Origin of the sequence: Segatella baroniae DSM 16972 = JCM 13447 (genome assembly GCF_000426585.1) — a bacterium.
Classification (GTDB): domain Bacteria; phylum Bacteroidota; class Bacteroidia; order Bacteroidales; family Bacteroidaceae; genus Prevotella; species Prevotella baroniae.
In genome coordinates this window covers 1-57,531 of sequence record NZ_AUFQ01000019.1, presented here as the reverse complement: position 1 = coordinate 57,531, position 57,531 = coordinate 1, and the positions used below count along the sequence as shown (strand labels likewise).

General features: G+C 52.7%; 37 protein-coding genes and 1 pseudogene. 17 read left to right on the top strand and 21 right to left on the bottom strand.

The genetic code is table 11. The features are described from left to right. A pseudogene (locus tag K334_RS14545) lies at positions 1 to 219 on the bottom strand (IS1380 family transposase); the annotation flags it as partial. Between the two features lie 151 nt (positions 220 to 370). Here K334_RS14545 and hflX point away from each other — a divergent pair. From hflX to K334_RS0111100, 5 genes are all read left to right on the top strand, one after another. After that, positions 371 to 1,621, top strand: coding sequence for a GTPase HflX (gene hflX / locus K334_RS0111120; RefSeq protein WP_025881432.1), 1,251 nt, complete (start codon positions 371 to 373; stop codon positions 1,619 to 1,621). A gap of 40 nt (positions 1,622 to 1,661) precedes the next feature. Next, a complete protein-coding gene (locus K334_RS0111115) occupies positions 1,662 to 3,506 on the top strand; it encodes a DUF4954 family protein (RefSeq protein ID WP_027444975.1) in 1,845 nt (614 codons plus the stop codon). A gap of 16 nt (positions 3,507 to 3,522) precedes the next feature. Continuing rightward, on the top strand, positions 3,523 to 6,429 hold the full coding sequence (locus tag K334_RS0111110) for a M16 family metallopeptidase (RefSeq protein WP_025881431.1): 2,907 nt from the start codon (positions 3,523 to 3,525) through the stop codon (positions 6,427 to 6,429). Positions 6,430 to 6,498: 69 nt separating this feature from the next. After that, complete coding sequence (locus K334_RS0111105) at positions 6,499 to 8,154, top strand: fumarate hydratase (protein WP_025881430.1); 1,656 nt, start codon at positions 6,499 to 6,501, stop codon at positions 8,152 to 8,154. A gap of 210 nt (positions 8,155 to 8,364) precedes the next feature. Continuing rightward, positions 8,365 to 9,711 (top strand): TIGR00341 family protein, encoded by a 1,347-nt coding sequence (locus K334_RS0111100; RefSeq protein ID WP_025881429.1) that lies wholly within the window; start codon positions 8,365 to 8,367, stop codon positions 9,709 to 9,711. A 239-nt stretch (positions 9,712 to 9,950) separates the two neighbouring features. Here the strand turns inward: K334_RS0111100 and K334_RS0111095 are convergent, their stop codons facing one another. The 8 genes from K334_RS0111095 to K334_RS0111060 all read right to left on the bottom strand — a co-directional run bounded on the left by K334_RS0111095 (position 9,951) and on the right by K334_RS0111060 (position 22,468). Further along, positions 9,951 to 10,931, bottom strand: a complete 981-nt coding sequence (locus K334_RS0111095) for a FecR family protein (RefSeq protein ID WP_027444974.1) — start codon at positions 10,929 to 10,931, stop codon at positions 9,951 to 9,953. 66 nt (positions 10,932 to 10,997) lie between these two features. Beyond that, positions 10,998 to 11,582 (bottom strand): RNA polymerase sigma factor, encoded by a 585-nt coding sequence (locus tag K334_RS0111090; RefSeq protein ID WP_021588964.1) that lies wholly within the window; start codon positions 11,580 to 11,582, stop codon positions 10,998 to 11,000. A 204-nt stretch (positions 11,583 to 11,786) separates the two neighbouring features. Beyond that, a complete protein-coding gene (locus K334_RS0111085) occupies positions 11,787 to 13,928 on the bottom strand; it encodes an alpha-N-acetylglucosaminidase (protein WP_027444973.1) in 2,142 nt (713 codons plus the stop codon). A gap of 31 nt (positions 13,929 to 13,959) precedes the next feature. After that, positions 13,960 to 15,294 (bottom strand): endo-1,4-beta-xylanase, encoded by a 1,335-nt coding sequence (locus K334_RS0111080; RefSeq protein ID WP_025881428.1) that lies wholly within the window; start codon positions 15,292 to 15,294, stop codon positions 13,960 to 13,962. 12 nt (positions 15,295 to 15,306) lie between these two features. Continuing rightward, complete coding sequence (locus K334_RS0111075) at positions 15,307 to 16,242, bottom strand: glycoside hydrolase family 20 protein (RefSeq protein WP_025881427.1); 936 nt, start codon at positions 16,240 to 16,242, stop codon at positions 15,307 to 15,309. Next, a complete protein-coding gene (locus K334_RS0111070; RefSeq protein WP_025881426.1) occupies positions 16,239 to 17,273 on the bottom strand; it encodes a glycoside hydrolase family 20 protein in 1,035 nt (344 codons plus the stop codon). Before K334_RS0111070 ends, K334_RS0111075 begins: the two co-directional genes overlap by 4 nt. 172 nt (positions 17,274 to 17,445) lie before the next feature. Continuing rightward, positions 17,446 to 19,005 carry a RagB/SusD family nutrient uptake outer membrane protein gene (locus K334_RS0111065; RefSeq protein ID WP_025881425.1) on the bottom strand — a complete coding sequence of 520 codons (1,560 nt, stop codon included), beginning with the start codon at positions 19,003 to 19,005 and terminating at the stop codon, positions 17,446 to 17,448. A 28-nt stretch (positions 19,006 to 19,033) separates the two neighbouring features. After that, positions 19,034 to 22,468, bottom strand: coding sequence for a TonB-dependent receptor (locus K334_RS0111060; protein ID WP_027444972.1), 3,435 nt, complete (start codon positions 22,466 to 22,468; stop codon positions 19,034 to 19,036). Positions 22,469 to 22,886: 418 nt separating this feature from the next. Between K334_RS0111060 and K334_RS0111050 the strand changes: the two genes are divergently transcribed. From K334_RS0111050 to K334_RS0111035, 4 genes are all read left to right on the top strand, one after another. After that, entirely contained in the window at positions 22,887 to 25,061 is a 2,175-nt protein-coding gene (locus tag K334_RS0111050) for an alpha-N-acetylglucosaminidase (protein ID WP_081658092.1), read from the top strand. A gap of 353 nt (positions 25,062 to 25,414) precedes the next feature. After that, entirely contained in the window at positions 25,415 to 27,580 is a 2,166-nt protein-coding gene (locus K334_RS0111045) for a TonB-dependent receptor (RefSeq protein ID WP_373277799.1), read from the top strand. Between the two features lie 2 nt (positions 27,581 to 27,582). Continuing rightward, positions 27,583 to 28,185 carry a nicotinamide riboside transporter PnuC gene (gene pnuC, locus K334_RS0111040; RefSeq protein ID WP_027444970.1) on the top strand — a complete coding sequence of 201 codons (603 nt, stop codon included), beginning with the start codon at positions 27,583 to 27,585 and terminating at the stop codon, positions 28,183 to 28,185. Then, positions 28,172 to 28,846, top strand: coding sequence for a thiamine diphosphokinase (locus tag K334_RS0111035; RefSeq protein WP_027444969.1), 675 nt, complete (start codon positions 28,172 to 28,174; stop codon positions 28,844 to 28,846). Before pnuC ends, K334_RS0111035 begins: the two co-directional genes overlap by 14 nt. Before the next feature lie 108 nt (positions 28,847 to 28,954). Here the strand turns inward: K334_RS0111035 and dnaA are convergent, their stop codons facing one another. The 6 genes from dnaA to K334_RS13935 form a co-directional block, all read right to left on the bottom strand. Further along, positions 28,955 to 30,358 carry a chromosomal replication initiator protein DnaA gene (gene dnaA, locus K334_RS0111030; RefSeq protein WP_021589091.1) on the bottom strand — a complete coding sequence of 468 codons (1,404 nt, stop codon included), beginning with the start codon at positions 30,356 to 30,358 and terminating at the stop codon, positions 28,955 to 28,957. Positions 30,359 to 30,688: 330 nt separating this feature from the next. Further along, positions 30,689 to 30,904: a hypothetical protein gene (locus K334_RS14895; RefSeq protein WP_154655606.1), complete on the bottom strand. Its 216-nt coding sequence runs from the start codon at positions 30,902 to 30,904 to the stop codon at positions 30,689 to 30,691. Positions 30,905 to 30,967: 63 nt separating this feature from the next. Beyond that, positions 30,968 to 31,873 carry an MlaD family protein gene (locus K334_RS0111025; protein WP_025881423.1) on the bottom strand — a complete coding sequence of 302 codons (906 nt, stop codon included), beginning with the start codon at positions 31,871 to 31,873 and terminating at the stop codon, positions 30,968 to 30,970. A 12-nt stretch (positions 31,874 to 31,885) separates the two neighbouring features. Then, complete coding sequence (locus tag K334_RS0111020) at positions 31,886 to 33,130, bottom strand: N-acetylmuramoyl-L-alanine amidase family protein (RefSeq protein WP_025881422.1); 1,245 nt, start codon at positions 33,128 to 33,130, stop codon at positions 31,886 to 31,888. 34 nt (positions 33,131 to 33,164) lie between these two features. Then, positions 33,165 to 33,566, bottom strand: coding sequence for a dihydroneopterin aldolase (folB, locus tag K334_RS0111015; RefSeq protein WP_025881421.1), 402 nt, complete (start codon positions 33,564 to 33,566; stop codon positions 33,165 to 33,167). Between the two features lie 13 nt (positions 33,567 to 33,579). Continuing rightward, positions 33,580 to 36,141 carry an adenosylcobalamin-dependent ribonucleoside-diphosphate reductase gene (locus K334_RS13935; protein WP_036890371.1) on the bottom strand — a complete coding sequence of 854 codons (2,562 nt, stop codon included), beginning with the start codon at positions 36,139 to 36,141 and terminating at the stop codon, positions 33,580 to 33,582. A gap of 145 nt (positions 36,142 to 36,286) precedes the next feature. On the opposite strand from K334_RS13935, the gene K334_RS0111000 reads away from it, so the two are divergent. Then, entirely contained in the window at positions 36,287 to 37,027 is a 741-nt protein-coding gene (locus K334_RS0111000; protein ID WP_027444965.1) for a nitroreductase family protein, read from the top strand. A gap of 10 nt (positions 37,028 to 37,037) precedes the next feature. Here K334_RS0111000 and K334_RS0110995 read toward each other — a convergent pair whose 3' ends face one another. Next, positions 37,038 to 39,512, bottom strand: a complete 2,475-nt coding sequence (locus tag K334_RS0110995) for a bifunctional UDP-N-acetylmuramoyl-tripeptide:D-alanyl-D-alanine ligase/alanine racemase (protein WP_027444964.1) — start codon at positions 39,510 to 39,512, stop codon at positions 37,038 to 37,040. 141 nt (positions 39,513 to 39,653) lie between these two features. Further along, positions 39,654 to 39,947 (bottom strand): hypothetical protein, encoded by a 294-nt coding sequence (locus K334_RS0110990; protein ID WP_021589067.1) that lies wholly within the window; start codon positions 39,945 to 39,947, stop codon positions 39,654 to 39,656. A 226-nt stretch (positions 39,948 to 40,173) separates the two neighbouring features. Between K334_RS0110990 and K334_RS0110985 the strand changes: the two genes are divergently transcribed. Next, positions 40,174 to 41,733, top strand: coding sequence for an SLC13 family permease (locus K334_RS0110985; protein ID WP_027444962.1), 1,560 nt, complete (start codon positions 40,174 to 40,176; stop codon positions 41,731 to 41,733). A gap of 90 nt (positions 41,734 to 41,823) precedes the next feature. Here the strand turns inward: K334_RS0110985 and K334_RS0110980 are convergent, their stop codons facing one another. From K334_RS0110980 to K334_RS0110970, 3 genes are read right to left on the bottom strand one after another with little or no spacing between them, the layout of a single operon-like run. Beyond that, positions 41,824 to 42,645: a GSCFA domain-containing protein gene (locus K334_RS0110980; RefSeq protein WP_025881419.1), complete on the bottom strand. Its 822-nt coding sequence runs from the start codon at positions 42,643 to 42,645 to the stop codon at positions 41,824 to 41,826. Between the two features lie 23 nt (positions 42,646 to 42,668). Beyond that, positions 42,669 to 45,404 (bottom strand): bifunctional fucokinase/fucose-1-phosphate guanylyltransferase, encoded by a 2,736-nt coding sequence (locus K334_RS0110975; RefSeq protein ID WP_025881418.1) that lies wholly within the window; start codon positions 45,402 to 45,404, stop codon positions 42,669 to 42,671. After that, positions 45,401 to 47,890, bottom strand: coding sequence for a YfhO family protein (locus tag K334_RS0110970; protein WP_027444961.1), 2,490 nt, complete (start codon positions 47,888 to 47,890; stop codon positions 45,401 to 45,403). The genes K334_RS0110975 and K334_RS0110970 overlap by 4 nt, the downstream gene beginning before the upstream one ends. Positions 47,891 to 48,605: 715 nt before the next feature. Between K334_RS0110970 and K334_RS0110955 the strand changes: the two genes are divergently transcribed. The 4 genes from K334_RS0110955 to K334_RS0110940 all read left to right on the top strand — a co-directional run bounded on the left by K334_RS0110955 (position 48,606) and on the right by K334_RS0110940 (position 54,273). After that, positions 48,606 to 49,331 carry a 5'-methylthioadenosine/adenosylhomocysteine nucleosidase gene (locus K334_RS0110955; RefSeq protein ID WP_025881417.1) on the top strand — a complete coding sequence of 242 codons (726 nt, stop codon included), beginning with the start codon at positions 48,606 to 48,608 and terminating at the stop codon, positions 49,329 to 49,331. A 109-nt stretch (positions 49,332 to 49,440) separates the two neighbouring features. After that, positions 49,441 to 49,920 carry an S-ribosylhomocysteine lyase gene (locus tag K334_RS0110950; protein ID WP_025881416.1) on the top strand — a complete coding sequence of 160 codons (480 nt, stop codon included), beginning with the start codon at positions 49,441 to 49,443 and terminating at the stop codon, positions 49,918 to 49,920. Positions 49,921 to 49,939: 19 nt separating this feature from the next. Then, the gene (locus K334_RS0110945; protein ID WP_025881415.1) at positions 49,940 to 51,955 is read left to right on the top strand and encodes a hypothetical protein; all 2,016 of its coding nucleotides are present in this window, start codon (positions 49,940 to 49,942) and stop codon (positions 51,953 to 51,955) included. A gap of 113 nt (positions 51,956 to 52,068) precedes the next feature. Beyond that, on the top strand, positions 52,069 to 54,273 hold the full coding sequence (locus K334_RS0110940) for a sodium-translocating pyrophosphatase (protein WP_025881414.1): 2,205 nt from the start codon (positions 52,069 to 52,071) through the stop codon (positions 54,271 to 54,273). 115 nt (positions 54,274 to 54,388) lie between these two features. Here the strand turns inward: K334_RS0110940 and typA are convergent, their stop codons facing one another. Then, a complete protein-coding gene (gene typA / locus K334_RS0110935; protein ID WP_027444960.1) occupies positions 54,389 to 56,191 on the bottom strand; it encodes a translational GTPase TypA in 1,803 nt (600 codons plus the stop codon). 300 nt (positions 56,192 to 56,491) lie between these two features. On the opposite strand from typA, the gene rpsO reads away from it, so the two are divergent. Next, positions 56,492 to 56,761: a 30S ribosomal protein S15 gene (gene rpsO, locus K334_RS0110930; RefSeq protein WP_025881413.1), complete on the top strand. Its 270-nt coding sequence runs from the start codon at positions 56,492 to 56,494 to the stop codon at positions 56,759 to 56,761. Between the two features lie 609 nt (positions 56,762 to 57,370). Further along, positions 57,371 to 57,531: Arm DNA-binding domain-containing protein (locus K334_RS14535; protein ID WP_081658090.1), on the top strand; the 161-nt coding region annotated here is incomplete at its 3' end.

Below are 57,531 nucleotides of genomic sequence, written 5' to 3'. Positions count from 1 at the left end.
CATCAAATGAGTAGTGACATCCTCAATACATGAACCGCCACAGAAGTAGATACTCATGAGAGAACGGATGATTTCGCTGTACTGATAACCGAACGATCTACACCTTAGACCGAGGGTTGAGTCGATGACAGATGATAATGTGGAGTCAAATTGCTCCATGATTGAAAATAATCCCCCAAAAGGAGTGAGTCTCTCAGATTTAATTTGTATCTTCGCCATGTCTATCGTTGGATTCTCTTGTTTTTTTTTGCAACACTAAGATAAGTGAAAATTCTGACATGGCAAAATCCTGAGCAACTTTTTGTTGCTCAGGTACTTAAAAAGTTTAATTTATAATAGTGTTGCGGAATTAAGGTTGTTGTAATTCAGAATGAAAGAATTTGTAATCTCTGAAGCCAAGGCCGAGACTGCCATTCTGGTGGGATTGGTGACTCCCGGCCAGGATGAAGCCAAGACAAAAGAATATCTTGATGAACTGGAGTTCCTCGCCGACACGGCGGGAGCGGTCACCCGGAAGCGATTCACACAAAAGGTGAACGGCCCAAGTCAGGTGACTTATGTCGGTAAAGGGAAACTTCAGGAAATCAAGCAATACATAGATGATTGCGAAGATGCCGACGAACCCGTCGGCATGGTCATCTTTGATGACGAACTTTCGGCCAAGCAAATCAGGAACATAGAGAACGAATTGAAGGTGAAAATACTGGACAGAACCTCTCTTATCTTGGATATATTCGCCATGCGGGCGCAGACCGCCAATGCAAAAACGCAGGTGGAATTGGCCCAGTATCGCTATATGCTGCCCCGACTGCAACGCTTGTGGACGCACTTGGAGCGTCAGGGAGGCGGTTCCGGTTCGGGCGGAGGCAAGGGGTCTGTAGGTCTTCGCGGTCCGGGTGAGACGCAGTTGGAGATGGACCGCCGCATCATCTTGCAGCGCATCACCCTCTTGAAGCAGCGTCTGGTGGAGATAGACAAGCAGAAAACGACCCAACGCAAGAACCGTGGACGCCTCATCCGTGTGGCGCTCGTGGGCTATACCAACGTAGGGAAGTCCACCATCATGAACCTGATGGCCAAGAGTGAGGTGTTTGCCGAGAACAAACTCTTCGCCACCCTCGACACGACGGTGCGCAAAGTGGTCGTCGAGAATCTGCCGTTCCTGCTCGCCGACACGGTCGGATTCATCCGAAAACTGCCCACCGACCTTGTGGACTCCTTCAAGTCGACGCTCGACGAGGTGCGTGAAGCTGACCTGTTGCTGCATGTTGTCGACATTTCACACCCCGATTTCGAGGAACAGATCAGGGTGGTCGACCAGACATTGAAAGACTTGGAGTGCAGCGACAAGCCCACGATGATTGTCTTTAACAAGATCGACAACTACAAATGGGTGGAAAAGGACGAAGACGACCTGACGCCGGAAACACGTGAGAACATCGACTTGGAGCAGCTGAAACGCACCTGGATGGCCCGACTGAACGACAATTGTCTCTTCATTTCGGCCAAGAAAAAGGAAAACATAGATGAATTTCGCGACATCTTGTATAAAAAAGTTCGTGAACTTCATGTACAGAAATACCCCTACAACGACTTCCTTTATCCGCAAATGGAGGAATAAAGGACTTCAACGAGCTTACATCAATTAATCGGCAACATAGATGAGACAACTTACTGACGATGAAATCGGCATACTGGAAGACAACAGTTGTTGGGCCGAGGACTGGAACCGCGTGCTGGTGGATGACGACTTCCGGCCTAACTATTTCCATCGGGTCATGTTCTATGGCGACATCGAGCTGGGCGTCTTCGACAAGAGCGTGGAGGTGAGCCGGGGATTCCTGAAGCATTCGGGTATCAACAACGCCACGTTGCGCAACGTGAGGATAGGTGACAACTGCCTGATAGAGAACATCGGAAACTACATCAACAACTATTCGATCGGCGACGACTGCTATATCAGCAACGTGTGTACGCTCGAAACCACCGAAGGAGCCACCTACGGAGAAGGCAATCTCATCTCCGTCCTCAACGAGATAGGCGAAGGCAACCTCGTCAGCTTTCGTGATTTGAACAGTCAGTTTGCTGCTTTCATGGTGAAGCACATGCACGACCGGGAACTGAAGGACTGCATCCGTCGGCTCATCAACGAGAGTATCTACAGCAACCAGCCCGACCGTGGCACGCTGGGAAACAATGTCAAGATTGTCAACACCAAGGAAATCACGAACACAATCATCGAGGACGACTGTGAAATCAGCGGCGCTTCACGGCTCAGCGACTGCACGATTTTGAGCAACGGCAACGCGAATGTGTTCATAGGGACGGGCGTCATCTGTGAGAACTCCATCATCAGCTACGGCTCTTCGGTCATCAACAGCGTGAAGATACAGGACTGTTTCGTCGGTGAAGCATGCCAGATAGCCAATGGGTTCACGGCTTCGGCCAGCGTATTCTTTGCCAATTCCTACATGAGCAATGGCGAAGCGTGCGCCGCTTTCTGCGGCCCTTTCACGGCAAGTCACCACAAGAGCAGCCTGCTCATCGGCGGACAATTCTCCTTTTACAATGCAGGCAGCGCCACGAACTTCAGCAACCACGCTTACAAGATGGGGCCGTTGCACTACGGCATGCTCGAACGGGGTTGCAAGACGGCCAGCGGCGCCTATCTGCTCATGCCCGCCAACATCGGAACGTTCAGCGTCTGCTTCGGCAAACTGATGTACCATCCCGACACCCGCAATCTTCCTTTCTCTTATTTGATAGCATACGGCGACACCATGTATCTGTCTCCGGGACGCAACATCACCACGGTGGGTCTCTATCGCGACATCCGCAAGTGGCCGAAGCGTGACGTCCGCCCCAAAGGGTGTCAGAAAAGCATTGTCAATTTCGATTGGTTGTCGCCCTTCTCCGTGGGTGAAATCATCGAAGGGAAGCGCATTTTGGAAAGACTCCGCGAAGCCAGCGGCGACAATGTCTCCACTTACAACTATCACGAATATGTCATCAACGCTTCATCGCTGCGCAAAGGTATCAAATACTACGACATCGCGTTGCGCATTTACATGGGCGCCGTCTTGAAACGGGTGTTGCAATGGGGGGCTTTCAGTGTGCCGACATCGCCGGTGGGGCAGGGCGTATGGAACGACCTCTCGGGTCTGCTGCTGCCCGAAAGCGAGGAAAAGCGACTTATTGAAGACATCAAGGAAGGACAAATAGATACGGTCGAAGGCATACTCCTCCGCTTCCAACACATCAACAGCCACTATCGCGACTACCAGTGGGCCTGGACTTACCAACTGATATTGGACTATTACCACTTGGAAGAAATCTCCGACAAGGACATTGCACGCATCCATGAAGACTATGTCAACGCTCGAAGGACTTGGATAGCCGAAATCCGCAAGGACGCAGAGAAGGAATACGCGATGGGCGACGTGGAACCTGCCGTCTTGGACGACTTCATAGAGAGCTTGGACCACGAGATTGACTTTGAAAACTGATTCATTCAACATCATAATGAAAAAGGCATTATTATTTCTTTTTGCAGCTTTGGCCATCGCGACAGCCGCGCTTGCCAAGGATTATCCGTACTCTGTCGTCAAGGGAGACGCCACACAGACACGCATCTACACCCTTGCCAACGGATTGAAGGTCTATATGAGTGTGAACAAAGAGAAGCCGCGCGTGCAAGCCAACATTGTCGTGAAGACGGGGTCGCGCAACGATCCGGCCGAGACGACGGGCCTGGCCCACTATCTGGAGCACCTGATGTTCAAGGGAACGAAGCGCTTCGGCACGACGGACTATGCCCAAGAGAAGCCTTATCTCGAAGACATCGAGCGCCGCTATGAGCACTACCGCACGCTCACCGACCCGCTGCTGCGCAAGCAAGCCTATCATGAAATCGACTCGGTGTCGCAGTTGGCGGCCCGCTACAACATCCCCAATGAGTATGACAAGCTCATGGCCAGCATCGGCAGCGAAGGCAGCAACGCCTATACGAGCAACGACGTGACCTGCTATGTCGAGAACATACCTTCCAACGAACTGGAGAATTGGGCTAAAATACAGAGCGACCGTTTCCAGAACATGGTGATTCGCGGCTTCCACACCGAACTCGAAGCCGTGTATGAGGAGAAAAACATCAGCATGGGAAGCGACGATAGTAAGCAATACGCTGCCCTGTGGAAGCTCCTTGCGCCCACCCATCCCTACGGAACGCAGACAACCATCGGCGAACAGGAGCACCTGAAGAATCCTTCCATCGTCAATATCAAGAAGTATTTCAGTCGCTATTACGTGCCGAACAATATCGCCATCGCGCTTGCGGGCGACATTGAGCCCGACCAGGTGATGGCAATCATCGACCAATATTTCGGCTCCTGGAACGCGAGTCCCGACCTGTCGCGTCCCGAATTTGCAGCCCAGAACGCCATCTCTGCGCCAAAAGACTCAAGTGTGGTGGGCCAGGACGCCGAAAATCTGATGATGGGATGGCTCTTCAAGGGGGCTGCCGAACTTCAGAACGATACGCTCGACGTCATCAAGAGCATGCTTTCCAACGGTAAGGCTGGACTCTTCGACACCAACATCAACCAGCAAATGAAAACACAGGAGGTGGGTACCATGCTCGACGAGATGCACGATTACACCGCTTTCATCGTTCAGGGTGCTCCGTTGGAGGGACAGAAGCTGGAGGATGTGCGGGCCTTGGTTCTGAAAGAAATCGAGAAGCTGGGCCGCGGAGCGTTTCCTGACGACCTGCTGCCTGCCGTCATCGCCAACAAGAAGCTGCAGTTCTACAGTTCACTGGACAACAACGAGACGCGTGTGGACATGATGATCGACGCGTTTGTCAACGACAAGAGTTGGGAAAACGAGTCGCTGCGTTTGGAACGACAGGCCAAGTTGACTAAAAAGGACATCATCGACTTCGCCCGCAAGAACCTCCGTGTCGACAATTTCGTCTGCGTCTACAAGCGCATGGGCGAAGACACCACGCTCAAGAATATTGAAAAGCCGGCCATTACGCCCATTCCCGCCAACCGAGAATACGAGAGCGGATTCCTGACCGACATCCGAACAGCGAACACGAAGCCCATTCAACCGGTCTTTATAGACTTCAACAAGGAGCTTGCTTTCGGCAATGTAAAGAAAGGTCTACCTTATATATATAAGCAAAACATCACGGATGGGCTGTTCAAACTTGTCTTCCGCTATAACTTCGGTGACGAGTCCGACCTGCGTTATGGCTACGCCTGCGCTTATCTCGACTTCATCGGAACGAAAGACATGACCGTTTCGGATATCAAACAAGCCTTCTACAAGCTGGCTTGCAGCTACAATATGTCCACCGACGCAAGGCACATCACCATTCAATTGAGCGGCCTGAACGAGAACCTGCCCCAGGCTTTGCAACTGCTGGAGAAGGTTTTGCATGGAGCCAAGGCCGACGTAAGCAGCTGGAGCCAGTTCTGCAACCTCATCGAAAAGGTGCGCATGGATGCCAAGACCAGCCAGAACGCAAACTTCGAGGCCCTTTGGGACTATGGTGTTTACGGCCCCTACAATCCCAAACGCAATGATTTCACGATGAAGCAGCTGCGCGCCATGAATCCCCAACAGCTCGTAGGCCTGTTGGGAAGCCTCGACAACTACGCCCACACCGTGCTCTACTACGGCCCCGACAGCGAGAAACAACTTTGCAACCTCCTTCTGCAACATCACAAAGTGGGCAAGGTTTGGGCGAAAGAGCCTGTCGCCAGACCTTACAAAGAGCAGCCGACACCCAAGAACGAGGTCATCATCGCGCCCTATACGGCCAAGAACATCTACATGCGCCAGTACCACAACGAGGGCATTATGTGGAGTCCGGCCAAGGCTCCGATAGAAACTCTCTTCAACCAGTACTTCGGCGGCGGCATGAACACGGTCGTTTTCCAGGAACTCCGCGAAACCCGTGGCCTGGCCTACAATGCTTTCGCACGCTACCTGCGCCCCGAACGCGAAGGACAACCGGAGAGTTTCTTCACCCACATCATCTCGCAGAACGACAAGATGGCCGACTGCGTCAAGGTGTTCAACGAGATTCTCGACGACATGCCGCAGAACGAGGCCGCCTTCGAACTGGCCAAGCAGAGCCTTGTGAAGAGCATTCAGAGCGAGCGCACGACCAAGTTCAACGTCATCAGTCGCTATCTCTTCCTCCGTCAGCTGGGCTTGGAGCACGACTACATGCAGGAAGTGTATGCCAAGTTGCCCACGCTGACGCTGAAAGACATTGTCGACTTCCAGCAGAAGAACATCGCCCGCAAGCCCTACCGCTACATCATTCTGGGCGACGAGAAGAGCCTCGACATGAAGACGCTTGAGAAGTTGGGGCCCGTCAAGCGCCTGACGACAGAGCAGATCTTCGGTTATTGAACGGTCATCCGACATTGATGGACGACCAAGTGACGACATCATTCAACACATTATATATATAAAGACATTATGGCAAACAAAGTAGAATTCAAGTATGCGCCGATGTTCCAACTGGGAAAGGACGACACCGAGTATCGTCTGCTGACCAAAGAAGGAGTCAGTGTCGGCGAGTTTGAAGGCAAACAGATTGTAAAAGTATCGAAGGAAGCCCTGACGCTCCTGGCCCAGCAGGCTTTCCACGATGTAGAGTTCATGCTCCGTCGGGCGCACAACGAGCAGGTGGCAGCCATCCTCAGCGACCCCGAGACTTCCGAAAACGACAAGTATGTGGCCCTGCAGTTCCTCCGAAACGCCGAAACGGCCGTCAAAGGAGTGCTTCCTTTCTGCCAGGATACGGGCACGGCCATCATCCATGGCGAGAAGGGCCAGCAGGTCTGGACGGGCTTCGAGGATGAGGAAGAGCTGTCGCGAGGCGTCTACAACACCTTCACCGAGGACAACCTGCGCTATTCGCAGAATGCTCCGCTCAACATGTATGACGAGGTGAACACCAAATGCAACCTGCCCGCGCAGATTGATATCGAAGCTGTGGAAGGCGCGGAATACCGCTTCGTCATGGTGGCCAAGGGCGGCGGCTCGGCCAACAAGACCTATTTCTATCCCATGACGAAGGCCACCATCCAGAACGAAGGCACGCTGCTGCCCTTCCTCGTCGAGAAGATGAAGAGCCTCGGCACAGCGGCCTGCCCGCCGTATCACATCTGTTTCGTCGTAGGTGGCACGTCGGCCGAGAAGAATCTGCTCACCGTGAAGCTCGGCTCCATCAAGTATTACGACAACCTGCCTACCACCGGTGACGAGACCGGGCGTGCTTTCCGCGACATAGACTTGGAAAACAAACTGCTCGAAGAAGCCCACAAGATCGGGCTCGGCGCACAGTTTGGCGGCAAGGCCCTTGCCCATGACATCCGCGTCATCCGTCTGCCACGCCATGGCGCCAGCTGTCCGATCGGCATGGGGGTCAGCTGTTCCGCCGACCGCAACATCAAAGCCAAGATCAACGCCGATGGTATCTGGCTTGAAAAGATGGACGACCATCCGTCAGACCTCATCCCTGAAGAGTATCGCAAGCCGGGAGAAGGCGCCAAGGGCGTGGAGATTGACCTCGACAAGGGTATCGACGCCGTGCGTGCCGAGCTGACAAAGTATCCCGTCAGCACCCGTGTCAGCCTCAAGGGAACCATCATCGTGGCCCGCGACATCGCCCACGCTAAGTTGAAAGCACGCCTCGACGCCGGTGAAGAACTGCCCGACTACTTCAAGAATCACCCGATTCTCTACGCCGGTCCGGCCAAGACGCCCGAAGGATATGCCTGCGGTTCGATGGGACCGACCACAGCCAACCGCATGGATCCCTACGTGGATGAGTTCCAGAGCCACGGCGGTTCGCTCGTCATGATTGCCAAAGGCAACCGCACCCAGGCTGTCACCGACGCCTGCCGGAAGCATGGCGGCTTCTATCTGGGCACCATCGGCGGCGTGGCGGCTGTGCTTTCGCAGAGCAGTATCAAGAGTATCGAGTGCGTGGAATACCCCGAACTGGGCATGGAAGCTGTGTGGAAGATCGATGTAGAGGACTTCCCGGCCTTCATCCTGGTCGACGACAAGGGCCACGACTTCTTCAAGGAACTGAAGCCTTGGACGGCCTGCAGCTGTCAAAAGTAAGGCGGCAAGGCGACAGTCGTCATCCTATTGCAAGGAGAAATCGCAGCGTGCGGTTTCTCCTTTTTGCGTGTCAACCTGTCGTCGCCTCATGGACGCCGGACGCCATCCCCCTCTTCCACGCCGGTCGTTTGTCCGCAAAAAGCCATTTTAAGCCTTGTTTCCTTGTCTATTTGACCAAAAAGTCCTATATTTGGCCCACAACTCAAAGATATGGAACAGCAAGATAAAACCCTATGGCAGGTTGTGAAGAGCTACTTCAACGCCTTGCCCGACAAGGAAAGCGAACAGGAGACCATCCGACAAATCAGCAGTGGCGTCGCATTCCATGGCTCCAACCTGTGGATTCTGGTGTTCGCCATCTTCATCGCCTCGCTCGGACTCAACGTCAACTCCACGGCCGTCATCATCGGCGCCATGCTCATTTCGCCCTTGATGGGCCCCATCATCGGCATGGGATTGGGCATAGGTATCGGCGATCTCGACCTTCTGAAACGCTCCATCAGGAACTATCTCGTGGCAACGGCCATCAGCGTGCTCACGGCCACGGTCTATTTCCTGATCACCCCGCTGACCGAAGCGCAGTCGGAGCTGCTGGCCCGCACGTCGCCCACGCTCTACGACGTGTTGATAGCCCTCTGTGGCGGTGCGGCCGGCATACTCGCGCTGGCTACAAAGGGCAAGGGCAACGTCATCCCGGGCGTCGCCATAGCCACCGCGCTCATGCCGCCGCTCTGCACAGCAGGCTATGGACTCGCCGTAGGGCGGCTTTCCTACTTCTTCGGCGCATTCTACCTGTTTTTCATCAACACCGTTTTCATCGGACTGGCGACCTTCGTCGGCGTCAGAATGCTGCGCTTCCGGCACAAGACTTTCATTGACGCGGCCAGACTGAAGAAGGTCAATCGCTACATCATAGGCCTGGTTGTGCTCACCATGTTGCCGGCCGCCTACATGACAGTGGGAATCATTCGAGAAAGTGTTTTGGACAACAATACGAGGAAGTTTGTCAGAAAGGAGCTTGCCTTCAAGGGCACGCAAGTCATCTCCCACACCAGAGACGAAAAGCATCATACGCTCAATGTCGTGGTCGTGGGCAAGCTCATTTCCGACAAGGACATCGGGACGGCCCGCCAACGGCTGGGCGAGTATCAGCTGGAAGACTACAAGTTGAACGTCATTCAAGGCTCCCAATCCGACAGCCTGCTGCTGTCCCAGGCCCTCAACACGGTCTCTACGTCGAGCCAGGCCGACAGCCCGAAGCTGCTGGCGCAGGCCGACCGGATTCGTGCGCTCGAAGAACAGCTGGGCGGTTACACCCGTTATGCCGGTTTGGGCAAGGACATTCGCCAGGAACTGAAAGCCGTTTGTCCGTCGGCGACGTCCGTCAGCCTCTCCAAAGTGACCGAAGCCCGCACTGACACTTCGGCCACCCGTCAGTATGTCGTGGCCGTTGTGGGATGTCCCGGACGGCTGGGGGCACAGGAACGCAAGCTGTTGAACGACTGGCTGAAGGCCCGTGTGAAAACCGACAGCCTGCGGCTTGTCGTTGTGCAATAAGCGTTTGATGTTCAATGGGGTGTCAATGACATTGCAACGGTCGAAGAATGACCTTTCAACAGCAGCCCTTTCAGCCGCGAAAAGCTATGCTTCCGGCGGCTGAAAGGGCTGCTTTTACATTATGAAAGGATTGCTTTTACAAGTTGAAAAGGCCGCTTCTGTTTTTCATCGGCATATCATTTGCCATTCCAAGCTTCACTTTCGGGTGCTGAAGAGGCTGTATTTAAAATGCCCGGCTGCTATTTTGCGGCGTTCTTGGTGAGGATGACGGCGTGGTCGTTGCGACTTACCTTGCAATTGTAGAGGTTGGACACGACCACCATGCACTTGTTGAAGTCCGACGTGGGCAGCGTTCCGGTGAAACGGTCGGCTTCATTGACATTCCGCAGTTGGATTGTAACCCCATAGACGGCACCGAGTTTCTCCACGACCTGCTTCAACGGAGTGCTGCGGAACACCATTTCATGACGTCGCCAAGCCGTGTAGTAGGTCGAGTCTTCGCCAAATGGTTCCACCATGAAGCGGCCCGTAGCCTTGTCGAAGGTGCATCGCTCGTTGGGGTTCACCCTGATTTGTTCCTGTGTCTTGGTGGAACGGAGCGACACGGAGCCGTCGAAGAGGCAGAGCGTAACGGTCGGTGACTCCGGATAATTGCTGAGATTGAACTTCGTCCCCGTTACTTTCACGCTCACATCGGACGTGTGGATGAGGAAAGGATGGTCGCCATCATGATGCACTTCAAAATAAGCTTCGCCCCTGAAGTCTATCTCCCTGTGCTTCTTCGTAAAGGTGTGAGGGCGATAGGAGAGCACCGACCGTTCGTTCACCTGTGCCCTTGTTCCGTCCGGAAAGCTGATGTTCACCTGCTCGCCGCGGCGGGTCGAGATGGTCAGAAGGTCGTCGGAAGCGGCATGTTGCTGGTAGCCCATGTAGCCCAGGGCCACCAGACAGACGGGAAGCAGTATCACCGCGGCGTGCTGGACAAGGTGCCACATCCGCTTGCGCAGTGTGGATGAAGCCTGAATCTGCGTGTCCAGTCGTTCCTGAATCGCGTCAATCGTCTCTTCGCTCACCCCCGTTACGTCTATTTCTTCCAGCCAATGGTGCTGCATTTCGGCCGCCTGCTCTTCATCCGAAGAGCGGTTCACCTTGTCACGAAGCTGCTGCAATTCTTCCTTTGTCAGCCTCGACCGTCTGTATTTTTCTACTATATTGCTCATAACCTCATCCTGTTTATAAATGGAAAGACACGGAAAAACTTGAAATATACTGCATTTTACGTTTTGTTAATGAATCAGCAGCAGCACGGGAAGCATGCCGTAACCCGATCGGCCGATGAAAGTCATCAGCTGTTTCAACCCCAGCGACAACTGGTTTCTCGTGGACTGTTCCTTCAAACCCAACATCGCCGCGATTTCCTTGATACTCTTTTGCTCGAAGCGCGACAGCTCGATCACCCGTCGTTGCGTAGGGGGGAGTCGCTCCAGACCCTGCTTGATCACGCGCATGAAGTCGTCATATTCCAGCTGTGAGCCCTGGCTTTCGGTGCCAAGGCTGTTGGCATAGTCCACATAATCTTCAAAATGAGGGCTGTTGAGCGTAGCTCTATAGGCGTTGATGAGCAGATGGCGGGCCTTGATGAACACCAGATTGAACAAAGTTTTTTCCTGTTTGATGTCGTGCCGGTGGTTCCATATCCAGATAAAGGTGTCTTCCACGATTTCCTCGGCCGTCTCTTTGTGGTGACAATACTCCAGTGCGAAGGCGAAAAGCCTGTGCGCATACATGCGGTAAAGATTGTCAAACGCCCACTGGGAGTCATGTTTGAGCAGCCAAATCAGAAAATCTTCCTTCGTCGATGTAGCCTTCATGTGATGCTTGCAATTGTTAAGTTCTTTCAAAAAAGTGGTTGTCAAAGGGCTGACGAACTGATTACAAACTCAAAAATACACAAAACTCCATAAACGGCCAAACTTTTAGGAGAAGATATGTCGTCATTGGCTGCACGTCACAGCTGCTTCTCTCTATAGGGAAAGGCAAACGGCAATGCGCCGTTTCCACATTCTTTGCACGCTCTAACGCAGGATGTCGGCTGTCAATGTGGCCATTTGCTGTCGGTCGAGCTTCACGGGTTCATACACAACAGGTCGCTTGCACCACGCGATCTGATAGCCATAGTAGTCGGGTTCTATCATTTCCGTACCACGGATGCGCTGCCGCCACACGTCGACAAACATTTTCCATTCTTCATAATAAAGCGTCTTGAGCATGCCGGCCCACTCTTTGGCCGCATAGTCGTGTACGGTGGTGTTGGGATTCCAGTCGGGTCCCCAAAAAGTCAACTGCATCTTAGCGTTCTTCAAGGCCAAGGCACGGTCACTCTCTGTCTTCCCAAAGCGTCCGGCCTGCCCCAGCCAATAGTCTAAAGTAAAGCCTTTACTTTGAGCCAAAAGCGTATCTTGTCGCAGCAACAGATTGAGAAAATGGCTCGATGTCTGTTCAAACTTGGTCTGATTTTGGGCTTTAATGGCAGCAATCATGTCGTCGTAGGCCCGACTTCCCTTATCCGACAGCACCTGACGCAGCAGGTCGAACATGTCATTAGCATAGGTTTCTGAACCTTCAAATGCCTCTTTGGCTTTCAAAAAGCGCCTCACTCCTTCTTTGAAAAAATCCATATCATAGTATCTGGCCCTTACTCCCCACGAAGAGGTGTTGACAACCTTGATACCGGGACGGGCGCAAAACACACTCTCAGGAAGCCCATATTTTTCGGGCACACTGGCATAAATCGTTTGTAAGAAGATGAGCCAGGCTGCATAGACATCGGCATTGTAAGCACCGTAACGATAAGTGATATACGATTTAAGCCATACTTCTACATTTATCTTTCGGTCGGTCAAAGGCGCGTGCAATACCATATCATAGACCACCGGATTGTTATTGATTCCTTCCGGCATGATTCCCACACCTTTCAGATAGGATCTGTAAATGCTATTACGAGCCTTATCCATCTGTAAAGAGATACGCTGCAACTTACCATACATACCGCATTGCTCTCCGAAATTGGATACCGTACACCACACGAAAGGAGTACCGCCATAAGCCTGTGTTTGATTCCAAACATCTTCGTTTTCGCCAAACAGATCTACCACCAATACCTTTTTCCTATCAAGTTTGGCCAACAGTTCGGGTTTAGGGTTTCCGCCCCACCCTTGCAACACCCATGTGCTGCCGGGAAAATTACGCTGCATGGTTTGTTGGACAGCCTGTCCGCAGTCGGCCACATTAAGCGTTCCGGTAAGTCCACCCTCATGAAACAGGTCACCACCGAAATAGCGAATATCTGTGCCATAGAGCTTTTTGATTTCGCGATAGTACACATCAGCCATCTCATCGAACAGCTTCTCAGTAGGTTTGAGGATGTCGGGACGCTCAAAGAAGCCCCACATACCTTGCGGAATCACGGCATTGGGATGGCGGTCGCGAATACTTCTCGACACCATTCCGTAGAATCCTTGAAGCACAGGCTGTATGCCCAACGCTGCCATACGTCCCAAAATACGTTTAGCCATCTGTGCCTGACCATCGATAAAGTCTTGCGAAACGGGGCCACCCCATCCTTCCAGATTACCCATGAGCCACCAAGCGGTGTAGCCGGGTCCCGGGATGAAGTTACGAATCTGCTGATTGCTACAACCAAACTTACGTAGTGTGTTCTGCCACACCTTCTCCATACCAACAGGCATGAGCATCAAGTTTACTCCATGCAGTGCCATCCAGTCAAGTTCGTGTTCCCAGTCTTCCCACTGATAGAACGACATCGTGTAGTTCAGTGTGCAGTAGTTGAGCGCATAGCGCAACGGCAGGTCGATATGTTTGGTCAACGGTTCCTTGATTTCCGGCAGACTGTCGACCGGTCCAAGATTATCACCCATGTGCGACATGGAGCGATGGCAGTAGTTTTCAAGGTAATAATTCAGAGCCATGCAAGCCGTATTTTCGCTCGTAGCCTGAATGACCAACCTCCCGTCACGGGTCGATAATGTAAACGCCTCTGCCTTGTCGACATCTCGTATCTGCTCTAATACAACCTTGTCCTGCAACCAAGGTACGCGACGTGCCATCAACTCACGAACGCCCACCATACTATTCTCAGCCATCGCCATAACGACAGAGAGCAGCAAGGACAAGAATATCAATATCGTTTTCTTCATTTTGGTACTTTCTTATAATAAATTTGCTTGTTCATTCGACCATTATTTCTTTCCGTTGTGTCTTTCCATGCCTGTCTTTCCACGCCAATAGATATTTGCCACGGAAACCACGGAATGTTAAAACCTTATTTTTGTTCAAACGTGTTTGGAATGAAGTTTTCCATTCCGTGTTAATCAGATTGTTCAAAACGGCGTATACGGGTTTCTCGTTCATATTCTTATCGTAGATTCCCGAATAAGAAGGTTCGCCCGATGCGCCCCCTCCGTCAACCACATTCCACCACGTAATGGCTTCCACCGTGGGATAACTGAACCACAACCGATACAAATTGCGAGCTATCACAGCCTGAATCAGCTTGCCATGCTCAGTGGTGTCGGGTGCGCAAACTGTTACTTCACTGATGTGAATTGGCAAATCTGTAACCTTCAGACAATCGAGTTTTGCTTGCAAAAGCGCTGGTGAGATGTAGGGGTCTTTGCCTTTTGCGATGTCGGCAGCTTCCAAAGGATCGAAAATGTGCATTTCTATACCAACGTGATCTATCTTCGAACCACGACACAAAAGATTGCGGGTCAGCTCGGCATAGCGACGATGCAAATCCACCGGTCCATGAAGGTCTACGTCGTTGATATTCAGTTGTACCGTAGATGGAAAATACCGGCGTGCCCATTGAAAGCATTTGAAGGTGTAATCATCGGGCATAAGTCCTCTGTTAGCCTGATCAATGGGTTCATTGACCACATCCCACAACTTCACCCGGTCACCATATCGCTGTGCCAACCGATGGATATGGGCCTGAAAAAGACTATCCATCACATGGCGGTCGTCGGGCATCCACGTAGGATGACCATGCAGTCGCAAGCCATAAATGATGGCATGTCCCTTGGCCAATATACCTTTCTGATTGCAAAAATCAACCATCGGATCGGTTGGAGGTCTACGATAAACATACGAACTACCGGCCTCGAAGCGTGGTTTCCCTTGCTCCTGTTCAAGCATTTTCCAATAAAATGGAATGGTTGCGGCATTGAACAGCGAACCGAAAGTGTTTTCGTATTTCCGATTCATAGCCTCAGTAGCCAACTGTCCGTAAACAAAAAGGTTACCACCGAAGATAAACGAATGAGTCTGTTGTTCCACACGGATTGTCGTACCCGGCTTTACCTCCGGCAATTCGATGGTAGCCGTACCCTTCCTATACAGCTCAATATCATGGTCGATAGCAGCTTGTAGAGAATCGTTCCACATCTTCCAGTAGTCTGGCGTCATCACATGACATACGTCTTCGGCCGCTCGATGAGGCACTTGAGCGGGAGAAAAGGAACAGATAAAGCTGAAAAGAAAAATAAAGAATAGGTATTTCATCAATATATCGTTTTAAGCATGTCGTTCTTCATAAGCTTTACGAGCTTCGCCCAATAGTGTAATGCCTTTCAGAATGCGCTCTCTGTTTTCCTCTATCGTAGGCTTCCACCACGTCTGCAAGAAACCTTTAAGGTGTTGCCGACTGATATATTTCTCTGCGAAAGCCACGGTGTTGGCTATACTTTTAGGATTTTCAAAATGATAACTACCGGTCGGAATTTGGTCGTAACCATGTTTTTCTAAATCAATATACTGCCTCACCATGTCCCATTCGGGATTAAACTCTTCATCATAATACCAATTACTCTGCATCACGCTCTTAGGCATCTTACTGAAAAACTGGTCGGGATGGTGCCACAACATGTAGTCGGGCCAGAGCCAAGCCTGCGCATGCCGACGCTCACATTCCTTCACCAGAAACATGAAGTCGTGCCACCAAGCATCATTTTTGCGCACCACCACATGCTTGTAGGTACTCTGCATATTGTAGCCTTCTTCATCCATTCCGATGTGGAACAGGCGAGGCTGACCGAAAATACTACATACTTCGGCTATCATATCCGAACAGAAACGATAGTATTCATCGGTAGAAACCATCTTGGAGTATTCCTTCATCCAGGTATCATGCCCTGCGGAGAAGTTTAATTTGGGTATCGGCTCTATACCCAACGACCGGATACGTCGCAACTCCTGCTTCAAACGGGCAACCGTCCAGGCTCCATTGACGGCTATTTCGGGATGCCGCTGGTATCTTATGGCATCACCCAGATCAATAACAACCATGTTTACACCGCTCTTGCCCATCAGTTCGATGGCGTCATTCCATAGCGGTTCGCTCAGTTCCAAGTCGGGTCGATAGCCTCGGAAGGGGCGTCCCGGCCATATATACTCCTCCCACATGTTGAAACTAAGATGGATTAAACATCCCCATATCAATCTGTCTTTCATACCTTCGCTCTCCTTTTATTTTCATATTCCGAACGTGCGGCTCCAATCAAGTCAATCCCTTGTAGGATAGGCGCACGATAAGTTTCTATCGTCGGCTTCCAGAATGTCTGCATAAAGCCCAACAGATGATTGCCGTCAATATGCTCGCTACAGAACTTCACCGTATTTCCAATGCTCTTGGGGTTCTCTTGATCAAAACTACCGGTGGCCATTACGTCATAGCCTTCACGGGCCAAATCAAGATAAGAACGGATGGCCACATCGTTGATAGAGAACTTCTCGGTGTACCACCAATTGCATTGTACCACCGACTTGGGCATCATCTTAAAGAAATCATCCGGATGGTGCCACACGTAATCAGCCCATACGCAAGGGCGAACGCCCCGTTTCATGGCTTCGCCGATGTAGAAATACAAGTCGGCCCACCATGTTTCCTGCTGCCGTATCACAATATAATCGGACAGTTGATAGTCGATTCGTTCTTCGTCCATGCCGAAATGAATAAAGCGAGGCGTATCGAAGAGCGCGATGGCTTCGGCTATCAAGTCGGCGCAAACTTCATAATACTTGGCCGATGACACCATTTTTGAATACTTACCCAGCCACGCATCATGTGTCGTAGAAAAGTTAAACATCGGAATAGGCTCTATTCCTGCCTTCCTAATCTTAGCCAACTGTGCCCGCAACTGCTCGTGTGTCCACGAATGAGCCAAAGAAATCTCGGGATGACTGTGCCAAGCCACCGAATCATCCAGATTGATAAAAAGCATGTTTACATGGTTTTTGGCCATGCGATCAATGGCCGCGTTCCACACAGCCATATCGGGTTCAAACTCTGTTCGTAGTCCTCCATACAGTTTTATTTGGCCTGCAAAATTAAAGGAAAGATGCATCAGACAAGCCCAAAACTTCTCTCCTGAAGACCGGGGCTCCGCAACTTGCTCTACCAGAGAAGTGCCCAACAGCACCTTGGGCAAGGTTGCAGCCATGCCCAATGCTGTCGCACGTTTCAAAAAACTACGTCGATCCATAAATATTTATTCTACAATATTGCTGTTGTTCGGTAAAATAAAAGTCGATATACCTTATCTTTTGATGGATTACCAGCGTGTGGTAACAACATTACCACGCCTTGGTAATCATATTACCACACGCTTGGTAATACTATTACCACTGCGTGGTAATCCATCGTTTGTAGTTTTTTTAATCGTAACCCGTGTTCTGAATGACCACGCCTTTACCATCTATGATAACGCTCTTGGGTAAAGGATAAACTTCCTTCGCCTTTTCGGCATAAGGAGAACCGTTGATGGTCTTGGCATATTCTATGAATTTATCCAGTCGAATAAGGTCGGCACGATACTGTCCGTTCTCGCACCAGAACTCATGACAACGCTCCTTGAGCAACACTTCGACAAACTTTTCATCCGTGTCAATGGCCGAATAATCTATACTTGCTATACCCGCCCGCTCACGAATAACGTTGATATACTTCAAAGCCTCCTGCTTATCGACAGCCGAAGCTCCAGGCTTGCGATACAAAGCCTCTGCCAAGGACAGATAGACGTCGGCATAACGATAGAGAATGGGGTCTATCTTGCTACGTCCGCTATTGCTAAACAGGTCGGTATCGTAGCCATATTTCATGGGGATGGGGCCGAGGTCGAGATTAGGATAATCGCCTCGCTTTACGAGTTTTCCGGTCTTGTTGCTCGTGTATTCGGCCAAAAGATAGGTGCGGCGCACGTCGTTTGCTTCAAAACCGTCGTAGAAATGCCAAGTACTCGTCAAACTATGGTAGCCGCCTTTCATACCATTGCTTCCAAAATCAGATGGCAATACAAACATGTGCCAGTCATTCCAGCTTACCATTTCGGTATTAACGGGCAAGGCAAAGATGATTTCCTTATTAGTTTTTCCCTGTCCGCCAACCTCAAACATCCGTGTATAACTCGGCTGCAACTGATAACCAAAGGAAGGTTGCATCAGTTCACGGGCTAACGTTTCCACCTTTGCATAATAACTCTTGTCGTCCTTTGTCTCATGCAAATACAGACGAATAAGCAGCATCTTGGCCAGTCCGGTGCTGAACCTACCATATTCAACCGCATTGGGAGACGGCAGGTTTTCAGCCGCATAAAGCAAGTCCGCCTCTATGAATTTCACCATTTCTTCACGAGACATGCGTGGCAAAGGCTTATTTTCACGTGGAGTTTCCAATAGTTTCTGTGGCGCAATGATCAAGGGGCCAAACATATCATAAAGCGTATAAGAGATAAAAGCACGGGCACACCGCACTTCGGCTGTCATCTTTTTCTTTTGTGCTTCATTCAAAGAAGTAGCATTTTCGATATAAGCCAAATCCGACGTGCAACGACTAATATCATTGGCAAAGCCATCACGAAAGCCACCACCCGATGGATCCTTCTCCGTATAATAGAATCCGACCAAGTAATCGTCGGTAGAATTCCAATCTAGATCGTGTTGTTTCTTAAAAATATAACTGCGGGCAGTCAGTATTTCGGTAGTCGCGTCATTAAGGGCGACACATCCTCGGTCGTCTGTGGCGAACAAGCCATCGAACCAACTGGAGCGTATGGACCGATAACACTCGTTGACCAACGTGATATAATCACTCTCTGTCTTTGGAAACAGTTCGCTGTTCATTTCCGAATAGTCTACGGGATTCAGATCAGCACAACTTGTAAACGTCATGGCAGCAAAAGTCAGAGCAGCCACACATGAGATATATTTCGTTTTCATAAGTTACATTTATTATTATATAGAATTATCAGAAAGAAATATTTAGACCAAAGTTAAAGGTTCTGGCGTTGGGATAGGCAGCCTCATAGGCATCAGTCTCTGGATCAAGCCCATCATAAGGCGTAATCACAAAAAGGTTATTGGCCGAAAGATGCACGCGTAGACTATTGATAAATCCAACCTTACTCAACAATTTCTTAGGCAAATTGTAGCTCAACGACACGTTTTGCAGACGGATGAACCATGCGTTCTGATAGAAAAAGTCACCACTCGTATAGTATTTGCCACGTCCCATGTTGTAGAATGCGCTTGGATATCGGGAAGAAGGATTGGTCGGTGTCCAGCGTTCAAGATTGGTTTTCAAACCATTTAATCCCGAACCTGCCACACCATAGCTGTTAATACCGTAAAAGGCCATCGTCGGATCTTGAATTTTACGATCAAACATGCCATTGAACATAAATGAAAATTCGAAGTCCTTGTATCTGAATACGTTGTTCAAGCCTGCTAACCAACCCGGATCGGTCGTACCGATGAGCTTCGTATCGGCATCATCAATCTTACCATCAGGCTCTCCAGTCAGCACGAAATGTCCGTTTTCATCTGTCACTGGATTACCCGAGCTGTCGCGCTTGTAGCCGTTAATATCCTTAATGACAATCTGACCGGGCAACAAATCAGGCTGAGCGGCCGGAGCAGCCTCGCCAATTTGCAGGACATGGTCGGCTATGCGCGAATAGATGGGACGAATAGGATCGCCGACATGCTCATAGACCGCGGGCTTCCAGTCGGGTGTACGCTCCTTCCAGCGGTCTTTATATTTCGTAAAGGTGAAGTTGGTCGACCAGCTGAAATCCTTCGTTTCGATATTTCGCGTGTTGAGCATGAACTCTATACCCCGGCCTTGAGTCTTTCCCACGTTCGACATTACCTTAGGAAGCTCCTGATAAGAATTAAGCAAACGGTAGTTGAGCAGATCGGAAATGATACGCTGATACAGATCAACAGAACCACTGATGCGCCCTCTTAAGAAACCAAAGTCTAAACCAAGGTTCCACTCGGTGGTCGTTTCCCACTTCAAATTAGGATTGGCAATCTTGCCTTTCTTCACACCTATCACCGTCTTGTGGTCACCGTTGACATAGGCATTCTCGGCTGCGAAACTTGCAAAGGCATTGGTTCCGATGTCGGCATTACCCGTCTGTCCCCAGCTGAGACGCAGTTTTAGATTCGAAAGCCATTTTGTCTGCTTCAAGAAACTTTCTTCATTGATAAGCCAACCTAAAGCGACAGAGGGGAAATAGCCCCACTTATTGTTCTTGGCAAATACGCTGGCACCATCGGCACGCATGGTTCCCGTAAAGAGATAGCGATCCATGAGTACGTAGGAAGCACGCATGAAATAAGATTCCATCTTGTTTTTCGTAGCGTTGGACTTGGTTATCTTGGTTCCCGTTCCGGCGTCAATATTGTTATAAAGAAAAGCGTCAGTCAGGAAGTTGTTATTTCCCAACTCGGATATATCATTGTTAAATTCTTCGTAAGAGGCACCCACCATGAAATTAACATTGTGGATATCGGCCAAAGTCTTGTGATAAGTGGCCGTAGCTTCTGCGAGATACTGATCGTTGTTTGTATTATAAATATAAGCTACTCCACCGTTGGCATTACCATTTACGGTTGTGCGGGGTTGGTAAGTCTTACGGTCTATCTGCGCATGATCTATACCCAAGGCACCACGCAACAGCAATTCTTCTAACGGACGAGCCTCTATATAGACGTTACCGATTAATCGATTAGTGCGTCCTTGGTCGGTATTCGTCAGCAACGAGTACGGGTTAGGCTGTTTGGCCAACAGGGGATTGACAGGATAAGTACCCGTTTCGGCATCGTAGGCTTTCACCTCCGGACTCATCTGAATGGCCGAGCGGATAATACCGGAGTTCTCATAACGTGCAGCCCCCAATTGTGTATTGTCATTATTGATACGTGTCATCGTCAGGTTCAAACCAGCTTTGAATATCTTGAGAAAGCTCTGGTCGATGTTGGTTTTCAGCGTGTATCGAGTCAAACCAGAGTTCTTCACGATACCTTTTTGGTCGAAGTAGTTGAACGACAGCATATACTGTGTTTTGTCACTACCGCCCTGCAGGTTGACGTTGTGCTCATTGATACGGCCGTTACGCGTAATCAGTCCGAGCCAGTCGGTACCCTCTCTGGCTGCCGCAATCTGTGCATCGGTATAAGGATAACTCAATTTTACCCCGTTATAGGGATTAGCTGCTGCCTCTTCCATTGTCTTTGTGCCGTATGGAGCTACTCGGTTGTTCCACATATAGTTTTCTAAGGCCATATCGTTGCGCACCTGCATCCACTCTTTCAACGACAGCAGATTATAGATATCGGAATATTTCTGATAAGAAAAGTCATACGAATAAGACACTTTAGCACTACCGGTCTTACCACGCTTGGTCGTGATGATAACTACACCGTTGGCCGCACGTGCACCATAGATGGAAGTGGCGGAGGCGTCTTTCAATACTTCTATCGACTCAATGTCATTCGGATTTAGGAAGTTGAGTATGCTTTGTGTTCCCGGACTCATCTTTTTATCACCACCATCCGGCTGGTCAAGTTTTGCAATAGGAAAACCATCAACAATATACAAAGGGTCGTTGCCGGCGTTGACACTGCCCGCGCCACGTACAAGAATGTCGATACCTCCACCGGGTTGAGCACTGTTCTGACGTACATAAAGGCCGGCAGCCTTGCCACCCAAAGCCTGAGAAACCGAAGACACACCATCAAACTTCATATCATCGCCCTTCAACGAGGCTATCGAACCCGTCAAATCGCGTTTTCGTTGCGTACCATAGCCCACGACAACAACCTCATTCAACGACTCTTGATTCTCTTCCATCTTTATATTCATGTTCTCTTTCGGACGAACACGCAAAGTCTGAAAACCTACATAACTAATCTCAAGCTGATCTCCATCATTTACATCAAGAGAAAATTTTCCTGTTAAATCGGTTATCGTTCCACTATTCTTTTTGCCAACAACTTGTACGGTTGCACCAATTACAGGCTCACCATGCGCATCAAGCACCATACCACTGGAGCGTATCTTTTTCTTATCCTTCTTTTCTGTATTAGTCTTAACCGAAATAATAATCGTAGAAGGTTCCACTAGTTTGTATTCCAAACCGCGTTCACCCAGTATTTCACTAAGTACAGAGGCCACCGTCACATCATTTTTCTGCACAGAGACCAGCTTACTGTTATCAAGCGTAACATCACGATAGCTGAATTTGTACTGGGTCTTTTTCTCAATCTCGCCTAATACTCTCTTCAGACTTACACGATTAAGGCTGAGTGACACTTTCTGCTGTTGAGCGGTCATTTGAAGTGGTACTCCCAACAAAGCGCCAACAAAAGCATAAGCTAACATTCTTGACTTCATAAATCCACACATAAGTTTATGATTAAGTTAATATTTAGGTTAGTATCTTAAAATGATTTTAGGTTTTTCTTGTCGATGTGGACTGTTTCCGCGTCTTTGATACTGCCGCTATGAAACCCTAAGGTCACAAGCACAACTGTTTCCGCGTTTGAATGGTTAGACATTTGGAATCTGATTTTATAACTAAAAAATATCAATTATTTTTTTATTAACCACATTTTTTCAACAGCAAAGGAAGCTCCCTATATATAATAAGGTGGAAAAAGCTTGATTTCTAAATGAATATTAAATATTCATATTTGCACCAAATAAGTATATACGCTTAGTTATAAACAACGATTACGCTTGTCATACCAGACATAAAGAGTCTGTTCTTTTATAGTTTACGCATGTTGAATATTCAGTCAAACCTCATATCATGAAAAGAAAAAAGCAATATCCGCTCCTTATCGCCCTGTGGTGTTTCGTTCAGTCTATCACAGCAGCCGGTCATCAACAATGTCAGATGATGGAAGAGATGGTCGCCCGTCTCGCCCCCGCCTACGTCAATCGCTTCAAATTTGAACTTACGACCGACAGTATAGAACGCTTTATGGTAAGGAGCGAGGCCGACAAGATTGTCATCAGTGGCAACAGTGCCATCGCTATGGCCGTAGGACTGAACCATTACCTGAAAAACTATTGCCTGACAGAAGTATCGTGGAAACAGCAGAATCCCGTTATTTTGCCCCGGTTACTGCCCTCTCTCACCCTGCCCATCACCGGCAAGGCTAAGGTAAAGAACCGTTTTTTCCTGAATTACTGCACCTTTGGCTACACCATGCCATGGTGGGGGTGGAAAGAATGGGAACGACTGATTGACTGGATGGCCCTCAACGGTGTGACCATGCCGCTGGCGATAACGGGTGTCGAAGCCGCTTGGCAACGCGTATGGCAACGCGAAGGCCTGACTGACAAACAGATACGAAGTTTCTTCACAGGACCGGCTCATCTGCCCTGGCAGCGCATGGTGAATGTCAATGGGTGGCAAGGGCCACTTCCCCAAGCCTGGATCGACGGGCAACTTCTGCTGCAACAACGCATTCTTCAGCGCGAAAGAGCCTTCGGCATGCGCCCCGTTCTCTCGGCTTTCAATGGCAGTGTGCCCCTGGCCTATAAGCAACGACATCCCAAAGCACAGATTTCGGAAGTCAGCCAATGGGGAGGCTTCGCCCAACAATACCGTACTTATTTCCTCTCTCCTACCGATCCTCTCTTTACCAAACTACAAAAGGCTTTCCTCGAAGAGCAGACTCGCCTCTTCGGCAGCGATCACTTATACTGTCTCGACAGCTTCAACGAAGTGCAACCACCCAGCTGGGACCTTACCACCTTGCGCACCTTGCCCCAAAAGCTCTACCAGTCGTTAGCCGCCGTCGACCCTGAAGCCGTGTGGATTCAGATGGGATGGTTCTTCTACAATGACCAGAAACACTGGACACCGGAAACTATGCGCGCATTCCTGAGCGGCATTCCCAAAGGCAGAATGTATCTGTTGGACTACTATATCGACCATACGGAAATATGGAAACTCACCGAACGCTTCTATGGCCAGTCGTATATAGCTTGCGTGTTGGCTAATTTCGGCGGCAACACCATGCTCCAGGGAGACATCAACAAGGTGGACCGGCGGCTGGACGATGCGCTCTTGCAGGGTGGCGACAACATGATAGGGCTGGGAGCCACCATGGAAGGCTTTGGCGTCAACCCCGATTTCTATGAGTTCGTACTGGACAAGGCATGGGATTGCGGCCAAACTACAGCCGAATGGAAGAACCGCATGGCTGACCGCCACGTGGGATTTGCCTGTGAAAGCAACCGCAAAGCATGGCAGGTGCTGTTCGACAAGCTTATGCCCAGCTATGTCAACGAGTCCGGAACAGTGGTATGCGCCCGCCCGTCGTTCGAGGCCCGTTATCTCAACACGACCTATCCTGATACGCTTTTGCAAGTGTGGAAAACATTGATGGATGTCGATTCCGACAAGCGGGAACATCTGTACGACGTCATCAATGTGGGGCGGCAGGTGTTGGGCGACTTTTTCGTGCGTGAACGGGACGGACTTTACCGGGCCTATCAGGGACAACGCGTGGATTCCGTCAACTATTATGCCGCTCGCATGGAAGAGATGTTGGACGATTTGGACGACCTGTTGGCTTGCGACGAAGAGTTTTCATTGCGCAAATGGATAGAGAGTGCCCGCAGCTTTGGCAATACGGAGGCCGAAAAGGACTACTACGAGCGCAACGCCCGCACGCTGATTACCGTCTGGGGTGACAGCCGACAGCTTACCGATTATGCCAACCGAACATGGGCCGGGCTGGTTTCTTCGTATTACAAAAGACGTTGGCAGCTGTTCATCGGGCACGTGAAGGCAGCCGTTTTGCACAAGCGTGCGTTCGATTTCGAGGCCTGCAACAAAGAAGTTGAGGCTTTTGAGCGTCGCTGGATAGAGCCTGATGTGACGAGGATTACCTATCCCACGGGACGGAAAGACGTAAAACAGCTGGCTCGCACAATCTATCATGAATGGTTTGGGCAAGATGCAAGATGACAACCGCATGCGGATATACCAATACAATAGGCTTTAATATAATAAGGTGGGATGACAAAAGGGGGGTGGGAAGAGGGTGTTTTCCGGCCAAAAGCTTGCGGAATAGAAAAGGAATGATTACTTTTGCAGCGTTTTCGAAGACAAATGAAAACAGAAAAGGGGTGCTACCGCAATTGCGGATGCTGAGAACAGACCCATGGAACCTGAAGCGGATAATGCCGACGCAGGGATGATGAAATCAATCCACGAGTTCTTTTATAATTCCATCGCTGATAGGAATTGACGTGTGGCACGCCCATTTTCTGATATTTATTACATTTATTAATGGTTAATACTTATACGAAATGAAGAAAATGGTCATGGTTCTGACCGCCGTGTCGACCGTTTTGGCTGCCAATGCCAAAGAGGAGAAGCTCGATACGCTCAGGACTTACGAATTGCAAAGCGTACAGGTCGTTTCCACGCGTGCGGGACAGAAGACGCCAATGGCGTTCTCGACGATGGACAAACAGCAACTCAACAGAATCAATCACGGTCATGATATCCCCTTCCTGCTGTCGCTCACGCCGAGTGTGACGACAACCAGCGACGCAGGAAACGGCATTGGCTACACCAGTTTGAAGGTGCGTGGCACCGATCCGAGCCGTATCAACTTCACCGCCAACGGCATTCCCATCAACGATGCGGAGAGTTCGCAAGTGTTCTTCGTCAACATGGGCGACTTCATGTCGAACGTACAGGACGTCCAGATACAACGGGGCGTGGGCAGTTCGACCAACGGCAGCGCGGCCTTCGGTGCCAGTGTCAACATTCAGACCGACGCTCCTTCGCTCACACCCTACGTCCGACTCAACTTGTCGGCAGGCAGCTACGGCACGCACAAGGAGAGTCTGCTCTTCGGTTCGGGCCTGATGGCCGACCACTGGAGCTTCAACGGGCGCCTGTCGAACATCGGCAGCGACGGCTACATCAAGCGGGCGTCGACCCGTCTGAACTCCTACTTCCTGCAAGGGGCCTACACCAGCACCAATACGCTGGTGAAACTGCTGACCTTCAACGGCACGGAGAAGACCTACATGGCCTGGGACTACGCCAGCAAAGAGCAGATGGAGAAATACGGCCGATGCTATAATCCGTGTGGAGAATATACCGACGCCGACGGAAAGACCCGGTATTACGACAATCAGACGGACAACTATCATCAGCAAAACTACCAGCTCATCTGGAACCAGATACTGGGTGGCGGCTTCAACTTCAACCTGGGACTTCACTATACGGCCGGTTTCGGTTACTACGAGCAGTACAAGATGGGACAAAAACTGGCCAAGTACGGTTTTACGGGCAGCAAGCTGAAATCGGATCTGATACGTCGCAAGAACTTGCGCAACGACTTCGTAGGCGGCGTTTATTCACTCAACTATGAGCAAGGACGCTGGCATGCCTCGTTGGGCGGTGCCATCAACCGGTACAGCGGACGCCATTTCGGCAACATCTTGAGCATTATCAATCCCACCGTCGCTAATTATCCGGACAAGGAGTACTATCGCAATAAAGCCGTGAAAAGCGAGAACAGTGTCTATGGAAAGCTGAATGTAGACCTCTGGAAGGGGCTGAGCGCCTACGTAGACCTGCAATATCGCCACATCGGCTACCGCATCCAGAACCCCAACGACGAGTATTCCAACGCCGCAAAGAACGGCTGGCTCTACGATGAGAAGTATGATTTCTTCAATCCCAAGGCCGGTTTGTACTATCAGTTCAACCCCAACCACGCTGTCTACGCTTCGCTGGCCATCTCTCACCGTGAGCCTACGCGCAACGATTTCGAGGGCCATGACATTCCGAAGCCCAAGGCCGAGCGCATGACCGACTGGGAACTGGGCTACAAATACCAGAGCGCGACGCTGAGCGCGGGCGTCAACCTGTACCACATGAGCTATAAGGACCAGTTCGTTCTGACTGGGGAAATCAACGCCATCGGCGAGATGATCCACCGCAACGTGGGCAATTCGTATCGTCAGGGCATAGAGTTGCAAGGCGCGTGGAAGCCTTCCGACTGGTTCAGATGGGACGCCAACGCCACCTTCAGCAGGAACAGGGCCAAGGATTGGACGGTCAAGAACGGCAACGGAAAGGATGTTCGGTTCGGCACGACGCACCTGAGTTTCTCGCCGGACGTCATCTTCAACAACATATTCACGTTCAGTTACAAGGGTCTGGAGGCCGGACTGCAAAGCCAATACATCGGCAAACAGTACATGACCAATGACGATAACAAGAACCTGACACTGGACGCCTACTTCGTAAGCAATGCCGACGTGAGCTACACTTTCAAGCTCAAATCGGTGAAGAGCATTACGGTGGGGGCTACGGTCTACAACCTGTTCTCCAAAAAGTACTTCACCAACGGCCATGCCGGTGCCAGCTATGACGACAACGGTAAAGAAACCTCAAACTGGGCGACCTACTCTCCGCAGGCCCCCATCAACTTCCTGGCTCACCTGAGCTTCACTTTCTAACGATGATCGACTATCTCTCGCTTCACGGGCTCGATATTCTGACCACGATACTGGGCATTGCCTACATCGTGCTGGAGTATCGCGCCAGCATTCTTTTATGGCTGGTGGGCATTGTCATGCCCGCGCTCGACGCGTGGCTCTACTATAGTCACGGTCTGTATGGCGACGCCGGCATGGCCGTATATTACACCTTGGCCGCGCTTTACGGCTATGTCGTGTGGAAATTCGGCCGCAAGCACGGACAGCGGGAAGGCCAGGCGCTGCTCATCAGCCACATGCGCAAGCGCCTCTACCTGCCTGCCACGCTGTTCTTCTTCGCCGCCTGGGGCGCAACCTACTGGGTTTTGGCGGAATACACCGACTCCAGCGTCCCCCTGCTCGACGCCTTCACCAACGCGCTCAGCTTCGTGGGACTGTGGGCTTTGGCCCGCAAGTACATGGAACAATGGTTCTTCTGGATGGTCGTCGACCTCATCAGCTGCTATCTCTACGTCGTCAAGGGGATTCCATTCAAGGCCGGACTCTACGGACTTTACACCCTGATAGCCGTGGCAGGCTACTTCAAATGGCGGAAAATGATGTTGCTGCAAAATGAAACACTATAAAAGAATAGACACGGCGAGCCGCTTCGACACGGTCATCGTGGCCAACGGGGCCTTCCCGAAAGGCGAAGTGGCACTGGCCATACTGTGCCATGCCCGGCACGTCATCGCCTGCGACGGTGCCGCACGGACGCTGTTGGGCCAAGGTTTCGCCCCGGCGGAACTCACGGTGATAGGCGACGGCGACAGCCTGGGCGACGAACTGAAGGCCCGTCTGCGCTTCATTCGGATAGCGGAGCAGGACAGCAACGACCTGACCAAGGCCACCCGCCATTTCGCCGGCTTGCCGACGACCAGCCCCGGGAGCCGCGTCGCCTACCTGGCCGTCACCGGCAAGCGGGAAGACCACACGCTTGCGAACATCGCATTGCTCATGCACTATTATCGGGAGATGGACATCCAGCCGGTGATGGTGACCGATGACGGCTACTTCATTCCGACGGATGGCGACAGCAGCTTTGAAACCTTCGTGGGACAACAGGTGAGTATCTTCAATTTCGGCTGTCGGCAACTCGAAAGCGAGGGGCTTGTATGGAACGCCTTTCCCTACGACGAGCTGTGGCAAGGCACGCTCAACGAGGCCGAAGGGGCTGCGGTCAAGTTCAAGGCAGACGGCCATTACCTGGTATATCTGACGTTTCAGGGTAAAAATCACGACGCCTGAAACGCCTCATGCCAAGCTTTTAGAACAACATTCACAACAAAACAAAATGGAAAAGCGCCATTGTCTGAACGGACTTTGGCGCTTTCTTGTTTCAAACCATGAAATACTTTATTTCAGGTGGAAGGAGTTCTCAATCGAAACCAGCTCCGATCGGAACGCCGCGTCGTACTTCAACTTCTGTTCCACCTGCGTACAACTGTGAATGACGGTGGAGTGGTCGCGGTTGCCGACAAGCCTTCCGATGCGCGAAGCGGGCATTTTGGTGTACTTCTGAGCCAGATACATCGACACCTGGCGTGCCACGACGAGGTCGCGCTTGCGGCTTTTGCTGTTGACTGCGGTCGTCGTGACGTTGAAATGGGTGCACACCGTGTCCATGATATCGTCTACGGTGAGCGGTTTGTCGTCGATTTTCACGGCCCGCTTGATGACTCTGGTGGCCAATCTCATGTCCACTTCGCAGTTGTAGACCACGCTATAAGCCAGCAGACTGTTGATGACGCCCTGCAAGTCGCGCACGCTTCCGTTGGCCGTCGACGCGATGAAGTTCACCACGTCGTCGGGGATATGCAGTCCGTCGCGCCGTATCTTGTTGTTCAGAATGGCCACGCAGAGTTCTACGTTGGGCTTTTCAAGCTCGGCGATCAGGCCGCAGGAGAAGCGCGTCAGCAGGCGGTCGTTCATTCCCTTCAAGTCTACGGGCGGGCGGTCGCTGGCCAAGATGATGCGTTTTCCGTTGCGGAAGAGGTGGTTGAAGATGTGGAAGAAAGTGTCCTGGGTCTTCGTTGCCGTCGCCCACTCCTGTATATCATCGACAATGAGCATGTCGATGGTCTGGTAGAAGTTGATGAAATCGTTGACCGCATTCTGCAAAACGGCATTCGTGAATTGCACTTGGAAGAGGCGGGCGCTGATGTACAGCACGCGCATCTGCGGATAAAGCTGCTTGGCATGCACGCCGATGGCGTTGATCAGATGGGTCTTTCCACAGCCGCTCGGGCCATAGATGAACATGGGGTTGAACTGGTTGTTGTTGGGATGTTCGGCAATGCTCTGTCCGACGGAGCGCGGCAACTTGTTGCAGTTGCCTTCTATGTAGTTCTTGAAAGTCTGGTGAGGGTTCAGCTGTGAGTCGATCTCCTGCGGGCGCGCCGCGTCGAGGGGGGAAGGGGGCTGGTTGGCCCGCGTCTTCGTGCGCTGTTTGATGTCCGTGTCGGCCGTATCGGCCTGCAAGTCTTGGGTCAGGTTGTGCTCCTTGTCGGTCACAACACGATAGCCCAGCTGCACGCCGTCGCCGAAAGTCTTGCGCAATACCTTGCGCAACAAGTCCAGATAGTTGGCCTCCAGATACTCGTAGACGAACGGACTGGGCACCTTGACCAGCAATTGTCTCTTCTCCTGATTGAAGGAGTCGAAGACAATCGGCTTAAACCATGTGTTAAACTGTTCCACGCCAATGTTCTCACGGATGAGCGTAAGAGCATTGTCCCAACAAACATTGGAACCCATCATATCAATCGTTTGTTACAAATACTAATTTAATGTCTTTCTCTGACAGAAGCGTTTGGCATCCCTCCCCAAACTTGCCAACGGCTACTGTTTGCTGTGCAAATTTAATAAAGAAATATGAAAGTTGCAAATCACTCGTTTATACATTTTTTAAGAACCATCGCTAACTGACTATAAACAGGGACTTTACGAAATGAAGCGAACGGGTAGCATGAAATAGGTATTGCAAATTAACAACATTCTGCTTCTCAATGAGTTATGGAAATGTGAAAGGAGCCTTCCCTCGATGGTGAAACATTGCGTAAAGGGCACGAAACGCCCAAGTAGACGCCTTTATGCGGCTTTTTCGGCGGCGTGAAACATCGGCGGCTTGCTATTTAGACTTAATTTATTTTGTGACAAAAGGGCTGCTTTCAGCGCGCAACCGCAGCCCTTTGACCATGCAAAAGGGCTGCGGTCGACTTTCAAAAGGGCTGCTTTTGCAAGCCAAAAGGGCTGCGGTCGGCTTTCAAAAGGGCCGCTTTTGCAAGCCAAAAGGACTGCTTTCATGGCGTGAAAGCAGTCCTTTGGGAAAGAGCCTGTGCGGCGTTGGGAAAACGATGGGTGCCTCTGTCATTTGTCCTTCCTGCCGAACAGCGAGAAATGGACGTAGCGCTTGGGGTGCCGGCGGACGTCGACGAGCAGGGAATCGGCGCTCTTCATGGTCGACGTCAGGTTGTTGTACAGGGCCGGGTCGCGCATCAACAGGCCCAGACTGCCCGAGTTGTGATTCAGCTGGTCGGTGAATTCCTGAACGTTGGCGAGCGTCTTGTTCACCTGCGCCATGGTGGTCTGCACGTCCACCTGAGCCAGGTTGGCCGTCAGTTGGTTCGTGTGGTCGAGCACGCCGTTGGCCTTTTGCATCAGCCCCGGCACCTGGCGGTTGACCGAAGAGAGCAGTTGGTTGAGTTCGCGGGTCGATGTGGTCAGGTCGCCCGTCACGTGCTGGATGTTGTGCAGCGAGGCGGCGATGGCCGGATCGGCCAGCAGGCGGTTGACACTCGACAGGATGCTGTCGAGCTTCGGCACCATCTTCTGCACCTCGGGCACCATTGCGGCAACCTTGGCGAGGGCGCCGCCGTTCACCACTCCGCAGAGGGTGTCGCCCGGTTCCAGCCGATGTCGAGGCTCATTGGCCATCAGCAGGTTGAGCTTCACGTTGCCCATGAGGTCGCTTACAATCTCGGCACTGCTGCCACGGGGTATGCGCAAACCGTTCTCCACCTGCATCTTGACCACGATGTCGCGTGCGTGGTGCAGGTCGTAGTCAATGCCTTCCACGACACCTATCTGATAGCCGTCGGCATAAATGGGGTTGGAGGAAGACAGGCCGCTGATGTCCTTGAACTTGACATAGTAGACATTGTCGTTGGAAAAGATGGACATGCCCTTCAGAAAGTTGAGTCCGAAGAACAGCACCACTATGCCGGCGATGGCCACGAGGGCTATCTTCACTTCGCGTGTAAAAAACTTGTTCATTGTCAACTGTATCTATTTAATCGTCTGGCGATTGCGTTTGAACTCCTGGATGGCCGCGTTCACGTTCATCTTCTCTCCGTTCTTGAAGGCGATGATGAACGCTTCGGGAAACTTGTCCAGTATCTGCTTGCGCAGCTTGAATATCTCGTTGTAGTCATGGGATGCGCCGTAGGTGTACTTGTTGAGGTTGTCTTCCACGAAACTTTCCACGTTTTCCAAGTCCTTGAAGTGCGCGTCGTTTGCGCGAAGCTTGCGCGAGCTGACCAGAATCTGCACCTTGAACAGGGGGCGTGCGTCGTCTATCGCCGTCGTCTTCCACTCGTGTTCGTCGTTTTTCCTTTCCTTCTTCACGCCGTCGTCCGCTTTTTCGGGATGGATGGATGGGGGAGTGGGGCGCGTCTCCACGGTCGGCTGTGCCGTTTCCTGCTCCACGATGGGCAGGGAGGGGCTTGCCGGCTCTTGCGTTCCGGCCTTGTAAGGCACTACAATGCCGTTGAAATATCTGTTCTTGTAGCGCAGGAAGCCTTGGAAAATGGCCTCGCCCATCTTCATGACGCCCTCGCCGCTTGTCAGAAAAGCCTCCTCTTCGGGCGAGGTGATGAAGCCCAACTCGATGAGGCAGCTGGGCATGGACGTCTCGCGGAGCACCAGGAAGCCGGCCTGATGCACCCCCTTGTCGACTCGTCCCACACTGCTGCAGACGCTGTTTTGGATGTCTCGGGCCAGCTCCACGCTCTTTTCCATGTTCTTCCCTTGGATGAATTCAAACATGATGTAGCTTTCCGACGACTTCGGGTCGAAGCCCGCGTAAGTCTGTTTGTAGTTCTTCTCCAGCGAGATGACGGAGTTTTCACGGATGGCCACGTCCAGATTGTCCTTGGCCCGGTGCATTCCGAGCGTGTAGGTTTGGAACCCTCGGGCTATCCTTCCTGCGGGAAGGGAGTTGGTGTGCACGGAGATGAAGAGGTCGGCGTTGGCCCTGTTGGCGATGTGGGCACGCTCGTTCAAAGCCACTTTCACGTCCGTTTTCCGGGTATAGACCACCTTGACGTCCGGACAGTTCTGCTCCACGCGGCGTCCAAAGTCCAAGGCGACGTTGAGATTGATGTCTTTCTCCTTTGAATAAGCGCCCAGCGCCCCCGTATCTATCCCACCGTGGCCCGCGTCGATGACCAAGACAAACTTCTTGGCAGCCAGTGTCGACAATGAAACAAATAAGAGAATCAGGGTTGACAAGAAAGCTTTCTTTTCACTCATATACCTTTCAAATATGCGCAAAATTACGGAATCTTCAGCTTAAAACTGATGTTTGTAATTCAGTTTTACCATTTATTAAGTGAACTTCGACGCCTGCGCCATCGCAATCGGCCCCCATCGGAGGGTTGTGTTTGACGATGCGCAGGGTCAATTCGTCGATTTGCGGAAACGTCTCCAGCAGGCGGCTCCCCATCCGTCCGGCGAGAAATTCGAGCAGGTTGCACGGCTCGTTCATCTCGGCCGCGACCACCTGATAGACTTCGGCGTAGTTCAATGTGTCGCCGACGTCGTCGGACTGCATCGCCTTCGCAAGGTCACAGGCGATGTCCAGGCTCACCACGTAGTCGTTGCCGACGACGCGTTCCTGCGGCAACACGCCGTGGAAGGCGTGAAACCGTAGGTTGTTCAATAGGATTTTTGATAGTTTGACGATCATGGAAGGCTATGTGTCAACCGCAGCGGCTTGCGCCGCAATTTGTACAAATCAGGCAACCTTCCTGATAAACAAGGGTCTCTTGGCCGCACACCGGACATTCCTGGCCCTTGGCCGCCGTGCCGTCGGTGACGTATTTCTTGAGCGCACGCTCCACACCGTTCTTCCAAGTGTTGATGCTTTCGCTCTTCAATTGCAGCTGTCCGACCAGCTTGATGACATGCGCGATGGGCATGCGATAGCGCAGGACGCCCGAAATCAGCTTGGCATAGTTCCAGTATTCGGGGTTGAACTTCTCGCTCAGGCCTTCCACCGTGGTCTTGTAACCGCGCTTGTTCTCGAACTGGAAGTCGTAACGCTTGGTGCCGTCGTCGTTGACCTGCTTGATGATCCTGCCCTTCGTGACGCTCTTCGGCAGCATGATACCTTCCTCGTCGTCCTGAAGTCCGGTGAAGATTTCATACGGATAGCCGTTCAGCAAGCCCACGAAAGCCACCCATTTCTCCTTGTTGTTCTGGAAACGAACGACGTCACACGCCAGTTCTTTCGGCCTGACCTCGGTCACTTCAGGCTGCTGCCACGTGCGTTGGTCGGTCTTCTTCTCGTCCGTTTTCTTCTTGTCTTTCTTCGACACAGAGACCATCACGCCCGAACGGCTGCCGTCCCTGTAGATGGTGCAGCCCTTGCAGCCGCTCTTCCACGCCTCGACATACAAGCGGTTGACGAGCGCCTCGTCCACGTCGTTGGGCAGGTTGACCGTCACGCTGATACTGTGGTCCACCCAACGTTGGATCGCGCCTTGCATCTTCACCTTCATCAGCCAGTCGACGTCGTTGGCCGTAGCCTTGTAGTAAGGCGATTGGGCCACGAGCGCGTCGATTTCGTCCTGCGTATATTTCCTTTCCGTATCATGGCCGTTCGCCCGCATCCATGTCAGGAACTTGTGGTGATAGACGATGTACTCCTCAAAGCTGTCGCCCACCTCGTCGACAAAGTCGACATGCACGTCCGTGTCGTTGGGATTCACCTTGCGGCGACGCTTGTAGACCGGCATGAACACAGGCTCGATTCCGCTTGTCGTCTGCGTCATCAAGGAGGTGGTGCCTGTCGGTGCTATCGTGAGACAGGCTATATTGCGTCGACCGTATTGGCACATGTCGGCGTACAACTGCGGGTCGCTGTCCTTCAAGCGCAGGATGAAAGGATTGTGTTCCTCGCGCTTTGCGTCGAAGATTTCGAAGGCTCCACGCTCCCGGGCCAGCGTCACGGACGAGCGGTAGGCGTTGAGTGCGAGGGCCTGGTGGATGGAAACGGAAAAGTCCGTAGCCTCCTGCGTGCCATAACGCAGGCCCATGGCCGCCAGCATGTCGCCTTCTGCCGTGATACCCACGCCCGTGCGGCGCCCCATTCCGCTCTTGCGCTTGATCTTTTCCCAAAGGCGATGTTCTGCGTTTTTCACCTCGTCGCTCTGCGGGTCGTGCTCAATCTTCGCCATGATGAGGTCTATCTTCTCCATCTCCAGGTCAACGATGTCGTCCATGATGCGCTGCGCCAGCCGCACATGTTCCGTGAACTTGTCGAAATTGAAGGTCGCCTGTTCCGTAAACGGATTGTCCACATAACTATACAGATTGATACTCAACAGGCGACAACTGTCGTAAGGACAAAGCGGAATTTCACCGCATGGGTTGGTGCTGACGGTTCGGAAGCCCAAGTCGGCATAGCAATCGGGAATGCTTTCCTTGAGGATGGTGTCCCAAAAGAGGACACCCGGCTCTGCACTCTGCCAGGCATTGTGGACGATTTTCTCCCAAAGTTTGCGGGCGGAGATTTCCTTCTTGACCGTGGGATGGTCGGAATCGATGGGGTATTGCTGGCAGTAGGGTGTGCCGTCGATGGCCGCCTGCATGAACGCGTCGTCCAACTTGACAGACACATTGGCCCCCGTGACCTTGCCTTCGGCCATCTTCGCGTCGATGAAAGCTTCACTGTCGGGGTGCTTGATGCTCACGCTCAACATCAAGGCGCCGCGCCGTCCGTCCTGCGCGACCTCGCGGGTGGAATTGCTGTAACGCTCCATGAACGGCACAAGCCCCGTTGATGTCAGCGCGGAGTTGTTCACCGGGCTTCCCGCCGGGCGGATGTGGCTCAAGTCATGGCCGACGCCACCACGGCGTTTCATCAACTGCACCTGCTCTTCGTCTATGCGCATGATTGCGCCGTAGGAGTCGGCGTCGCCATCAAGACCAATGACGAAGCAGTTGCTCAAGCTCGCCACCTGATGATTGTTCCCTATACCGGTCATCGGACTGCCTGCCGGCACGATGTAGTGGAAGTGGTCCAACAAATCAAATATTTGCCGGGCGGAGACAGGATGCTTGTACTTGCTTTCTATTCGAGCCACTTCGTTGGCGATGCGCCAGTGCATTTCAACAGGATTCTTCTCATAAATGTTTCCGTAGCTGTCCTTCATTGCGTACTTGTTGACCCAAACCCGGGCAGCCAACTCATCTCCGTTAAAATACTCCAACGTAGACTCGAAAGCCTCGTCATACGAATAAGTTTTGTTATTCTCCATAAAAATACAAGTTGATTGCTGCAAAACTACAATATATTTTTCGATTAATGAGGCCGTTCGTGCGATTATTTGGCAAAAGGATTGGTTAAAGCTTACCAAAAAGGAAAACTATTTCTATCTTTGCAAAATAAAAGTTCACCGCTTTATGAAATCTCTTTCCACACGAACAACGATTCGCAAATACGCCGAACAGGCCATTTCCGACGGCCTGCTGTATGATTTGCTGGAGCAGGCGGAGCGCACGCCGACGATGGGAAACCTTCAACTCTACAGCGTCATCGTCACTCGCGGGCAAGAAAAAAAGGAAGCGCTTGCGCCGGCCCACTTCAACCAGCCCATGGTGACGGAGGCTCCGGTGGTGCTCACCATCTGCGCCGACTTCCGCAGAACCACGGCGTGGGCCGACCAACGAAAAGGGAATCCCGGCTACGACAATCTTTTGAGCTTCTTCAATGCGGCTACCGACGCGTTGCTCTACACGCAAACCTTCTGCAATCTGGCGGAAGAAAAAGGACTGGGCACCTGCTTCCTCGGCACGACGCTTTACAGTCCGCAGACCATCATCGACGTTCTGCGACTGCCCAAGCTGGTGTTTCCGGTGGCCACCATCACGCTTGGCTGGCCGGCCGAGCAGCCGCCGCTCGCCGACAGGTTGCCGCTGCGCTCCATCATCCATCTGGAATCTTTCGAAGACTACACGCCCGAAAAGATAGATGACTTCTATCAGGCAAAGGAAGCGCTGCCGGAGAACCGGCACTTCGTGGAAATCAACCACAAAGAGACGCTCGCGCAAGTCTTCACCGACATCCGCTACACGAAAAAGGATAATGTTGCGATGAGCAAGACCTTGCTGGAGGCCCTTCGCCGGCAAGGTTTTGTGGAATGAAAAAGGCTTGTCAGTCCTGGTAGTACACCCGTCTGACGCGATTGTTTATGCCCGTCATCACTTCGTAGGGTATCGTTTCCAGCCAATCGCTCAGGACGGTGACGGGCTGTTCCGGCCCGAAGATTTCGACCATGTCGCCTTCCTTGCAGTCGATTCCGGTCACATCGATCATGCAGACGTCCATGCAGATGTTGCCGACATACTGCGCCCGCTTGCCGTTGACCAGGCAATAGCCCTTGCGGTTGCCCAATCTGCGGTTCAGACCGTCGGCATAACCGATGGGGATGGCCGCAATCAGACTGTCTTTGTCCAATATCGTGCGGCGACTGTAGCCTATGCTGTCGCCTGCCGGCACGTGTCGCAACTGCAAGATGGTGGTCTTCAGGGTTGAAATCGTATGGATTGTCTGGTTGTTGCGTGGGTCGATTCCATAGAGGCCGAGGCCCAAACGGCACATGTCCAACTGACGTTCGGGAAAATGTTCTATGCCTGCGGAGTTGTCGATGTGGCGCAGTATCTTGTGTCTGAAAGCCTGTTGGAGTTGTCGGCTGCCCTTGTCGAAAAGTTCAAACTGCAGTTTGGAGAAAGTGTCGAAACCGTCATCGTCGCTGCCCACAAAGTGGCTGAACACCGAACGCGGGATGATGGCGTTCTGACGTTTCAACTTTTGAATCAGTTCGTCCATGTCGTGTTCGGGGGCGAAGCCCAGTCGGTGCATGCCCGTGTCGAGCTTGATGTGTACGGGATAATCCGTAATCCCCTCCTTTTCGGCAGCTTTCACCAACGCATCGAGCAATCGGAAGCTGTACACCTCGGGTTCCAGGTCGTAATCGAACATCGTTTTGAAGGCCGACATCTCTGGATTCATGATCATGATGTTGCTCGTTATGCCGTTCTTGCGCAACGTCACGCCCTCGTCGGCCACGGCCACAGCCAGATAATCCACCTGATGGTCTTGCAGGGTCTTGGCGATTTCCACACTGCCGGCACCATACGCGTCGGCCTTGATCATGCAAACGAGTTTCGTTCCCGGCTTCATCATGTCGCGATAATGGTTCAAGTTGTCGACCACCGCGTTGAGATTCACTTCCAAAACGGTCTCGTGCACCTTGCGAACCAGGTTTTCCGTGATTCGGTCGAAGCCGAACCGGCGCGCCCCCTTTATCAAAATGACTTCGTCACGCAAAGAGTTGAACACCTCACTTTGCAGGAAACGCTCTACCGTTTTGAAGAAAAACTTTTCTCCTATCTTTATCAACTCGGCATGGGAGGACAGCTCCGTCCCGATACCGATGAACTTTTCAACGCCTCGTTCGACCGCCAGCTTGCTCACTTCGCCATACAAGCTCGCTGCCGACTGCCCGCTTTGGTAGATGTCGCTCAATATCAATGTGCGGCGGCGACCCTTATGGTCGGGGCGGCGGTTCATGAAGTCCAGCGCAATGTCAAGCGACTTGATGTCCGAATTGTAACTGTCGTTGATCAAGGTGCAGCCATGTTGCCCTTCTTTCACTTCCAACCGCATGGCAACCGGTTCCAATTTTGCCATGCGTTCGGCCAGCGCGTCGGGTGTGATTCCCAATTGCAAGGCTGTTGTTGCGGCCACAATGCTGTCCTCCACCGAGGCCGAATCTATGAATGGAATGGCGTAACGGCCTTGAAGTTGGCCCTTGAATGTATAGTCGATTTCCGTCGTCAAGCCCTCCGTATGCGTCTGTACATACATCGGGGCATTGGCATTCTTGCACGACCATGCCAGCAATTCGCCCTTGAAAGCCGCCTCAGAGACGCACCGGGCGGCCAGCTCGTCGTCCATGCAATACACGATGACACCGGCTTCGTGGAACAATCGCAGTTTCTCCCTGCACTTTTCTTCCACCGTGGCAAAGTTTTCCTGATGCGCGTTGCCCAGGTTTGTCAGCACGCCGATTGTCGGCTGGATGATTTCCTGCAACGCCAACATCTCACCCGGGCGGCTGATTCCCGCCTCGAAGAGGCCTACCTGTGTGTCTTCCTGCAAAAGCCAGACGCTCAAGGGTACGCCTATTTGAGAATTGTAGCTCCGTGGGCTCCTGACAACGACCTTGTCCGGGGAAATCAACTGATAGAGCCATTCCTTCACAACGGTCTTTCCGTTGCTGCCCGTGATACCTACAATCGGGATGTTATACTCATCGCGATGACGTTCGGCCAAGCGTTGCAAGGCCTTGCGGGTGCCGATCACTTTCAGGAAATTGGCCTCCGGGTAATCCACTTCATAAGAAAGAGGAACTTGTTCTACGACAAAGTTCCTCACTCCGCGCCGATAAAGGTCGGCTATATAATAATGTCCGTCATTGCGTTCCGACTTCAATGCGAAAAACAAAGTCTCTTCAGGGAAACACAGAGAGCGGCTGTCCGTCAGCAAAAAGGCTATGTTGGCGTCTCTATGTCCAAAACGACGCGCACCGATGAGCGTGGTAATCTTTTCAATAGTATATGTCATCGTTCAATACCGTTAATATCTTAAGCAGGAATGGCGGACCGGCGCGACGGAAATCGTTCACAAGTCGCAGAGTCCGGCCTGTCGCGTGCAAAGATACGCCAACCTAAAGAAACGACCAAAGAAATACTATAAAAATGCGATTCAACCTTCGATGCGGCGTACATTCTTTCCTTCCGCGTGGACGAACCCTGCTTCTCGGGCCTTGCCCAGCAAGTAGAGCGCCTTCTTGTAGGAGCAACCGTATTTGTTTTTTAGGCTTACCAGGAAGGTCGTTCTGGAGATTTCAATGGCATTTTGCTCATGGAAGATGGCGTCAATCTTCTTCTTCAGTTCGTCGGGATGGAAGCTGATGCGTTTTTGATAGGCGTAATTTACGATGGCAATGGCCAGAAATACGACGACAGCCACGATAATCAACAAGGTAATCTTAGTCATAATGCTTGATTTAATAAGGTTGGTAACTCTAATATAACATGTCGCAAATATACTATTTTTTCGAAGAGGTTGTCCTCGAAGGGCTGTTTTTTAATGTTTTTTCGGCAAAAATGCAACAAAAAACAACCATCCATCAATTTTATGTTACTTTTTTGATATAACGAATTTGATTATTCACTATATTTGTCCAATCGAACGCGACCATGATGATTAAACAATAAAGCCTATGAACAACATCCACGTAAAGAAGATCTCTCCCGAAGAGGAGCAGACTGCTATCAACCCCGATTCGAAGTTTGATCGCAACCGTCGCTATGCCGGTGCCGTCTTCGGACCCATCTGCGCGTTATTGGTTTGGATTACACCCATCGGCGGTCTCACGCCCGAAGCCCACAAGTTGCTGGCCATCATGACCCTTGTTGCCCTTTGGTGGATTACCGAGCCCATCCCCATTCCCGTGACTTCGTTGCTCGGACCTACCCTCTGTGTCGTATTCGGCGTTGTCAAGATGAAAGAAGCTTTCGCCGCTTTTGCCAATCCGATGATCTTTCTGTTCATGGGCGGCTTCATGATTGCCAAGGCCATGATGGTTCATGGGCTCGACAAGCGCATTGCCTATGGTATCATTTCCATGAAATGGGTGGGCGACAGTCCGCGTAGGATATTCCTGGCCATAGGCTTGGCCTGCATGCTTTGCTCCGGATGGATCAGCAATACGGCCACGGCCGCCATGATGTTCCCCATCGCGCTCGGCCTACTGGAGGCCATTCGGGAGATGATGGAGGCCAATGGCAAAGAGATAAACCTCAAGACTTACAAATACGCGACGGGCCTCATGCTGATGACGGCTTACGCCTGCTCCATTGGTGGCGTCTTGACACCGATCGGAACGCCACCTAATATTATTATGCTCGGCTTCTTGAATGAGATGTGCAACGTGCATGTATCGTTCTTCCAATGGATGGTTTGGGGCTTTGTCGCCATGATTTTCTACTTTGTCATCGCTTATGTCGTTCTGGCAAAGATGTTTCCTGCCGACGTGGAGCACATCGAGGGGGCGCAAGCCTTTATCGGGCGGAAGATCAAAGAACTGGGACACTGGACACAAGCGCAGAAGAACACGCTCATAGCCTTTGTCGTTGCCGTCATATTGTGGATTACCCCGGGCTTTCTCAGTATCATTTTCGGCACGGAAAGCAGCATTCTGAAAGGCTACAACAAGCTCTTTCCCGAGGCAGTCGTGGCCATGGTGGGTGCCTTGCTGCTGTTCTTTCTGCCCGTTAACCTGAAGAAAGGCTGGATGACACTGCGATGGAAGGACGCCGTTGCCGGTGTCGAGTGGGGCACGCTGCTGCTCTTCGGCGGCGGCCTGGCCATGGGAGGCATGATGTACAGCACAGGATTGTCGGCCTGGATAGGCGACCGAATCATCGCCATGATGGGCGGTGAGCCTTCCGAATTGGTTCTTGTGGCGGTATTCTGCGTCATGGCATTGCTGTTGTCGGAACTCACATCCCACACGGCGGCCACCAATATGATCGGTCCTTTGGCCATCGGCGCGGCCATCTCGGCCGGCTACAGTCCGATTCCCGTGGCCGTCGGCGTGGCGCTTTCCGCCTCTTTGGGCTTCATGCTGCCCGTCTCTACGCCGCCCAACGCCATTGTCTATGCCAGCGGCTACATCCCCATTACGAAGATGATCAAGACCGGTGTCTATATCGACGTCATCGGAATAGCCGCCGTCACGATACCTGTCGTGCTCTATCTGGTCAACATGATAATGTAGAGAGGGCGATTTAAGACAGACTTCCACCAATGATGAAAAAGACTTGCATGGTTTCCAAACGGCAATCGTGCAAGTCTTTTTCTTTTCAAGTCATCTTCTATCGGCATACTTTGCCTCAAACGCTTTCAATCTCGCTTCCGTTTCGGCGCGGAATCGGCGATATTCCTCGGAGTCGGGATGGAAGGGCTTGTGGGCCAACGCTTCCTTTATCGGTTTCCATTCGGCCATGAAAGCATTCGTCTCGTCATCAAAATAAGCGGTGGAAAAGCGTTCCCAGATATATTCCACAGCCTGGGCGGACGGATGGAGCATGTCCATTTCGTAGAAACGGTAGTCGCGCAACTCGTCGCATACAAGTTCATAAGCGGGAAAATAGTTCACCACCTTATTATATATAGGGAGCTTGCACAACCTGTCGACCGCAAGCAGTAGCGTCGCTTTGCTCAATTGGCTTTCATGATAGCCGTATTTGCGATAGCGGATGGGGCTGACCGTCATCACGATCTGCACGTCGGCATTGCGCAACAGCAGGCCGTCTACAGCCGACCGCAATGCCTCCACGCACTCCTCGACCGTCAATTCCCGCTCCGTGAAGAGCCGTTGCGGCCGCTTGTCGCAGTTGTCTACAATCTCTCCCGTCGCGTTGAGCACATAGACGTGGTTTGTTCCAAGCGTCATGAACACCACGTCAAACGGCTGCTGCGCGTCGTCCGCCGCCAATCGGTCGATGGTGTGCTTCACACTGATGGGATTATACATCACGCCGAAGGGGTTGATTTGCGCCCGGAAATGCTCTTCCGAAAAGCGCAGGCCTATGTTTCCGGCAAAGCAACTGCCCACGAACAGCAGTCGATGGGCGGGCTTTATCTTCCAGGAAGATGCAGGAATGTCTACGATCGTTCTAAACTCCACGGGAAAATGTGATTGGTTACATGCTAAGAGCGGCTGACCTGAAGTCCTGTCCGGCTCAACTGCAAATCCACAAAACGTGCATTGGGGTTGCCTCGGTCGGCCTGCAGAATCTGTTTGATGCGTGCGGCGGCGTCGGGACTCTTCGCCACCATGTAGAGATAGCCGCCGCCGCCCGCCCCGGGCAGTTTGTAGCCCAGGCAAAGGTCGTCGATCAGGGCTGTCAAGCGGTTGACCGACATTGGATTCGTGCCGCTGTCCAACCGTTGGTTGAGCTGCCATGACTTGCGGACAAGCCGTCCCATCAATGCAAAGTCTTGACGCAGGATGGCGTCATACATGTCGAGCGCATGCTGCTTCATGTCTGCCAGCAGTTCCAACTGCTCATGCTGGTTGAGAAACATCCTGCGGACTATCTGGCTCAAGATGTCCTTGGCGGTACGAGTGATGCCTGTATAATAAAGCAAGTGACAAGGGGCATGCTCCTGACCGGTGAACATTTCCGCCGGCAGATACTTCACCAAAGGCTCTTGCAGGAATCCTTTGCCGGTCTGCAGCAACTTGATTCCCGGCAACAAACCGCCAAACTGATCCTGCCATCCACCACCCGTCGTGAGCAGTTGCTCCAGCACGAGCGTGCGATGGCCTATCTCGTTCTTGTCCCACGACAAGCCGCAGAAGTCGTTGAGGGCACCCAGCACCGTGGCGGCAAGGATGGAACTCGTGCCCAAACCGCTGCCGGCAGGTATCGCCGAGAGCATGGTCAACTCGATACCGCAGCCGAAATCCTCCAATTGAGCGGCAAGGTCGGGATAGTCCATCGAAGAGAAACCGGGTTGGAAGCCTGCCAATACCAGTGCAGCCTTGGGGATGGAGAACGGACTGCCCACTTTCTTGAAGTCTGCCAGCTGTGCATAGGTGGTGATTTCTTCGGCCGATCCCAGGTCGATGCTGCGCAGAATGATTTTCCGTTCGCGGCAAGGTTTCACGTATGTCTGCAACGGTGGCTGCCCATTCAGTTCGATTGCGAGATTGACGACATGGCCTCCTTCCATCAGACAGTAGGGCGGCGTGTCGGTCCAGCCACCTGCCAAGTCGATACGCACGGGGCTTCTTCCCCATACAATCTGGTCGGCATACACGTTCATGTGGGGCGTTTGCTTCACTTCCAACGCTCTGCGGGTCAGCCCTTCACGCAACAGGCCGAAGGCAAGGTCGGCCTCTCCTCGGAACATCGCGTCGTGAATGCGCGTCATCAAGGGTGCCGCCGCGGGCAGACGTTCGGGCATGGGCACCTGGAACTGGGCGAACTCCTGCGCGGCGTCTTCCAAATCAAGCTGATAGAACACGCTGTGCTCATGGTTGCTTGCCAGCAGTGGCCAGGCCTGGGCGCGGAAATGCCTGCGCTGTGCTTCCAGTCGGCGCAGGTCGGCCTGTGCCGATATGTCCTCCGCGCTCAGCTTTTCGGCTTCTTCATATAGCTGGCGGGCATGCTCGGAAAGGTTTTGCTTCAACATGTACTGCAACACCTCGCTCATGTCGGCCATCGAACGGACTACGGGGAACAGCTTCTGCTGTTGCAACGGGCCCGCGAATGTGTCATAATAGCCATAGGGACGCACCACCCAAGCCGCCTCGCCCAGCGGCACGATGTCCACGCACTGGCAGGGTTCCAAGTCCAATGTCCAGTCGTTTTCGGGCACGCCGGTGATGATGTTCTCGCTCGTCAGCGTCCAGTGGCGGCCTACGAAACTGTTCTCTATCCACAGATTGCGGTTGTCGGCGGTGACGGCCACCTCCATGACGGCGTTCTGTACAAAGATGGAAGGATGGGGTTTGCGCGAATGGTGCATGATTTCGCGTTGGTCGTTCACAAGATTCTGAATGGCCAACGTCGAGGAGAGCAGTTCGCGACTCGTGCCGAAATGGTGGAACTCGCCCCCCGGCAGCGGCAGAACCGCCACCTTCAAGTCGGCCAGTTCCGGGTCGGGCAGCGACGGACGGCTGCCCAGCGCGCAGCCGAAAGTTCCGTAGAGGTCGTATTCCCGATACTCGCCCGACGGCGTTTTCGACTTTTGGGCCAATGCCGTCATGGCCTTGTCGCTCAACAACCATACGCCGATGTCGGTCAGGTAATAATGGTCTTTCAGCAGGTTGCCCAAGGTTTCGACCGTGGGTTTCTGCAACATGCGTTCCAATTCCGCGGGACGTTCGCGCGGCGACACGAAGACGCCATGGTTCCGGGCAGTCTCCGGGCCCAGCCAGAGGCCGTAGCATACGATGTCTGCGTCGTCGGGGATGGGTTGCAAAGGCTGCGTGGCCCGTATATAGACGTCGCCGCTGGCAATCATCACGTTCAGACGGCGGGGCGCCGCATTGAGAATCTTCTCGTAGAGTGGTATCTGCAACGACAGCAGGTCTTGCGACAGGCGCTGTCCCCGAGCCCAGCGGAACACGGGAATGGGCGTCAGTATTTTGCCGGCCGGCGCATACGACGGCAGCCGTCGGCTCTGACCACCGGCATGCAACAGCAGGTAGCGTTCGTCGGAGGGCAGATAAGTCGCTCCGTCCGCTTCGCCGTTTGACTTCCGTAGCCTCTCGCGCTCGGCCAGATAGCGGTCTGCCAGCCACACGGAACCGCCTCCCGAACCTAACTTCCGATTCGCCGGATCGTGCGTACAGAACCAATCTTCGCGGTCATACCCCGTGATGTCGTGGAAGCATTCCACCAAGTTGGGGGGAAGGGAAAGGAGCTTCTTCATGCCGTTTTCTTCTTGAGCGTTTCAAAATAAACCGCGAGACCGATCATCACGAGCAGGATGGCGTAGGCCACATAGGCCACGGTTTCGGTGCGGTCGACACTCTTGGGATAAAAGCTGAGCACCACCTGATGGCTTCCCGGCTGCACGTTGATGGCCCGAAGGATGTAGTTCACCCGGCCCAGTTCGACGGACTTTCCGTCCACGGTGGCCTGCCAGCCCGGATAGTAGACCTCGGAGAAGACCACGACGCCGCCCTTGTCGGATTTCACTTGGTAGGTGAGCTTGTTGGGTTCATAAGCCGTAAGCTCCACCAGGGCCGTCTCGTTTTCGGCCACGGCCTTGCCCAACTGCTTTTCAAACTTCCTGTCGGCCACGGCATGGTGGCGCAAGTCGAGCTTGCCGACGCTGTTCAGCTCCTGATTGGCACTGTCCACATAGTCGAGGCGGTCGACGAACCAGCCGTTGCCATAGACGTATGGATTCTGCAACGGCACGGTCTGTCCGCCCTGCAAGGGCAGAATGAAGTATTTGGCATTGAGCATGTTCAGCACGGGGAAGATACTGTCGCCGTTGACCTTCGTCATATCGCCGTCGGCCTGTTGCACCGCGGCCATCAGCTTCTGCATTTCCGGATGGATGTAGGCCTCTATCATCTCCTGATAGCGGCGCAGCTTGGCCGCGTGATAGCCGCCAATGCTCTTGTGGAAATAGCTCGTCTCGTTTTCGTTGAACGTGTTGGAAGCCAGGTTGAGCACCCGATAGTCGAGGCTCTTGTCCTGCAATATCTGGCGGTCGGTGGCTGTCATCTGCTTGGGCGTCTCGCGCACGCTCTTCTCCACAAACATTTCGTCGTTGAGATAGCGCTTGTCCACCTGCCACATGTCGATGAAGCACAGCACGGTTATCAAGCCGATGACATAGTCGGCGCGCAGTTTCCGGTACTTGTAGAGGAAAATCAGGGCCGTACCCAGCACGATGATCCAGAACGAACGCCAGCAGTCGGCCGTGAAAATGCCCTCGCGAATGCTGTTCAGGTTGGCCGTCAGGGGCGCGAGATATTCACTCGGAATGCTCTTGAAGGCTTCCTGCTCCTGCACGGAGATGAAATTTGAGAAGAAGACGCCGGGCATGAGGGCGAACAGCAAGGCTATGCCGGCCGTCAAGGCGAAGCTGATATAGACATATTTCATCTTCCGTTGCAGCACGTCGGGGTTTTCAATGACTTCTTTCAGGGCCATGACGGCCAGCAGCGGGATGGTGAACTCGGCGATGACCAGAATGGAAGCAACGGTGCGGAACTTGCTGTACATGGGCACATAGTCGAGGAAGAAGTCGGTGAACGGCATGAAGTTGCGCCCCCAGGAGAGCAGTATCGACAGGATGGTGGCGGCCAGCAGCGCCCACTTCATCGGGCCTTTGACGACGAACAGGCCCAGGATGAAGAGCATCAGCACGAAGGCGCCCACATAGACGGGGCCGCTCGTGCCTGGTTGGTCGCCCCAATATTGTCCCAGTTGCTGATAGATTTGCATGAAGTTGGGGTCGGCCTTCTCCATCGCCTTGCGGTTGGCGGCCAACGGAACGGACGCTCCGCCCTTGGTGTTGGGCACCAGCAGCGTCCATGTCTCGTCAATACCATAACTCCATTGCGTGATATAATCGCGGTCCAGGCCGCTGTTTGTCTGCACGGTCGCGTTCTTTTTCACCAGCTCGCTCTTGCCGCGCATGCTCTCCTGGCCATACTGCCACGTGTGATACAGGTTGGAGAGGTTGATGCAAATGCCCAGAATGGCGGCGGCGGCACACACCCCGACCGCCTTCCAGAATTGCTTCAACGTCTTCTCCCGGATGGCCGTGACGAGATAGGCGATGACCATGAAGAGGATGATGAACAAGTAGTAATAGGTCATCTGCACATGGTTGGCGTTCACCTCGAAGGCCGTGAAGATGGCCGTAATGATGAAACCGGGAATCAGTTTGCCCCGGAACGCCAGCACCACGCCCGCCATCATCGGCGGCAGATAGGCCAACGCCATCACCTTCCACAGGTGGCCGGCGGCGATGATGATGAGAAAGTAGCTGGAGAAAGCCCAGATGACGGAGCCCAGGACGGCCAATGACTTCCTGAAATCGAAAGCCCGAAGCAGGATATAGAAGCCCAGCAGGTAGGCAAAGAGGAACCATACGTTCTCGGGCAGCCACAGATGATAGGCTTTTTCGGCCTGGTTGAGCACCGAACCGCTCTTGTAGGAGGGGGCCATCTGGTAAGTTGGCATGCCGCTGAACAGGGAATTGGTCCATCGCGTGACCTCCCCGGTCTTCTGTGTGTACTGGCTCATCTCGATACCGGCACCCCTTCCGGCCGACGAGTCGTGCCGATAGAGAATGCGGCCGTCGATGTCGGCCGGAAAGAAATAAGCGAATGAGATTACAACAAATAATACGACAGCGGCGATGTCTATCAGATACTTCTTCAAAGCTTTCATTTCATTATGAATTGTTTACAAGGCAAAAATACAAAAAAACGTCCATATATCCACCTAATCCGCCCTCTTTTAGCATGTTGGTGGCTCTTTATTCCCCCGTTTGCCCACCGAAAAGCTGTATGAAGGCACCAAACTCCCGCATGATCTTCGATGTTTCTCCGTCTTCGGCCGACGAATCAGCATAGTGGGGACGCGCTTTTCCCCTGCGTTTGGTTGTTATGAGTGGGGCCATGGGCGCCCCTCTCGTCACCGGAACGTCTTCCATTTCGTCTCCTCCGTCGGCTTGTTGACATTGCAAAACAATCCATTATTTCGTCATCGGCAAGCCGATGAAAACCAGGAAGCGCACGGCCGCAGCCATATTTGTCAGCCGCAGCCGCGTTAAAGTTGGGGAATTGTGCGCCGTTTAAGTTGCTTTTTCTTACTTTTGCATGAGAGATGAAAGCGTCGGCTTTCTGTTTTTGAACAATCAAACAAGGCTGTTTGTCGGCATGCGGTTCGGCCCGCTCGAACGGGACGCTGCGCGACCGTTTTCCAAAAGGACGGCGGTTGGCTTCTGAAAGCTGCCCTTTCGCATTGTAAAAGCTGCCCTTTTGTGTTGCAAAAGCTGCCCTTTTACACGCCGGAAAGGCTGCGGTTGGAAAACCATTCCCATGCCCTTTCGTGGCAACTGCTGAAAGACCGACGCGCCACAGCCCACAGCAAGCGAAAAGAAATGCGAAAAATTGGAATCATCGTGGCCATGGACAAGGAGTTCAGGCAACTGGAAGGTTTGCTCGAAGCGCCCGTCACCGAAGAGTTTAACCACAAAACATTCGTGTCGGGACAGGCTTTCGGCAATGAAATCATACTGATGCAATGCGGCATAGGCAAGGTGAACAGCGCCATCGGCTGCGTGGAGATGATCGACCGCCACCGCCCCGACCTCATCATATCGAGCGGCTGCGCCGGCGGAGCCGACACCCGACTGAACGTGGGCGACGTGGTGGTGGCCCGCGAGTGCGTCTATCACGACGCCTACTGCGGCGACAACTGCGCCTACGGGCAGATATTAGGCATGCCCGAACGCTTCACGGCCCCCCGGGAACTGGTCGACAAGGCCTTGGAAATCAACGACGGCGCCATGTCGGCAAAGGGACAGACGGCCATGCCGACCATCGTCAGCGGGCTGACCGTGAGCGGCGAATGGTTCGTGGACAGCCGAGACAAGATGAGGGCCATCCTGGAACATTTTCCCGAGGCCACGGCCGTCGACATGGAGAGTTGCAGCATAGCGCAGACTTGCCACGTCTATGGCGTCGACTTCATATCCTTCCGCATCGTCAGCGACGTCCCGTTGAAAGACCACAAGGCGCAGATGTACTTCGATTTCTGGGACAAAATGGCCGAAGGGAGCTTCGACGTGACCCGGGAATACCTGAAACGATTAGGTACACGATGAACTTTCGACGAAAGACCTACACCTTATTACATATAATAGCATAACGATAAAAGTAATGATGATGACAAACGATAACATGACAAGCCGGCCGCAGGACGCTGCAGCCGAGCTGAAACCGATTCCCTCCTTCACCATCGACCACCTGAAGCTGCTCCGAGGCGTCTATGTGAGCCGTAAGGACAGGGTGGGGGACGAGGTTGTCACGACATTCGACATCCGAATGAAGGAGCCCAACCGTGAACCTGTGCTGCACAATGGGGCCATCCACACCATAGAACACCTGGCCGCGACCTACCTGCGCAATGATGTGGAATGGAAAGACCGTATCGTCTACTGGGGGCCGATGGGCTGTCTGACGGGCAACTACCTGATTCTGCACGGCGACTGGGAAAGCGAGGACATCGTCGGTCTGCTGCAACGCACCTTCGCTTTCGTAGCCGATTTCGACGGAGAGATTCCCGGAGCGGCGCCCAAGGACTGCGGCAACTATCTGCTGCACGACCTGCCGATGGCCAAGTATGAGTCTCGGAAATACCTGGAAGAGGTCTTGAATCGGATGAAACCTGAGAATTTGGTCTATCCACGCTAATCCTTCTCTGTCTAATACCTTGAAAACTCTTTTTACATTTCTATTCCTTCTCCTCGCCGTCTGTCCGCTTCCGGCGCAGCCAAAGGCCGACTGGGAGCTGTATTTGGAGCATGTCGTCGCGCTCGACGACATGGAAGCGGCGTCGTGGGAGGAAGTGCATCAGGTGCTGAACGAGTACGCCCTGCATCCCATCAACATCAACGAAGCCACCGAAGACGACCTGCGGCAGCTGCTGTTCCTCAACGACAGGCAGATAGACGAGCTGCTGACATATCTTGGAAAGTATCGAGGCATGCGCACCTTGGCCGAACTCAACCTGTTGCGGGAGCTGGATTACGACCGGAAAATGCTGTTGAGCTGTCTGGTTTATGCGGGCGACATGCCGCAGCACAAGCCGTCTATAGGTCAATTGCTTCGCAATGGCAAGCAGGAAGTGGTGTTCACGGCCGGCATTCCGCTCTATCGGCGCGAAGGGTTTGCCAACGGCCGCTACCAAGGCGGCCCGTTGCGGCATTGGCTGCGCTATGACCTGAACGCGCAAAACCAGCTGCGGCTGGGGCTCGTGGGCGCGCAGGACGCCGGCGAACCGTTCTTCAAGGGCGGGAACAGGCTGGGCTATGACTACCATTCGTTCTATTTTCAGCTGCGCCGTCGGGGGCTGGTCGACAACCTTGTCGTGGGCCGATACAAGGTGAGGGCGGGCATGGGACTGGTCATCAACGGTGGACTGGGATTGGGAAAAGCCACCTTTCTGACCAACCTGGGTGGCATGGGAAACGCCGTGACGGTGCATTCTTCAAGGAGCGAAGCCAACTATCTGCAAGGCGTGGCCGTCACCCTGCAACCCCGAAGCGGCCTGCAGCTGACGCCATTCCTTTCGTATCGCCGGCTCGACGGTACGTTCAACAACGACAGCACCACCTTATATAATATAGCAAGCGGCGGCTATCACCGGACTGTCAAGGAGCTGGACCGCAAGAACAATACCTCCATGCTGACGAGCGGGCTGCTTTTCAGAGTCCTGAAAAACGGCTTTCAGCTGGGTGCCACACTGGTCTACAACAAGTTGGACAGGACGCTTAGGCCCATGAAAACGGACAGTCTGGGCGCCATCAGGCCCAGCCAGCTCTATAGAATGTGGCTGCCACAAGGCACCGACTTCTGGAATGTCGGGCTGAACTACGGCTACAACCACGGCAAGCTGTCGCTGCATGGCGAGACGGCACGCGGCAATTGCAAGGCATGGGCTGCGCTCCACACGCTCAACTATGCCTTTTCGGGCAGCCTGTCGCTGACGGCCTTGCACCGTTTCTACTCCTACCGCTACTATGCTTTGCAAAGTATGAGCTACAGCGAGGGCGGCTCCACGCAGAATGAAAGCGGCCTGTATGTGGGTGTCAACTGGCGCATCAGGAAGTATTTGCAGCTTACGAGCTACGTGGACTACGCCTATTTCCCCTGGCCCAAATACCAGACGTTGGGGTCGTCGCATGCCTGGGACTGCCAGGCTGGCCTGCTCTATCAGCGCAGGAGTTGGTCGGCCCAGCTGCGCTATCGCTACCGTCGGCGGCAACGCGACGACGATGGGAAGACGCGGTTGATTCCCAAGCAGGAACATCGAGGGCAGGCCATGCTGGCTTATGCCGCCGGCGGATGGACCGTCACGACCAAGGCAAGTATCAACTACAGCCTTTTCAAGCGCAAGGGGCTGGGCTGTCTCTTGGAGCAAAAGGCCGGTTATCGAGGCCGGAACTTCAGGGTGACGGCCGACATCGGCTACTTTCACACGTCGAATTACGACAGTCGGGTCTACACTTACGAGCGCACGCTGCTCTACATGATGAGCATTCCCTCCTTCAGCGGCCAAGGATTGCGCTATGGTCTGTTGGCCGACTGGCAGCTCGGACGACTGCGGTTGGGCGCCCGTTTCACAACGACGGACTACTTCGACCGGGCCTCCATCTCCACCGGTCTGCAGCGAATCGACGGCTCTTCGCAAGCAGATGTCGACGTACAATTGAGGTATTCGTTTTGAAAGTTTTCCATTTTCATTACAAATGGACAATGAAAATTACTTACATTTGCACTTATAACATTGAAACACGACTCTAATTTCAAATCTATTCACCACTAAAAATCTAACGAATCATGAATGGAATCCCTACAGTATTTTGGCTGGTGCCCATCGCCTCGATAGTGGCCTTGGGCATGGCATGGTATTTTTTCAGCAAGATGATGCAGGCTGAAGAAGGTACGCAACGTATGATTGAAATTGCAGAACACGTCAGGAAAGGGGCCATGGCCTATCTGAAACAACAATATAAGGTGGTGCTCTACGTCTTCATCGTGCTTGCCATCGTCTTTGCCATCATGGCCTATGTGCTCAATGTGCAGAATCCATGGGTGCCGGTAGCCTTCCTCACGGGTGGATTCTTCTCGGGATTGTCCGGCTTCTTCGGCATGAAGACGGCCACGTATGCCTCTGCCCGCACGGCGAATGCGGCCCGCGAGGGACTGAACAAGGGCTTGCGCATCGCGTTCCGCAGTGGCGCTGTCATGGGATTGGTCGTAGTCGGCCTCGGACTGCTCGACATCGCGCTGTGGTTTCTGATTCTCAACTATTGCTATCAGGGTGACAATATGGCCTTGGTGACCATCACCACCACTATGCTTACGTTCGGAATGGGCGCTTCCACACAAGCGTTGTTCGCCCGTGTGGGCGGTGGTATCTATACCAAAGCTGCCGATGTGGGCGCCGACCTGGTAGGAAAGGTGGAGGCAAACATACCCGAGGACGACCCGCGCAACCCGGCAACGATTGCCGACAACGTGGGGGACAACGTGGGAGATGTGGCTGGCATGGGGGCCGACCTGTATGAAAGCTACTGCGGAAGCATACTCTCCACCGCCGCGCTAGGGGCCACGGCCTTTGCCATGAACGGCGATATGCAGCTCAAGGTGGTCATTGCGCCGATGATTATTGCCGCTGTGGGTATCTTCTTGAGCCTCTTCGGCATTTTCCTCGTGAAGACAAAGGAAGATGCAACGATGAGGGATTTGCTCCATTCGTTGGGCTTGGGCACCAACGTCGCTGCCATATTGATTGCCGGTGCCACGTTCGTCATCCTCTATCTATTGGGACTTGACAACTGGCTGGGCGTCTCTTTCTCGGTCATCAGTGGCCTGTGTGCCGGTGTCATCATCGGTCAGGCGACGGAATATTACACCTCGCAGAGCTACAAACCTACGCAGAAGATTTCAGAAGCTTCGCAAACGGGCTCGGCAACGGTCATCATCAAGGGTATCGGAACGGGCATGATTTCGACCTGTGTGCCCGTCGTCACCATCTGTGTCGCCATCATGTTGAGCTATCTTTTTGCCAATGGATTCGATTTGAGCATGAGCGCGAGCAGCATGTCGCGTGGCCTTTATGGCATAGGAATCGCCGCGGTGGGCATGCTTTCCACCTTGGGTATCACGCTGGCGACCGACGCCTACGGTCCGATTGCCGACAATGCGGGAGGCAATGCTGAAATGAGTGAGTTGGGAGAAGAGGTCCGCCATCGCACCGACGCCCTCGACGCGCTGGGCAATACGACAGCCGCCACCGGCAAAGGGTTTGCCATCGGCTCCGCGGCCCTTACCGCTTTGGCCCTTCTGGCCTCATACGTTGAAGAGATAAAGATAGCCATGATGCGGGCAGCCAGTGAGGGACAGCAGTTCCTTTACACGACGGGGGAGATCTTCAACCCCGACAATGCCAGCATAACCGACTTTATGAACTTCTTCCAAGTGAACCTGATGAACCCGAAAGTGTTGGTCGGTGCCTTCATCGGTGCCATGGCCGCTTTCCTCTTCTGCGGCCTGACGATGGGGGCAGTGGGCCGCGCCGCCCAGAGCATGGTGGAGGAAGTGCGCCGCCAGTTCCATGAAATCAGAGGAATCTTGGAAGGGAAAGCGACGCCCGATTATGGCCGTTGCGTGGAAATTTCCACCCGAGGCGCGCAGCGTGAGATGATTATTCCGTCTGTCATGGCTATCGTCATTCCCATCATTGTCGGTGTCGTGTTGGGCGTGGCAGGCGTCTTGGGCCTTTTGGTCGGCGGCCTGTCTGCCGGCTTTACCTTAGCCGTCTTCATGGCCAATGCCGGCGGCGCGTGGGACAACGCGAAGAAGATGGTGGAAGAAGGACACTTCGGCGGCAAGGGTTCAGCCTGTCATAAGGCCACCATCGTGGGCGACACGGTGGGCGATCCTTTCAAGGATACGTCAGGGCCGAGCCTCAATATCCTCATCAAACTCATGTCAATGGTCAGCATTGTGATGGCCGGATTGACCGTCGCCTGCATGTAACGTCAGAACAATATGCAATCATGACAAACAAGAAGTGGACTTCCGACAGCTATGGAAAAGGCTGTCGGAAGTCCACTTCTTGTTGATTTGGGGGACAAAAGCCTGAATCTGTTGCTTATTCCTTATTGGAACGCTTGCGCTCCAGATGGTCCAGGATAGTCTTTCGCATGCGCATATTCTTCGGAGTGACCTCTACAAGCTCGTCGGCCTTGATGTATTCGAGACATTCCTCCAAGCTCATGACGGTCTTTGGGATGACGCGTGCCTTCTCGTCGGAGCCGCTTGCGCGCACGTTGGTCAGCTGCTTGGCCTTCGTCACGTTGATGACGAGGTCGTTGTCGTGGACATGTTCGCCCACAACCTGCCCGGCATAAACCTCCTCGCCCGGGTCGATGAAGAACTTGCCGCGGTCTTGCAACTTGTCGAGAGAGTAGGCGAAGGCCGTACCGGTCTCCATGGCTATCATGGAACCGTTGGTGCGCCGGTCGATCTCCCCTTTGAAAGGCTGGTAGTTCTTGTAGCGATGAGCCATGATGGCCTCGCCCTGTGACGCTGTCAGAACGTTGGTGCGCAAGCCGATGATACCACGGGAAGGAATCTCGAACTCGATGTTCACGCGGTCGCCCTGGCTTTCCATGCCGAGCAAGTCGCCCTTGCGGCGTGTCACCATGTCGATCATCTTGCTGGAGAAGTCCTGCGGCACGTTGATGGTAAGCTCTTCGACAGGCTCACACTTCTGGCCGTCGATCTGCTTGTAGATTACCTGCGGCTGGCCCACCTGAAGCTCGTAGCCTTCACGGCGCATGGTCTCGATGAGCACGGAGAGGTGGAGCACGCCGCGACCGCTGACAATCCACTTGTCGGTGCTGTCCTCAAACGGCTTCACACGCAAGGCAAGGTTCTTCTCAAGTTCCTTGTCCAGACGCTCCTGGATGTGCCGGCTGGTGCAGAACTTGCCCTCCTTGCCGAAGAAAGGGCTGTCGTTGATGGTGAAGAGCATGCTCATGGTAGGCTCGTCGATGGCGATGGGCGGCAGTGGCTCGGGGTTTTCAAAGTCGCAGATGGTGTCGCCGATCTCGAATTTCTCCAGTCCGATGACGGCACAGATGTCTCCCGAGTCCACGTGGTCGGTCTTCACGTGTCCCATTCCCTCGAAGGTGTGGAGTTCCTTTATCTTCGTCTTCTCCATCGAACCATTGCGGTGGCTGATGGTCACGTTCTGTCCGTCGCGCAACGTGCCGCGATGAACGCGTCCCACGGCGATGCGACCGGTGTAGTTGCTGTAGTCGAGCGACGTAATCAGCAGCTGTGGCGTCCCCTCGATCTGCTTGGGTGCCGGTATCTTGTCCAAGATGACGTCGAGCAGATAGTCGATGTTGTCGCTGGGAGCCGTCCAGTCTTCCGCCATCCAGCCGTTTTTGGCCGAACCATACACGACGGGGAAGTCGAGTTGCTCTTCCGTCGCGTTCAAGTCGCACATCAGATCGAACACCATTTCATACACCTCCTCGGGGCGACAGTTCGGTTTGTCCACCTTGTTGACCACAACGATGGGCTTCAAACCAATCTGCAAAGCCTTCTGCAAGACGAAACGCGTCTGCGGCATGGGGCCTTCGAAGGCGTCGACCAGCAGCAGACAGCCGTCGGCCATGTTGAGCACACGCTCCACTTCCCCGCCGAAATCGGAGTGCCCCGGCGTGTCGAGGATGTTGATTTTCACGCCTTTCCAGTTGATGGATACGTTCTTGGAGAGGATGGTGATACCGCGTTCGCGCTCCAAGTCGTTGGAGTCCAACACTTCACCGCTGTTATCCTGGCCGTCACGGAACAGTTTTCCGGCGAGCATCATCTTGTCGACCAGTGTCGTTTTGCCATGGTCGACGTGCGCAATCACCGCAATGTTTCTAATGTCTTGCATCTTTTAAATCTTTATACCTTAAAATTGTGGGTGCAAAATTACGAAAAATTATCAACACCGATTGTCATTTCATAGGCTTTTTGCCCACGGCATGCGCGCGGAAAGCGTGCTTCTTAGTTAAAAAAGGATAAATAAAGAAGCCAAAAAATGGCCCGTTGCATAGCCGAAGCGGATTTTTTACTACCTTTGCACCCGCATTTCGGAACATCCGAAGCATTCGAGAGCGGCGATGTAGTGATTGAGACAGCGTCTCGCTCGAAGGATGTAATTGATGCAAAAACCATTAATCACATTGAAGCAATGTATTTAGACAAAGCTAAAAAGGAAGAAATCTTCGGCCAGTATGGCAAGAGTACAACTGACACAGGGTCTGCCGAGAGCCAGATTGCGCTGTTCACTTATCGCATCGCCCACCTGACAGAGCACGTGAAGAAGAACCGCAAGGACAACGTCACGACCCGTTCGCTGACTCAGTTGGTAGGTAAGCGTCGCCGTTTGCTCGACTATCTCTACAAAATTGACATCGAACGCTATCGTGCCATCATCAAGGCACTCGGCCTGCGCAAGTAATCGCAGACGCAAAAGCATAATGGTCCCAACGCCCGACACGAGCGTTGGGATTTTTTATGCCCGTAGCTGAGGCGTGGAAATCGTGCGCAGGCCCCTGTTTCGCACCGGTTCCATGTCTTGTCGGCTGTGTTCAGGCGTTCCAAAAGCTTGTCTTTCGCATTGTAGAAGTCAAGCTTTTGCGTGGTTATCGCCAAGCTTTCACAATGTGATTGCTAAGCTTTTACAATGTAATCGCTAAGCTTTCGTGTGTGTAACTAATCAAAGAAAATGAAGAAATGTCGAAGTTGATGTAAACTAACTGATAATGAGGAGGGAATGCACAAATTAGCATGATGTTGCTCTGTTTGTAAAGGGCAGAAACATGCAGGTTTAGGCAGAAGTTCAGTTACCAGAGTGTTACCTTGTTTTGATGTTGGTAACGATGGAGAAGAAATAGGTAACCAAATTATTTTCGCTCGTGTGGCTGTTGCTTTGGTCGGCAGTTTTCTGCGTAAGTGAGGAACGCTTTAATTCGGGTAACTTTGCATAAGACAGGCTGCACTCGTCCATTTGAGAGCAAGCTCTCATGGAACTCGCTTGCACTGTCTTTGCCCACAAATATTAAAGCGTATGAAAACAGAGAAAATGAAAGTGTTGCTCTACCTTAAAAAGAGCAGTTTGGACAAGTTGGGGAAAGCTCCGATTATGGGGCGGATAACACTTGGAAGGAGTATTGCGCAGTTCAGTTGTAAGCTCTCCTGCAATCCCGATTTATGGAATCCACGTGAGAG

What these genes read in the sequence shown, in the direction of transcription:
- hflX (WP_025881432.1), top strand. Translation starts at nt 371, where the DNA reads ATGAAAGAATTTGTAATCTCTGAAGCCAAGGCCGAGACTGCCATTCTG.
- K334_RS0111035 (WP_027444969.1), top strand. Translation starts at nt 28,172, where the DNA reads ATGAAACACTATAAAAGAATAGACACGGCGAGCCGCTTCGACACGGTC.
- K334_RS0111105 (WP_025881430.1), top strand. Translation starts at nt 6,499, where the DNA reads ATGGCAAACAAAGTAGAATTCAAGTATGCGCCGATGTTCCAACTGGGA.
- K334_RS0111115 (WP_027444975.1), top strand. Translation starts at nt 1,662, where the DNA reads ATGAGACAACTTACTGACGATGAAATCGGCATACTGGAAGACAACAGT.
- K334_RS0111000 (WP_027444965.1), top strand. Translation starts at nt 36,287, where the DNA reads ATGAAATCTCTTTCCACACGAACAACGATTCGCAAATACGCCGAACAG.
- typA (WP_027444960.1), bottom strand. Translation starts at nt 56,191, where the DNA reads ATGCAAGACATTAGAAACATTGCGGTGATTGCGCACGTCGACCATGGC.
- K334_RS0111090 (WP_021588964.1), bottom strand. Translation starts at nt 11,582, where the DNA reads ATGAAGGCTACATCGACGAAGGAAGATTTTCTGATTTGGCTGCTCAAA.
- pnuC (WP_027444970.1), top strand. Translation starts at nt 27,583, where the DNA reads ATGATCGACTATCTCTCGCTTCACGGGCTCGATATTCTGACCACGATA.
- K334_RS0111100 (WP_025881429.1), top strand. Translation starts at nt 8,365, where the DNA reads ATGGAACAGCAAGATAAAACCCTATGGCAGGTTGTGAAGAGCTACTTC.
- K334_RS0111025 (WP_025881423.1), bottom strand. Translation starts at nt 31,873, where the DNA reads ATGAACAAGTTTTTTACACGCGAAGTGAAGATAGCCCTCGTGGCCATC.
- K334_RS0111095 (WP_027444974.1), bottom strand. Translation starts at nt 10,931, where the DNA reads ATGAGCAATATAGTAGAAAAATACAGACGGTCGAGGCTGACAAAGGAA.
- K334_RS0110975 (WP_025881418.1), bottom strand. Translation starts at nt 45,404, where the DNA reads ATGAAGAAGCTCCTTTCCCTTCCCCCCAACTTGGTGGAATGCTTCCAC.
- K334_RS0111050 (WP_081658092.1), top strand. Translation starts at nt 22,887, where the DNA reads ATGAAAAGAAAAAAGCAATATCCGCTCCTTATCGCCCTGTGGTGTTTC.
- folB (WP_025881421.1), bottom strand. Translation starts at nt 33,566, where the DNA reads ATGATCGTCAAACTATCAAAAATCCTATTGAACAACCTACGGTTTCAC.
- K334_RS14895 (WP_154655606.1), bottom strand. Translation starts at nt 30,904, where the DNA reads ATGAAAGCAGTCCTTTTGGCTTGCAAAAGCGGCCCTTTTGAAAGCCGA.
- K334_RS0111085 (WP_027444973.1), bottom strand. Translation starts at nt 13,928, where the DNA reads ATGAAGAAAACGATATTGATATTCTTGTCCTTGCTGCTCTCTGTCGTT.
- K334_RS0111070 (WP_025881426.1), bottom strand. Translation starts at nt 17,273, where the DNA reads ATGGATCGACGTAGTTTTTTGAAACGTGCGACAGCATTGGGCATGGCT.
- K334_RS0110985 (WP_027444962.1), top strand. Translation starts at nt 40,174, where the DNA reads ATGAACAACATCCACGTAAAGAAGATCTCTCCCGAAGAGGAGCAGACT.
- dnaA (WP_021589091.1), bottom strand. Translation starts at nt 30,358, where the DNA reads ATGATGGGTTCCAATGTTTGTTGGGACAATGCTCTTACGCTCATCCGT.
- K334_RS0110970 (WP_027444961.1), bottom strand. Translation starts at nt 47,890, where the DNA reads ATGAAAGCTTTGAAGAAGTATCTGATAGACATCGCCGCTGTCGTATTA.
- K334_RS0111060 (WP_027444972.1), bottom strand. Translation starts at nt 22,468, where the DNA reads ATGAAGTCAAGAATGTTAGCTTATGCTTTTGTTGGCGCTTTGTTGGGA.
- K334_RS0110955 (WP_025881417.1), top strand. Translation starts at nt 48,606, where the DNA reads ATGCGAAAAATTGGAATCATCGTGGCCATGGACAAGGAGTTCAGGCAA.
- K334_RS0110990 (WP_021589067.1), bottom strand. Translation starts at nt 39,947, where the DNA reads ATGACTAAGATTACCTTGTTGATTATCGTGGCTGTCGTCGTATTTCTG.
- K334_RS0111080 (WP_025881428.1), bottom strand. Translation starts at nt 15,294, where the DNA reads ATGAAATACCTATTCTTTATTTTTCTTTTCAGCTTTATCTGTTCCTTT.
- K334_RS0111045 (WP_373277799.1), top strand. Translation starts at nt 25,415, where the DNA reads ATGGTCATGGTTCTGACCGCCGTGTCGACCGTTTTGGCTGCCAATGCC.
- K334_RS0111110 (WP_025881431.1), top strand. Translation starts at nt 3,523, where the DNA reads ATGAAAAAGGCATTATTATTTCTTTTTGCAGCTTTGGCCATCGCGACA.
- K334_RS0110940 (WP_025881414.1), top strand. Translation starts at nt 52,069, where the DNA reads ATGAATGGAATCCCTACAGTATTTTGGCTGGTGCCCATCGCCTCGATA.
- K334_RS13935 (WP_036890371.1), bottom strand. Translation starts at nt 36,141, where the DNA reads ATGGAGAATAACAAAACTTATTCGTATGACGAGGCTTTCGAGTCTACG.
- K334_RS0111020 (WP_025881422.1), bottom strand. Translation starts at nt 33,130, where the DNA reads ATGAGTGAAAAGAAAGCTTTCTTGTCAACCCTGATTCTCTTATTTGTT.
- K334_RS0111065 (WP_025881425.1), bottom strand. Translation starts at nt 19,005, where the DNA reads ATGAAAACGAAATATATCTCATGTGTGGCTGCTCTGACTTTTGCTGCC.
- rpsO (WP_025881413.1), top strand. Translation starts at nt 56,492, where the DNA reads ATGTATTTAGACAAAGCTAAAAAGGAAGAAATCTTCGGCCAGTATGGC.
- K334_RS0110995 (WP_027444964.1), bottom strand. Translation starts at nt 39,512, where the DNA reads ATGACATATACTATTGAAAAGATTACCACGCTCATCGGTGCGCGTCGT.
- K334_RS0111075 (WP_025881427.1), bottom strand. Translation starts at nt 16,242, where the DNA reads ATGAAAGACAGATTGATATGGGGATGTTTAATCCATCTTAGTTTCAAC.